This window comes from Algoriphagus yeomjeoni (genome assembly GCF_003259505.1).
Classification (GTDB): domain Bacteria; phylum Bacteroidota; class Bacteroidia; order Cytophagales; family Cyclobacteriaceae; genus Algoriphagus; species Algoriphagus yeomjeoni.
The window spans coordinates 288,358-346,028 of the sequence record NZ_QLLK01000006.1 but is presented as its reverse complement, the minus strand read 5'-3'; the positions used below and the strand labels follow the sequence as shown (position 1 = coordinate 346,028).

The following is a 57,671-nucleotide window of genomic DNA, read 5'->3' as shown; positions in this document are numbered from 1 at the left end:
ATATGAATTCACGCCAGTTTAAAGCATGATCACGTCGACCATAATCTCCATATAGTTCGAAGTTTCCTTTCGGCACCAAAAGTCTAAAAAACAATGACACCTGCTGATCCAGTCCATTGCTATCATAGATTACAGAATTCCCATTTGAAAAAAACTGCTCTTTTTGAAATCCCTCAAAAATCGGGAACCAATCAACAAACCTGTTGCCTTTGTACTTGCTGTATTGCTGAAAAGTTCTGTTTAACCCTACAAATAGGTGTGGGATAAATGAAGGGTTATACGTCAAACTGAAACCATTTAAATAGCGCCAGTCACCATCAAACTTTCTGAAACGAGCGTCATTTTGACTTTGGATTTGACTTGGGGCTAGCCCACTATTTTCAAGTCTTCCCATGATAATTTGCCCCTCGAAGTTCCCCATAAAAGTCTTTAGAGGCCTCCTAGTAGCAAGACTCAAATGTGGAAATCCCTGAGCATTATCACTAAAAACCAAAGAATTAAACTGCCCAGGTCCCCACCAAATATTCTGGGTAGAAACACCTAATGCTATAGGGCCGGCTACAATATTTACACTTGACTGACCCCACCAAAACTTAGAAATAGCAGCTGCCCCAAATCGCTCAGGATTATCACCATTGTTCCAATAGAAAAACCTAGCACTGATCTCTCTGGAAGTAAAATCCTCTCCAAATCCTTGATAGGGCTTGTTCTGAGCAAATAAATATTCAGGCTGGAATTGTACTTCTAGCACGTGAAACCTGGCGTAAAATCCTGTGCTTAAAGTAGTTTGAATCCCCACATTCGGAACCATCAGTTTATTTCCCCAGCCGTATGGTCTTTTCGTATTCACCTCTGTACCAAAAAGTATAGGAAGCATACTGAATTGTACATTCTTCTTTTTTGGGACTTTAGTGCCAGCCAGGAAATGCATCACTTCCCTGGCAGCAGGCGTAGTATCTCTTGGAGAAAAATAATAAGGTCTTAATTGAAAAGAATAGGCAGAATCAAACTGTTCAAGAAGCTGCTTTCTTCTCAAAAACTCTTCTAATACAGGGGTGTCAGCATTAAGAATTTGACTAAAAGCTCCTTGGGAAACCAGGCTTAAAAGAGCAACAAGCAGGTAGCTGTGCCAAAATTTCAATTGCCTATGGTGTGAGTTTGATTTTGTAGCCTGCATCATTTTCTGCCGGGTTTTTTACCCATAAATACACTAAATGACTCCATGGCTTCGACCCATCTTAGGTTTTGTCTTATTCCAAAGAATTTCAATTTTTCAGCTATACTCACATCAGGAAGACTAAAAATCTCGACAATATCTTTCCATTGAATTCTAAACTTGCCAATAAGTTTCGCTGTAATTAGAAGCTTGCTTTGATCTTTTGGCAGACGTCCTCCAAAGCGAATGGCACGAACACGTAGCTCCTTCCAACTCGATCTTGCAGGGTGGCCAATTTTTAATTCGGGACTATATTGAATTTTAAATCCAGCATCAACAGCACGGTTACAAAACTCAGAATCACCTCCAGTAAAAAGGTTGAAATTAAACCCTCCAACACGTGCTACAACTTCCTTCCTGACAAGAAGATTTGCAGTTACCCCAAAATTATATTTGGAGACATACCTAGCGTTTGGAAAAGCAAATGCCTTTTCAAGACGCACATATTTATTATCCAAATGAGAAAAAAGCTCAATTGAGCCTGCAAAAAGATCAGCAACTCCTTCCTCGAGAAGTCTGCTCGCCTGATAAATCCAGTCATGCGCAGGGATGCAATCCGAGTCAGTGAATAGATAAGCATCCCCAGAGGCCTCAGAAAGTCCTTTATTTCTTGCTGAATAGGATCCTGGGATAGTTTGCTTCAAGTATTTAATTGGAAAGGAATACGTTTCTGAGGGAATGTGCTCATCTGAAGGATCGTTATTCACCACCAGTACTTCAAAGGAGCAAGTTGAATTTAATTGTGTATTCAAGGCGTTAAGGCATAGCTTTAAACGGGTCCAGTCCTTGAAAACAGGAATAATTACTGATATTGAATTTGAAGTCAAAACTACTTTTTGGCTTTATGGAAATAGGTCTTCAGTACTCCGAATATTGCATAGTGTGAGAAATAGTAGCAGGCCTGAAAGAGATTAAGATGCTCAAACTCCCGGTACACTCTCCATTGATATTTAGCTGCACGAAATTTATTTCCAGAAATAGAATCGTCACGTAACCTATATCTTGCTAGGGGTTGATTGATCCCGTAGGCATATGGAATCTCCTTAAGGATTTTCAGCCAAAGTGCAAAATCTTGCCTTCTGGAGATCACAGGCATGTAAGCCTTACCCAATTGAGCAGTATCATACATTGCGGTAAGGCAGCCAATGGAGCATGTTTTCAGGAGTTCCTCATGACTAACTTTAGCTGGTACTTTGTGTATACCTACCACATCATTTCCCCTGAATTTATGATACCCTGAAAATGTAAACGCATGGTTATTGTCCAGCATGAATTTCAATTGGACCTCAAGCTTATTTGGCTCCCAGAGATCATCACTATCCAAGAAAGCAATAAATCTTCCCTGAGCCATTTCAATTCCCTTGTTTCGGCTTAGCGCAGCTCCAAGATTATGCGGGTTTTCATACAGATGAATTCTGGGATCACGCTTTTCATATTTATTCAAAATATGAATTCCCTTATCTGAAGAATAGTCATCAATAAGTATCAATTCCCAATCTGTAAAGGTTTGATTCAAGACAGATTGAATCGTCTCCTCTATATGAGAATAGGCATTATGTACAGGTGTAATTATTGAAACGAGCATCAAAGATTTGAGATGGAATTAAAGCCTTTAATACTTTCTTTTACGGAGTGAATCACTGAAATGGATTTATGAGGTTTCAATAGTTGCTTTACCATAAACGCAACTCCTAGCCAAAGTTGTGGAGATTTTCCGTATAATCTACGAATCAAAGCACCTTTACTTCGGAAGTATTTCTCATCTAAAATTTTCCCTGAGCTTTCTAAAGGATGCGAGACAATATATTCAGGAATGAAATAAATATTTAGTCCGTTATTAAGTGCATCATTTAGAAAAATCATTTCCTCGCCACTTGGGTAGCTTGTTCCCAGGCCAAATCTTTCATCAAATTTAAGCCCAGCTTCTTTAAGTTTGGATAGCTTCACTACCATTTCTACCGAAGACACTTTGTAAATACTAGTTCGGTCATGCTTAAAGGCATTAGTAGCATAGTTCTTATACGGCTGACCTGATGGGGTTTGTATTTTAAAAGTAAGAATATCTGCATCTGGAAACTTTGCAAACCCAGCTTTTATCTTGCTTTGCAGGTCCTCAGAAAAAACGACATCATCATCAGCAATTAATGCGATATCAGCAGTAGAATGCTCTATTGCACGATTTCTACTTTTCGAAAGCCCACGCTCATTGAAGGAAATAAACTGAAAATCAGTACTAGACTCCTTATGCCCCGAAGCATTCTGCGAAATAACTAAAGCGGGAATATTCAAATCCCGGAATGAAGTTGGGTCTTCATTCATGGTAGAAATTAATATTTGAAAATCCATCTATATTTTGGTAGATAATGGGCCAAAGAGCTGGCCGCTATACCCAGAAACAGCAAAGTCGCAGGCAACCTGTGCCTCACAGCCCCAAGCAGGTGAAATTCAAAAAAGGATGACATCGCTAGGTAGATGCCAATGTAAAGGAACCAAATACCATAGTTTTTCCAGTACCGCACAAATAATACACTGAGGAAAAGTATAGCCAAAAGATATAGTCCATCGGCAAAATATGCGATTTTAGTCCAAAATGGTATGAAGATAAGGACAGGAAAAGGCGCTAAGAGAAACTGGAAAAACAGGCCTGGAAAACCGAGTATCAGATCAAACCAATTGCTCCAAAACACTTCTGGATAGGTCACACCACTTTCGAAGTATTCCAGACGCTGAAGATTTCTAAACAGCGCAAGACTCTTAGGGGTAATTGCGATATTCAAAATGGCCTTTGAAATCGCATTTAACCCAACAAAAACAACAGGAAATAATACGACGGTGAGTGTAATCAGTGCTTTTCTACTCAATTTCAACTGGCTCAAATAATTCAATCCTATGATAATGAAAAAATAAAGCAGTAACTGAACTCTGAGAATACCGGCAAGAACAATACCTAAGACTAGGAAAATATTCAAAATACTCTTGCGTGAAAGCCCATAGAAGAACAATCCTAAGGCCAACACAAAGTAACTCTCACGCAATGGTGTGAAGGAATATACCACAATGGAAGGAGCTAGAGCAGCAAGCACCAAAAAGAAGCGCTGCACTAGAATATCCTTTAGTTCATAGGTGCGATTAAATGCACCGGCGAGAAAGATCAATCCCAATTGGAAGAAAAAGACATTGAATAAAAAATAGTTGAAAATTGACCTAAGCGAAAGATTATAAATCGGAATTGCCAGAAACTTATAGCCGATTTTCACGCCTATGGATTGATTATCGGGGGTTCTTCCAGTCTCAAGAATAGCCGTAAATAGTTTGGTATCAGGAAAGAAGGGAATGAGTTTGATTTTGAAATCTATTAATCCAATTGCCAAATAGAAAAGTAATAGCCCCAGAAAATATACATTGATAAACTTATTGTCTTTCAATAAAACGTTCTTTGCGAAAACTGTCAATAAAAAATACAGCAGTATGAAATAGAAAGGAAGAGTGATCAGGTCCCAGAATTCAATATTTTGATAATACGCCTTCAACTATTTAGCCTCTTTGATTGGGTGAACCTAAACTTCCGGTATATTATGTAACTCAAATATTTTCTGAATCGATTTGGTACTGAAAGTACTTTATCAAAAATAGTCACCATAACAGCCAAATCTCCTTTCAAATAAGATTTCCCATTTTCTTCTGCATCCGTTTGAAACAATCGCTTCACTTCCTTTACATCTGCCGGGGTAAATACTTCTTCAAATCTGAAAAGTAGGTAAATAAAAAGCCCCTCCGACTTTATAAAATCTTGGGGCTTCAATAATGATTTCAATTTCTTGGCGTAAAGGAATCCTTGATCTAAAATAAATCGCCGCTTTTCCAGACCAATTTTAGTGTGGAATGAGGACTTCCTATAATAGGATGAATATCCATGAGAAAAGTCAATTTTGAACTTTAAAATAGGAGTACTTAATGCTCTAGCATGTAGTTCAACATCTTGGAATCTTTGCTGCGAAATGTCGAAACCTCCAATTTTTTCAAAAAAGCTTCTTTCCCAAAGCCCGCTGCTGATATGCCAAGGAATCCAATACCCCAAAAACATATCTCTATAGTTAATTGGAGACAGATTTAAGTTTAAACCACTGATGAATGGCGTGGCTTCTTTAATAGACTCTGTGAAATGAGCGGTGGAAAAAACTAAAAGATCTTCATCCCGCTTAGCGCTGTTTCTTATTTCAAGACAGTCGGTAGATAAAAGATCATCTGCATCTAAGAAAATTATATGTGTACCGGAGCATTCCTTAACCCCGTAATTTCTACATGAATTGGCGCCTTTGAGGAGATCAGCCGGTCTTTCCAAATAACGAAAACGCCCGTCAGATTGACAAAATGAATTGATTATGGCTTTAGAGTTATCCGTGGACCCGTCGTCTACTATCATGCATTCCCAATCAGGAAAAGTTTGATTTTGAACCGAAGATAGGGTCTCTTCAATATGATCCGCGTTGTTAAAACACGGAATGATGACTGATATTTTCAAATTAGGGATTTTCGCCTTGATGAATTAGAAAATATTCACGCGCAAAAACAGCGAAAATCAGAATAAGACCAAACACAAAACCTAAAGCTATTGCAAATCCTATATTCAGGTAAAGTTTTGGAGAACTTGGGCTGTTAGCTATGTAAGCAGGTTCTATAGAAGAGAAAATTGGCTTTTGACTATTCAATTTGATTTTAGCCAATTCCAGTTCCTGAGCTATGGTTCGAAATAGCTCAAACTTCAGGTTATATTCTGCATTCAAATTTTGCTCTATGGCTTTCATACTTTCCAAATACAAACCTTGGTTTCTCTCTCTGAATGTAGCTAAAGCAGATTGAGCGTCTTTAAAGCCCTTTTCACTTTTCAAGTACTGCGCATTCAAGTATTCTACCTGAGCTTCCTGTTTTTCCAACAAATATTTGGTAGCATATTCGATCAATAAGTTCTCCACCAAATGAGAAAATGCATAGGAAAGCTCTGCCTCTGGCATTTCAGTAGTAATCGTCAAAAGTCTTCCTTCCGAGCTTGCCAGGATACGCTTACCAATTTGGATAAGTGCATACTGCTCAAAAGGATCATATTGGATTCTCTTCTCGCCTATCTCCTCTTTTATCTGAGAGTCATCTACTTTGAGGGGAGCGCTGTAAAGTGTTGATGGCCTTCTCAAAACCTTATAAATACTGTTTTGAGGTCTTGTTTCCACCATATATTTGAAATAGGTGACTGAATCTTCGTATAGTTCCGATTTCAATTTGGAGTACATCAATTCCTCCAAAAAAGGCTTACTGGTCAATATCAATGGGTACAACGATGGATCTAGAGTTGCCAATTGGTTATCATTTCCACCGACAGAAATTCCAGCTGCCTGAGCCAAAGAACCAAGTCCACTAGGGGAGCTTGAGTTCTGCGCCTCCACAAGCAACACAGAAGTAGTGACGTAGGAAGGCGGAGTAGTTAAAAAATAGATAAATCCAATGATCATAAATATGACAATTGTTACGATCAGCAGATATAGCTTCATCCGAATGAGTTTGACCAGATTTACGATGGTAAAATCATGATTTTGAAGGATCTTAGTTGCTTTCTCTTTCATAAGGTAAACCTGCAATGTGCGAGAGTCATTTGATTTTGAAATGAAATGATAATCATACTCTTTCTGCTTTTTTAATCCCTAAATCTAACTTCAACATTTCTTTCATTCCTATACACTCCACATACCAAGTTGCGAAAAACAATTTTATTTTTTCAATCGCACTTAAATCAGAGTAAGTAAAAATAGAAACATGAGGCCTGATAAAATGTAAAGCGAAAAATACTTTTTGTTTAGGGGTGTAGGAATTATAAAACCTGGTGTACATCCCCCCTATTGTCCTTTTCTTTTTACGGATTAATTCAGCTATATTTTTTCTAGAAGGGTGGGAAACCACAACCTGCTCCCCGTAGGCCATTTTAAAACCGGAAGAAGTAGCTCTTTTGGTCCACTCAAAATCACCTCCTGATAGAAGGTTTTCAGAAAATGGTCCGATTCGGGTAAAAACTTCTCTTTTACAAAATAGATTGGCAGTTACACTTTGCCCTTTTTCTTCAACATTTCTTTTTTGATTGAATCCAAACTTCTTTTCATAAATGAAAGCCAAATCTGAGGCGTCTGAAGGCTTGAAAAACTCCATTCTTCCTCCGACCATATCGAATTGAAGTAAAAGATTTACACCGTTTTCTAGCCAATTTGGCGCTGGAGCGCAATCAGAATCAGTGAATGCCAAAAAATCAGAAGTAGTTTCATTGACTCCTTTATTTCTTGCTGCATAAGAACCAGGTTTAGATTCAGTGATCACTCTAGTGTTTGGAGGAAGTTCAAAATCCTGAGGCATTAAATCTGAAGGTTCATTATTGACTATCACAACTTCAAATTGAGTGCTGGAAAGCGTTTGATTCTGTAGATACTTCAAACACTCACTTAAGGTTTCCCAATCCCTGTACGTAGGTATAATGACAGAAATCTTTAAATCCATCTTTTACTAACTAGAAAAATTAGTTTTTAGCTTCATTCGGCTTTAACTCTACAGGGTACCCCAAAGGCAGTGCTCCCATCTGCAATATTCTTTGTGACAACAGAACCTGCACCAATCTTACAATTTGCGCCCACATGAACACCCGGAAGAATCACAGCACCTGCACCGATTTGCGTGAAATCACCTACGCTGGCATTTCCTAAGACCAGCGCACCAGGTCCGATTTCTACGAATTCTCCTAGGCTGACTTCATGGTGGACTTTGGCTCCTACATTAATCAAAGATCCTAAGCCAATTTTCACCTCTGGCCCAATAAATGATTGATTTAAAGCATCATATGAGCCAGATGAAGAAGTACTTATGATAGAATTTTTAGATCTAATTGGGAAGTAGATCCCTCCTATTTCTTCAAGAGACTCCATTATTTTCTTTCTAATTCGAGAATTGCCTATTCCCAAACAAAATCGAAATGACCCAGGAACTTCTCTTTTTAATTCCTCTTCGGTATGAAGAATGCGAATATTTCCCTTAAAAATTAATTTCGATATGTCTTTATCTAAGCAAATGATGTCATGATCTTTTAGCTCTGAGTCAAGAGAATTTAATTCATCAAAAACCTCCAAAGCATGTCCACCGGCCCCAGCAATAACCATTATCATCTTCAGCTATTTGAAAAATTAAAATTCAACATAATTGATCTATTACCCTTTCTAAATCAACGGGCTCTGCAACTTCCTTCTTTCCGATGTGAGCGCGAATAGAAGACAATAAATACTCAGCATTACATTCTATCCCAGCTGTTGCTTTTTGCTCATCTATCAGATGCTGATAAGTGACTTCCCCTATTTCTTCAAGTATTATACTGAATGTACCTAAGTCGGCAGCTTCGGAAATACAGCCTGAAAACTTTGATATATGAAGATCAACTTCTTTCAATAATAGAGGCAAGGGAGTTTCATTTGCTATATCCCACAGACCCTGATCGAAAATTCCCAAAGACTCTAATTTCCCAATCAAGCCCTCCTTAGAAGCTGCCTCAATCCTAGGGTGCAGGCGAATCAGCCATGCAAACTCATCCTTTGTTTGGAGTATAGTATCAATGATATAATCATCAATAATGGGACTCAAAGGCTGAAGTGTAAACAATATGGTGGGCTTGTTACATTTCAACTCATTGCTAGTATTATTCAGAAAATTATGCCAAGGATTTCCACCGATTGTAGTTTGAAAAGTAGAGTAATTAAAATTTTCCTTTAATTGTTCTTCGGACTTATGATCCCACAACCAAAACATAGCAGGAAGAATAGAGTAATCTTCCTTAAATCCAGAATATGCTGAGTGCAACACTCCTTGAGTACCATGTTGTATATCTATACATTCAATCCCTCGATTCCTTGCAGCGATCAATAAACCAAAACATGGGATATTATAATAAGATAAAAGGAAAACCTTTCGAGGTTTAGTTTGATCTAAAACCCAATCAAAACTAGCCTTCCAAATGATAACCTTTTTTAAAGTATCCTTGATTTCTTTGGTTATGGAGAAAGTTGAATTTGAAAGCTTGCTTTCCAAAAAAGATTTAAATCCTTCGAACCCGACCCATTTGGAATAATCTATGTCTTCTATTTTAACTCTACTTTCAAAATAACTGAAAATCAATTGAATATTTACCCCTCTGTTTTTGTATGTATTCCCCTGAATCTCGGGTCCATATTCCAAAGAGAGGAATCTCTTATTTTTTCCAGCTAAACTGTCTCCAATAGGATCAAAAAATTTGTTGAAGGATTCACCGTTGAAATTTTCCCTGAAATTAACACCACTAAAAAACAAGTAATCCGTCGAAGTCAATTTTACTTCTTTCAACCAAGTTTTTGATCTGATGCTTTTAGCTTTTCGAATGAGAGAATTAACCAATTCAGAACGATTGGAATTTTGCTTTTGATATCCTTTATCGCCCCAAAACACCCTTAAAAAAAGGCTGGTTTTAAGTATTGGCCAAACTTTAACTCCGTCAACGATCCAATTCTCAGTCGGATGAGTAGCCTCAAAACTATCGTAAAAACTAATGATTTCCTGTCTCTCTTTAAAATTCACTAAGCAAACCTTTTTTTGAATAAAAACCCTAAAAAGATGGATACAACTAGAACGGATAGAGAAATAACTATTTTCACCTGTATAGAAAAATCAACGATAAAATAAGCTCCTATTGTAAGTGCTATGGTCAAAAACAACCATATAAATGGATGGTAGCTAACTGGATTCACTGCCTTGATCGAAGGAATAAAGAATCCTATATAGCCCATAAATAATAAGGAAATAAAGGTGGTGTAGGCAGCCACCTCGAACCCATAAATTGGGATAAAAATGGAATTAAGAACGACATTAATAATTCCTGCTAAAAAGGTGACTTTCCAAATGATATTAGTTTTTTCTAAAAAGAACAGCTTATTGCAAGAGCCCATATACATAGGTCGGTAATTATATCCCATGATGATGATAATCCCCAAGGAATACATTTGGTCTAACCCAGGACTCTTGAGTAAAAATGAAAAAAGCTCCTTCAGCCAAATACTTACCAAAAAAGTCAGCACAAAAAAGGCGAATTGCATCCCGAAAACTAAATTTCTAGCGACTATATCTTTACCCTCCTTGAATTTTTGAGTCATCATAGGGCCTAGCGCAAATCCAGCAGCGATACCTAATTGCTGAAATATGTTACCAACCGTATAAGCGGCATTGTATTTACCTATATTATTTACTCCTACGCCCAGCACATCCATCACCAATTTGTCTGAAGAATTCAGTAAATAACTTGAGTAATAGTGTGGTACGGTAGGCAGACTGACCTTTAGCGATTGCTTGATGAGTCTCCATTTGAAATTGAAAATTGGCTTTAATCCAAATTTAAAATTAACGGGATAGTAATAAGTGGCATTAGACAGAACAGTAGCGATCAGGCTTGCCCAAAACCAGCCCATATAGCCTAATTTCAAGTACGAAATAAAATAGAGGTTTAGAAAAACAGTTAAAATCCCAAATAATGCCGTCCTCAAGGCTATTTGTAATGGCTTTTGCTTAAGCTGAAAATAGGTCATTCCTATCACTCCAACAGGCCCGAATATGACCAAGGGCGCCACATTCATTAAGGTGATCAACCACCTGTTTTCTTGAGCCTCCTCTGGTACAATCCAATAAATCAAGAAGCCCAAAAGCAAGGCATAAACAAAATTCCACAAGGTTAGAAACCCATAAATTTGCCTCCAGGCCCACTTAAATTGATTTGGTGACTTGTAGAATGTATTTACTAAAATCACTCTAAGCCCCAGAAATGCCAAGACGGCAATACTACTCGTATAGGCAGTAAGTATGCCCGCTACCCCAAAATCAACCTCAGTTAAATCTTTGGTAATAACAGGTAAGATGAAAAGTTGGGCAACTTTAGGGATCTGGGGAGCAAAACCGTAAATAACCGTGTGGCTAAATAACTTTTTGAACATATTAAAAATGTGAGCTACTTAAGAAAACTAGCACTTAATGAAATCTCCCCTCTTTCTTAAGTTTGAAGTAATGTTCTTTGTCCCTTTCCTTAAACACTTTAGCAGGATTCCCACTGGCAATTGCACAGGCAGGAATATCACTAACTACCACAGCTCCTGCTTGAATAATCGCTCCCTCATCAATAGTGACCCTTCCTAAAACAATGACATTGTTTCCTAGCCAGACATTATCTCCTATAGTCACATTCTTAACGATATATGTATTATCATAAGGGATTTTTTCTCCCTCATAATTATGGTATTTAGACAAAATCATACACGATTTCCCAGAGTGGAAATTATCTCCAATCTTCACGATCCCACCCTTAGGGATTTCAATTCCATTAAAATGACAATTGGTTCCTAAGAAAACATTTTCATTAAAAATACATTTAAAATTGACCTTCAAATCGTCACCGTAGCCCCCTAGTACTTTTTTGGCTTGCTGAGTGTGATAATTAATTCTTCTATTTTTTTGATAAACTCTGTAATGGTGGCGTATGAATTTGAAGATATTCATGAATCAATTGTTTTGAGCATCAGGTTTCTGACTCAAGAGTATTTCTGCAAGAGAAAAATCAATCAAATCATCGATATCAATGGAATTTCTTTTATCCATCAGGTATTTGCTCATATTCAGCTTTTGATAGCCTTTTTCTCTAATTCTTGCTGCATTAATCACATAGATAGCACCGTTCAATTCATAGACAATTGGGCATTCTTGTCTTCTTGTAAAAACACCAGTTTTCACTTTGCATAAGACTCCTTTTTTATCTTCTTCAAATAAGACATAGTAGGGATTGGAATCTGTTTCTTTTACCGAAACGATTAACTCTGAATCTTCTTTAATTAAAGTTAGAGCCTCTTGAATATGTGTTCCTGTTCTTAATGGAGAAGTAGGCTGCAGGACTACAACAAAATCATAAGTTACTCCTCTATCCCTATAAAAATTCAATGCATGCATTATGACTTGCTCATTGGTTGCAAAATCAGAGGAAATTTCTGCTGGCCTCAAAAAAGGTATTTCCACACCAAAACTTTTAGCAACTTCTGCAATTTCTTCAGAATCAGTCGAAACGCAGATATCAATGGAATCAGCCACCTCCTTTGCAGCCTTAATGGTATAACCGATAAGTGGTATTCCTGCTATTTCCTTAATATTTTTCTTAGGGATACCTTTTGATCCCCCTCTTGCTGGTATCAAATAAAGAATTTTCATCAATAGCTACTTGAGTACATTAAACTTGGATAGCCTCCTTTTCATCTAAAAATTCAGAAATAGTCCGACAGATATATTCTAATTCTCCTTCCATAAGGTTAACCGATGACGGTAAGCTCACTCCTCTTTTAGAAATAGATTCAGAAACCATCAATTCTTTTGAATCCCCATAAGCTTGATATGGAGGCATTTCATGCAAAGGATAAAATATGGGACGTGTTTCAATGGATTTATTGGTCATGTAATCCATGAATTCAACCCGGTCAAAAGGAGCATTATCACGAATTAAAAAAGTATAGAGCCAATAGGAATTAAAGTTTAACCCTTCGCTCTGGGGTATTTCAAAATATGGACTTTTTGATAATACAGCATTATAAGAATCTGCTGCAACTCTTTTTCGGTCCACAAAAGTCGCTAATCTTTCAAATTGGGCCACTCCAATAGCGGCTTGAAGATTTGTGAGTCGGTAGTTATACCCGACTACATCATGCCAATACCTTCTCTTTTTATTCATCCCATGATCTCGCAGTACGGTGGCCAATTCAAATACGGATTGATCTTTAAAAAGAACCATTCCTCCTTCACCTGTAGTGATTGTTTTGTTCCCAAAAAAACTATAGGTAGCTGCATCTCCAAAACTACCAACAGGTTGCCCCTGGTATTTTGACCCTAATGCTTCTGCACAATCTTCAATAACTTTAAGATTAAATTCATTCGCCAACTCCATCAATTTATTCATATCGCAGGGTTGGCCATATAAATGCACCGGCATGATTGCCTTTGTTCTATTGGTGATAGCTCGGCGAACCAATTCTGGATTCAAATTCCACGAGTTCGGATCAACATCCACCAGTACCGGTGTTGCTCCAGTATAAATAATCGCATTTATGGAAGCTGCAAAAGTTAAATCAGGTACTATTACCTCATCACCATCTCCTATACCGAGAGCCTCCATTGCCAAGTGCAATGCTACGGTTCCATTACTTACTGCTACTGAATGATATCCCCGATGATAATTTGAAAAAATAGATTCAAACTCCCTGACATACTTACCTTGGGAAGAAATCCAATTTGTTTTGATACAATCTGATACGTAGGCTAATTCATTACCTTCTAATTGAGGAGAAGCTATAGGAATCTTTCTTAGCCTATTTCTTGTAGCATAATCCACGATTGCCCCTTCATTATTAAGAAGTGGAACAATTTTGATCTTATCATTTAGGGACTCTAAAATTGCCTGGTTGGAAGCCCCCACTGGTAATGAAATGAAATTTCTATTCATAATGACGGAAATTTCCTCCTCTAAAGAAATATCCTTTAACAAGGATCTCCTTATATCTCCATCCGTAATTATTCCCACTAGTTTGGTCTCGTTGTTCACAATAAACAACACACCAGTCCCCACTTTATCCAATGATTTAAGTGCCGACCTAAGCGAATTATTCTCCGCGATTATTAACTCCTTAATTTCCAAAATTTTGTAATAATGAAATTTGTTCGTTTATCTCCTCCAGTGACTGTTTTTTCACTTCAAGTACATGAACCAGTGAAGTAAAATGACTCATATGTTTCAAGAACCAATAGTTCTTTCCAAGCGGCTGATTGTCGTCTATTTCACCATTGTTATCACTGTGGTGAATAGCTTTAATAGTATGCCTGACCTTTTCTAATTCATCTGAAAGATCCAACTGTAGCGTTTTGCTTGTGACTTTTAAATGGGCCGTATCCAATAGTAGACCAATTCTAGGATGATTAATTTCCTTGAAAAACTCATTTATTCCACCCGAATCGCAACAAAGCAATGGATTCACTCCATTATAATTGAAAGGTGCCAGGACATTGTTTTCTATCAGAAAATCAATCCCTAGGTGATCGGCATATTCCAAAATTTCCAACACAGACTCTCTGAACAACTTTTTGTGTAAAGCTTCATCGAAACCTTGTGAAAATGCAATTTTCCTTCCCAATTCTTCAGGATTTGGGTCAATACAAAAACCTGCGTGAGCTGCAAAAAACGGAGATGCACTGATTTTAGATAGCCGTAAGCCATTTTTACAATGCTCAATTGATTTCTTCCTTATTTGCTCATCCTTACTGCCCAAGTTTAGTACAAAAGGTATATCTGGCGCAGGAAAATAGTTATGTGGCATTTTACTCAACTTTGCATTCAAGTAAATCTCCTCCATATTTTGCATAAAAGGCATACCGGAACTGAATTCCAGATTGATCTGATTTTCTATGCAAATGCGAACTATTTTATCAACTGGCTGTCCTAAAAACGCCAAGGAGCTAACAAAGTAATTTTTATGCATTTCTAATACTTAGATAAGACTTCTCTAAATCCTTCCGCACATCAAAACCCTGGCACATAGTCAAATTTAATGTGGTCAAGTTATATCTATCATGAGTGAGTTGCAGCTTCTTAAAATCAGAATTCTGAGTAAAATCTAATAAATAATTTAGAAAGGTAGAACCAAAACCATCCCTACTCATTTGAACAGTGACTGCGATGCCTGACCATAACGCAGCATGCTGAAGGTCAAAATATTCGTAGGCGATTTCTTTGCCTTCGTTGGATATAACTAAGGTTGTTAATAGATAGTTTTTAATGATACTCTCAGGTTTTGAATAAAAGATTTAAGACGTTTTAAATAAACATGTCCTAACTCCATAAAACTAAATTCCATTACCAGCTTATGCAATCAAAATCCAGTACCTCATCTGCTTTCATTTGCTTGGCTACTGGTTTTCCAATAAGCCTATCAAGCATATTTATTGGAATCCCTTTCAAAGGTCTTTTAAAACCAATCAATTCTGGAGTCAGAACGGTCCCTTCCTCCACATCCTGTAAGACAACAAGCCCCCTTTTCATGCCTTTGCTGTTCTCTATTTCCACCGCAGATGGTTTTTTCACCTTGCTACCTAGTGCAGATTCAATATTCCTGATTCCGTCCACCATCTCTTTAAATTCCATTGGCGTGAGTGAGCAACTATGATCAGGACCTTCCATTGCTTTATCAATTGTAAGGTGTTTTTCTATCACTTTGGCGCCAAGTGCAACTGCAGCATAACAAGCGAAATTATTTGCTACATGGTCTGAATATCCGACTTCGACATCACAGGCTTCTCTCATACCATTCATAGCCAGAATGTTGGCATCCTCAATTCTTGATGGGTAGTTGGTGGTACATTGCAGGACGGTTAGCTTATTATTTCCAACACCTCTGATGGCTTCAACTGCCTCAAAAACATCCCCTATCGTTCCCATGCCAGTAGAAAGATAGATTTGCTTATTTTTACTTGCTACGTACTTCAAGAAAGGAATTTCGGTCAATTGACCAGATGCTATTTTATATGAATTCACTCCTAACTCTTCCAAAAAATCAACATCCTCCTTATTGTATGGAGTTGACATAAAATCAATCGCTAACTTTTTGCAATAATTAACCAAATCCAGGTAACCAGAAAAATCCATTTCAAGCTTCTTCAACATGTCAAACTGGCTTTCTTGTTTGTCAGTAACTTCTAATTGGTATTTTGCTTTTGGAGATGTTTTTGTTACAATTTGCTCTGCTTTGAAGGTCTGAAACTTTACACAATCAGCGCCAGCTTCTTTTGCTTTTTGAATTAATTCCTTAGCAATTTGAATATCACCATTATGATTTACTCCTGCCTCTGCGATTATATATGTCTTTTGCAACATGGTAACTTCAATATTTAATATATAGGCTTAATCAAAAATATACCTCCATGGATCCCATGGAGGTAGAATAACTTTACTTTGAACCGATTCCGAAAGATTCAAAGCCTAAGGTCTTCAGGTATTTCTTATCATAGATATTTCTACCGTCGAAAATCACTTTGTTTTTCAATAGCCTTCCCACTACATCCCAACTTGGAATTCTGAATTCAGACCATTCGGTAACCAATAGAAGTGCATCTGCATCCACCAAAGCTTCATAAGCATCTTTGCAATAAGTCACTTTATCGAAGATGTAATGTTCCCTTGCTTCTTCCATAGCCACTGGGTCGTAGGCTTTCACTGTTGCACCGGCAGCTCTCAACTCATCGATAATTACTCCAGCTGGAGCTTCACGCATATCGTCTGTATTTGGTTTGAAACTCAAACCCCACATAGCGAATGTCATCCCTGAAAGGTCATCCCCAAAGTATTCCTTTACTTTCTTGGAGAGCACATATTTCTGATCGTCATTCACATCTTCCACAGCCTGAAGTACTCTCAGGTCATAGCCATACTGTTTGGCAGTTTTGATGATAGCTTTTACGTCCTTTGGAAAGCAAGATCCACCATATCCTACACCTGGATAGATGAATTTATTGCCGATTCTGGGATCTGAGCCAATACCTTTTCTCACCATGTTTGCATCAGCACCAACTAACTCACATAGGTTGGCGACATCATTCATGAAAGATATTTTGGTAGCAAGCATGGCATTTGCAGCATATTTGGTCATCTCTGCAGATGGTATATCCATGTAGATGATTCGCTCACCACTCAATTGGAATGGCTTATAAAGACGCTTCATGATCTCTTCAGCACGTTCGTCATCTACTCCGATCACGATTCTATCCGGCTTGAGGAAATCTTCTACCGCTGCTCCTTCTTTCAAGAATTCAGGGTTGGATGCTACTGCAAACGGTAAATCAGATCCTCTTTTATCCAAAGCTCCAATTATCGCTGCTCGAACTTTTTCTCCTGTTGTAACTGGTACAGTACTCTTGGTTGCAACAACTATATAATCGGTCATTTTTGTACCGATCTCATCAGCCACAGCCAATACATATTTCAGGTCGGCAGATCCATCCTCACCTGGAGGTGTTCCTACAGCTATAAAAGCTACAGATGCTCCTTGAATGGCTTCTCCCAAATCAGTACTAAACTTAAGTCTTCCACTTTTGAAATTTCTGACAACAACCTCTTCTAAACCTGGCTCATAAATTGGCATTATGCCTTTTTTGAGGTTGTCTATTTTTTTCTGATCAATGTCCACGCAGGTCACTTCTATACCTACATCTGCAAAACATGCTCCTGATACCAAGCCTACATAGCCTGTACCTACAACTGCAATTTTCATGTATTAATGATTTTTATTTTTTAAGGAAGTAAACGATCTATTAGGATACCGAGCGTGGCTAAACTTGAGGCTAGGCCAATCCATCCTGCAGCATTTAATCTCTGTCTCACTGGTTTTCTAGGTACTACAATTTCTGCTCCTGGTTCAATTTTAGGATAGGACTTTATTCCTAGGAAGCTCCGTGTACTTTGTGCGTCACCATTTGCATACACTACATATGTTTTAGCTCTTCTGGAATCTTCCGTAAATCCGCCAGCTTTGGAAATGTATTTTTTGAGACTACTGCCAGACATAAATCTAGTGGTGGTAGGTAGTAGTACCTCTCCTACCATCCTTACAGTTTGAAGCTCTTTTGGTATTTGGATAATATCGCCTTCCAGTAAGATTAAATCTTCCTCTGAACCTGGATGTTGCAAAATGTACTGCAAGTCAATCCCTACAAAATCCTGCTCTTTCATACGCATTGAAATAAGAGTGGAATCTTGTCTTAAGGAATCAAAGGCAGGAGATATAGCGAAGAGTTTACGCCTCTGTTCTTCCTGCTGCAATTTCAATTTCTCTAGTTCGTTTTGGGCTATTTTTGCGTCTATTCTTTCAAAAAGAAGCTCCTCCGCTTCGTTTCCTTCCCTATTTGTCTCAGGGTCTAGATTTGCCCGGATATTCAAAAGGGCTTTTTCTCTTAATTCTTCTTCTGTAGGTCCTTTGTAATAAACAGTTCTTCTGATCAAACTTGCGCCCTTTGGATATGCATATTGATTAATGCCTCCAGCTCTTTTGATCACATCTGAGATTCGCTCATTTGCTCCTGCTATCGCAAATTCACCCGGATACATCACTTCTCCTTGGATAGTTACCAACTGTTCTCTTTCGAATCCGGGGCTTCTTCGAATAAAAACATGATCGAATGGTTGAAGAGGCTGGTTTCTTTCCTCCTCTGTCAATTCCAAATTGGGATCTATAGAAAGTGTTTTTATCTCGGCTATTTTACCTGAATTAGCATCTCTTACTCTTCTGGCTATTTCTATTTGTGAATTGGTCGCAGATTCCAGCATTCCGCCAGATCTTAAAATTAAGTCACCCACAGTCATATCCGATGCAAAAGGATAAGTACCAGGGTAATTAATTTCTCCAGATATTTTCACATAATATTCTTCCTGAATATCATACCTACTAGGCACAAACAAAAGGTCTTCGTTTTTCAAAGGAACATCTGGCGATGCTCCACTCAAAATCCCTTTAAGGTCCAGTGGCTGGGCTGCCAAAGTCAAATCTGCACTCGTTCTGTATAATGTTGCTCTATTAGAAAATGCCTCTGGTTTAAGACCTTGGGCCTTTTCAATTAATCCTTTGACAGTTAGACCACCTTCATCCAATGAATACTCTCCTGGCCGAGTGACTGATCCGGTTACCTGTACTCTATTCGAAAATCTTTCTAATGCCTCTCCGATAAATATTTCATCCCCATCCATTAAGGAAAATGACCCAAATTCACTCGATGGAACATCTACCACCTTTCGCTGATTATTTTCAATTCGTCTGACTGTAACTCTATCACGGTATGCCAAGCTAGTCATTCCGCCAGTGTAGATAAATAAGTCTTCTAGTGATTCACCTGGCTTTACTTCAAATAGCCCTTCTCTTCTTACAGGACCTATTATTTCTACTCTAGTCTCAACTGCAGGAACCAACACCACATCATTATCTTGAAGAGTAATGTTAGATTTTTGATCTCCTTTGGATAAAAATTCATAAATATCTACTGTCGCGACTAATTTACTGTCCCTGTAAACTTGAACTTTTCTAAATGCTCCATTCTCATTTGGACCGCCAGCAGCATAAAGCCCATTAAAGACTGTAGCAAATGAAGGCAGGGTATATGTTCCTGGTTTCGTTAACTCTCCAACCATTGAAACTTTAATTGATCGGATATTCCCCAATCTTACCTGAATAAACGTATTTGGGTTTGAGCCATTTAACCCGGAATATATTCTGCCTAGTGCTGATTTGATCCGAACACTCGCTGCTTCAATACTAGATCCGCCTACTTGCACAGGGCCAATATTTGGAATAAATACCCTGCCTTCTGGAGAAACACTTAAATCAAACGATTGCTGAGAGGCGCCATAAACGTCAATTAACAATTGATCTCCAGGTCCAATCACGTAAGATTGTGGGGTTGCAATATTAAGGCTTGGACTGAAATTAAGGTCTCTATTATGAAAGAGTTTATAGCCGAAAATCTTCTTCTGTTTTAAACTTAAATCATAATAAGGATCCGATCTACGAATAGAATCGAACATATCAGTTTCCTGAAACCCATTTATTGATCTACTATCAGAGGTATTTTGACCTGTACCTGGTGAGCTCACGGTCATTTGCAGTGCGCTGATCCTCTGGCTTAGTTTAGCTGCTTCCGAAGCCGGCATTCCTCTTTCTCTTGCCAAGGCAGTCAACTGATTTGTAGAGAGTCCGCTTGATTCAGCTCTTTTAATCAATTGTTCTATCTGCGCATCTGACAAATTATCCACTTTGAGGTTTTGGATATCAGAAAGGCTCTGACTCTGAGCGGCCAAAGCCACCAATAAAAAAATCACCAGTAAAAGGTAATTTTTAGAATTAATCAACCAAGTATATTTTTTCAATTCAATAGTTTTCGTGTTGGACTCAATTTTCACTTCCTAAGCAACTGCTAATTTCTGATTTTTAATCGATTCTCAAACAATAATACAAAGCTTCGCCCTTTCAGTCACAAATGTGCCTATCCTCAAGTACATATAATAAACCCGAGCTAGCTAAGCTCCTACCTCCTTATCGAACAAAACCAAGCCTGTAGAGACCATCCTATCAGCTAGCAAGGTCAATACCACTTTCCGATCTATCATCTCTTCTATCTTATTTGATAGATTCAATATGTAACTCTCATTCAAATTATCTCCTGTGACCACTACGTCTATTTTTCCTGAGTCGATACCTTTGGAAAGGTCCCCGACAAGAATTACTTGACTCACCTCTCCCATTCGCTCTAGTATTTGCTCGAGCAACTTGTCCAAGCCTAGATATTTCCGTATGATATCTTGTATGTTAGAGAAAAAGGGATGAGTCACATTTGCCTTGTAAGCAATTTTATTTTTATCTGATTCCTTTACTAAAAATCCTGCTTGTGTAAGGTTATTCAATTCTTTGCGGATTGCATTGGTTGACTCACCAAACTCATCAGCCAATCCTCGCAAATGACTTTGTGTTTTGGAGTTAACAAAAAACTTAATAAGTAACCTCAACCTTGTCTTTGAGGTGATTAAGGATTCAAGCATAAAAATTCACTTCAATAGTGAGTAACAAAGGTACTCATTCGATTGAAATGGAAAAACAAAAAGCTGGTTTTTGAAAGAAGGCTAAGAACTTTTAACTAAATTCTTTGTACAGACGCTATGCCCCATAGATATTATCTGGTTTCCTTTTGAAAAGTTTTCGGAATAAACTACCTGTCCATGCACTAAAAGCACCTAGCAAAAACCCTAGCACACCTGTAATTGCCAAAAGTGGCATTTCTGAGCCAAATCCCATAAGTTCACCCATTTTGTCAGGTAGGGAACTCCCCGAAAATGTGCTGATATAGATACTTTGACTTAGCCATGCCAAGCCCATTCCTAATCCTCCTGCGAAAAAAGCTACAGCTCCTTTGTTACCACTTAAGGCAGCAAAAATTGCTATCAAAATCATAACAGACCAGTAAGGCAGAAAGGGATTAAATAGGATGACCAATACAGCCGTGAGAAAGGTGAATAGTAGAAATTTCATATGATTATATTTTGTTTTCTAAGGCCATATGGAATCTCGCTAGATTATAATCATCCCAGTGTGTGACGTTCTTCGTCATGCTCGATTTCATGTGTTTATAATTTGTTTTTTAATTGTCACATGCCAGCCCGGATGACGCCAGTCGGACAGGGAATCTCGCTTGGTTAAAAATCATCCCAGTGAGTGTCGTTTGCGACATGCCTGTCGGTAAGCAGGCTCGATTTCATAGCGCTTATTAGTTTAACCTAGTTTTGAATAATACACCTTCTTCTTGATTCGCTGTTCGTAGATCGAAGTTTAGGTATTCACCATTTGCCCAAATCGGGATGAAATTACTATAGAATTTACTCCCCGGATTTCCCGATTGACCACCTGGATAAATCCCAAATGCTTTGATCTCAGCCCCTAATTCCACTACCATTCTCCAGCTTGCTCCGGATCTTCCGCTTGTGGCATTCAAAATTCCGGCTCCCCCTCCCGTGTAGACATTCTCCACAGAAAATGAATTAAATTGGGGAACAAGATGCTGAATTTTGGTCCGCTTATAGTTAGCCCACGAGAAATCCCCCTCTTCAGCTTCCCATTTTTTCATAGCTTCTAGCAATCCGCTGAAGCCAATCTTAACGTGGGTTGCTACAGTTTCTAGTTCGGAGGTTTTCTTCAGATCAAACACTTCTCCGCTAGGCTCATTTTTCATAAGAAGTACCGTTTGATAGTAATTGGGAAGCACAACAGGTGCTAAATTTTCCGACAATTCCTTCCATATCTGACTGTACGATTCTCTCCACCAGATATAAAATAAGGTTGGTGCTTTTTGGTTTGGATCAGCATAAAAATCCCATTGCTTCAAAATAGAGATGTATTTTTTTGCCTCAGCATCATTTTCAAAATCGCTTCCAATCAACTCCAACATAATCGGTAAGGCTTCGGAAGCGTGCAGGTAATAATCGTCAAACTGTAGCCCTTGCATATCCTCCACTGTAATATTGCTCATCTCGGATAGTTTATTATTGAGTCTGCGATTTCGATAAAACTCGTAGCTATTGTCAAAAACATAGTACGGATATGTAGAATCCGCAGGGTGCTGGTTGGCTGAACTAACGAATCCGCGTTCAGGATTTAACGTACTTGCATTGTGCTCATTTGGAATATATCCCTGCCATTCCATTCTAGGGTCAGCCCCATCCATAAAGAATTTTCCTTGCCCTTTCCATTTCAATGGGAATTTACCCTGAATTCTCATGGCTATATCACCACTTTTGGAAGCAAAGACAAAGTTCTGAGCAGGAGCGGTGTAATTATCCAAAGCTGCATTATAGTCCTCGTGGTTCTTACCAGTATTCAACTTTAAGAACGTCTTTTGCTCATTTGATCCTTCATGCACATTCCATTTTAAGGCAAAATTTACATCTTGACGGTTTGCATTGAAAGTTTTGTCGTAGACCACAGGTCCATAATGGGTGTATACCACTGTATCCATAAAAGCAAGCTCACCTTTTACTTTAATTTCCTCAATTCTAAAAGTTGTCTGCTCCCACTTTTCGCCGTAGCGGTAGGCTTTTCTAGAATTATCCTGAAAAGTAATTTTATACCAATCACGTGTATCTCGAGTGGCATTGGTAACGCCCCAAGCTATATTTTCATTAAACCCTGAAATCACACCTAAGGCACCCGGAAGAGTGGCTCCTTTGACTGAGTGATTTGGTGTGGTGAGTTGCATGGAGTACCAAAGTGAGGGCAGGTTCAAGCTCAGGTGCGGATCATTGGCCAAAATTGGATTCCCGTTTTTCGTTTTCGATCCGGATACAGCCCAGTTATTGGAGCCTGTCCCATCGGCTGGTTGAGGTAGGGGATCTATGACTAGCTGATCATCAGGGTAATTAATACTATCTGGTCGAGTGACTTCAAGAGGATTGAAATCCCACTTATGTCCTGCTTCAATGATGGGTTCTACTCCAATTGGATATTCTGGATATAATTTATCCAACATCACCTCACCTAGAATTTTTCTCAAATTCGAATACTCCAGATCCCGATCACCAACCAACATATCGGTCATGTATTTCAGTAAAAGAATGGACTTAAATGCCGACCAGGGTTCTGGTCTGTAGTTTAAGATTTTATATTCTATCGGTAATTGTGCATCCTCAAGCTGATCGATATACTGATTTACTCCGTCAGCATAAGCTTCTAACAAGGCATAAGTCTCAGGGTCGGTTTCTTGTGCGAATTTTATTCCTTTTTCCGCTCCATACGCCAAGCCTTTTCGTCTAGTCATTCTATCAAGATCCAAAGCTAATGGGCCTACTATTATTTCGGAGATTCTGCCGGCAGCAGCCATGGTCTGGAATTCCATTTGCCAAAGTCTGTGCTTGGCAGTAATGTAACCTTGAGCTCTATACAGGTCAGCTTCATTATTAGCAAAAATGTGTGGAATCAGATTCTCATCGTAAACCACTTGCACCTCACTGCTTAGATTATCGAGTCGCAGTTCATCTTGGGCCAATTCATCTTCAGAAATTGAATTTTGCCAGAACCCATGATTTGGATCAAGCAAAGGAGCTAAAGGAGGAATCGCTCCAAATGGTGTGGAAACAGCTACTCCAAGTGCGATTGTCAATGCTAAAACCACAAAAAAACCTATGTACTTCATCTAATGATATCTATGTGAGGTGACGAATTTACCCTAAACCTAATATTAAAACACATATCCATTTACCCTTTTGATATTTACCTAACAAAAAAGCCCTCAATTCAATATTGAGGGCTTTTCTATGGATTGAAATTCCTTAATTAATTGTAATTGGCAGCTTAAGTTTTTCCCAGCGAATAACAATTCCTGGGTTTTCGATTTCCATGGAAAGTGACTCTTCGTTTGAGTCTTCCCAAACAGGATTAACATCAACTCTGAGCACGTCATTCTTTTCATCATATTGAAAATGTCCATGTTCTAGATCCCAATCCGAATTAAAAATAACTGTCCAAGGTCCAGTTTCTTTTGGAATAGTGAATAATGAATATTTACCTGCGGCTAGCTTTTTGCCCTCTACAGTCATGTCTTCAGCTAAGTCAACATAGGACGCTTCATTTGCTCCTGTTCTCCAAACTACATTATACGGCACCAAATCACCCCACAATTCCCTGCCTTTCACAGCTGGAGAACCATACTGTACTTTGAATGCCTTTCCGGAAATTTGACCTTCTTTCACCATCAAGGGACTAGGTCTGGCGTCTTCTGCTGTAGCAGCTTCCATGGCCTCTTCAGCTACTTCTGACTCTGAAGATTCAGTTGTCTTTGGTTCACTACACGAAGCAAAAACTATCGCTATAAATGCAGCCGCTAAGATAGGTTGGTACGTTTTCATCTGTTTATTTTTTGTTTTTGAATATCGGGAGAAATCTCGTTTGGAAAATCACCATTTATGGGCGTAGCGACCTTCATCATGCTCGATTTCATTGTGGGTAATTTTCTATCGAAATAACTAATATTTGGCAAAGCAGCAAAATTCAAGCCTCTCTTTCATCAATTGCGTAACATTCATTTGCGGGAGAATCAAATACTCTACCTTTACAAATTAGTTAGATAATTTCTGAGAATCAATTTTCATTTGGATCGAAGATTGTGAATAAGGTTAAAACACAAATCGCTTTAGTAGGATCATGATTTATTGCTTACTTTATTGCCAGTTTAATTTCAATTCATGAAAGTCATTACCTGGCTAATTTTTGCCGTTACTTTAGTATTATTTGCCAGCGTATTTATCTCTCCGGAGTATTTCAAATACGTCGGTCTTTTGCCGTTCTTCATTCCTGTTTTTTTACTTCTGAATCTATTTCTGGTAGTAATACTCATTTTGTCATGGAGAAAACTAGCTTTTTTGCCTCTACTTGCGCTAATTCTTGGTTATAAATTTTTCCTAGCCACTTTCCAGATTCACCCAAAAAACGAGCGTGTTGATGGACTAAAAGTACTCACTTACAATGCCCACATGTTTTACTATAAATCCAAAAGTGAAGGGACTGCAGATGCAAATGTTTTCACCTGGCTACAGGATCAAGAGGCTGATGTAAAGGTATTTCAGGAGTTTTATCAGGATAATACCACTCCTTCCCGAGATGCGGTAAAAATTCTTGGCAAGAACTCTAATTATAAAGTTTCCTATCATATCACTGACGGAAACCCAACTAAGAGGTCTAACGGATTGGCTATTTTCTCAAAATACCCAATCATCAATGATGGAAAAGTCTTTGATGCTCAAGGTACAAACGGGGCTATTTTCGCAGATATTATGGTCAATAGTGACACAATTCGTATTTACAATGCACATCTGGAATCTATGCGTATCGACTCGGATGGCTTGGAAAATATAGAAGGAGTCAAGGAAAACTACAGACAAACCTTAGGAAAGCTTCAACGCGGCAGTTTGGCTCGAAGCAAGCAGCTTAAAGTACTATTGGAGCATATGGATAATAGTCCACATCCATTGATCTTGATGGGTGATTTAAATGAAATACCTTATTCCTATACCTATTTTAAGTTGAGCGAAAATTACGAGAATGCCTTCGAAAAGGCAGGGACAGGATTTGGCTTCACTTATAACCGTATACTTTTCTTTCTACGAATTGATCATATTTTTTCAAGCCCCTCGCTTCAAGCTGTTCAATTCAAAACTCACCGAGAGGTAGATTATTCCGATCATTACCCTGTCACAGCCACATTCTCATGGGACAGCTTTGAGTGATCATGTAACTCTTAGGTTTCATTGAATTTTTTCTCCCACATTTTCTTCAAGGGTAAAAGCAAAAGTGGTAGAAGTAACAAATCGGCCAAAAGTGCAAAAATCATCGAAGCAGAAATCAACAAACCTGTAAAGTGTGTTACGCCAAACTGGCTGAAAATCAACAAACCAAATCCTGCTGTCAAAACTAAAGTAGTCAAAACCAATGCCTTTCCAGCTTCCAAATAGGTGCGCTTCAACGCATAAATCAGGTTTTTCCCCAAGTTAAGCTCATGCTTTAGCCTGCTCATAAAATGGATGCTGTCATCCACAGCTATCCCAAAAGCGACCGTAAAAAGTATGGCTGTTGTCAATTTAAATTCAATACCCAACAAATACATTAACCCAAGCATACAGATAAGCGGAATTAAATTTGGAATCAATAGCAGGAATGATATTCGCCAGGATCGAAACAAAAAACCGACAATTACCCCTACCAAGAGGAAAGCAACACCAAGGCCTTTGCCCATTTGCGTAGTCACTGACTTATGCCCTTTATCAATCAAATAAGCTGTGCCCGTCCATCGAACTTTTAGTAACTCCGGATCAATTTCTTTTTCTACAAATTCAATTAACTCAGCTCGAAGTTCAGTCATTTTTAGCGACCCAAGATCTGGAGCCCGGGAACTGATTCGCCCAGATTTTCTATCCTCGCTAATTACTTCACTCCCGTTTGACTCCAAAGCTTTGTCAAGCCATCGATTCATTCGCTGACGTTGTCCGACAGATGGCAGTACAAATGCTTTTGGATCTCCTTGATTCTGCGCCTGATTGATAGATTTGATCAGTGTTAAGGGCGAAATGGTCTTACCTTCTCCAAATAGCTCATGAATTTTAGAGTCAACTTTTTCTATTTCTTTTAAAACCTTCAAGTCCAGCAAAGAATTTGCATTTCCACCAGTTGTAATAAAAATCTCTAAAGGATTCGAACCTCCATATTGCTCATCGAAGTATTCAAAATCCTTTTGAATAGGGTGATCCACAGGTAAGTTGTCAAGTAGGTATCCGTTTATCTCCAGTTTTGAACCAAGAAAAATGGATAGGAATGTGATTGCTAAAAATGATAAACAGATCCATTTTCGCTGCTTCAGTTGCCAAGAGAATAAGCTGTGCAAAACCCTGGGTTTTTCTACCTTCGGAACTGAATAAGTATTGGAAATAGGGATCAGAAAAAGCAGCCCAGGCGAAATGAGTATTACTGAGAAAAATATGACTAGAACTCCCAGCCCAGTAGTCCAGCCAAAATCCTGAAGTGCTGGAATTGAGGTAAAATAAAGAGAAATAAACCCTAAAGAGGTGGTTAATACTGTCAACCAAACAGGGATCAATAGTTCCTTATAAACTTCAGTAATAGCTAGTTGCTTATTTGCTCCAGTCTTAAGTTTTTTAGTTAAATGAGTAAAAAAATGAATCAACGCACTTAATCCAACGATCATAAAAATAGTTGGCTGCATCACAGACATGACATCTAATGTTTTTCCTAAATAAAGCAGCAAACCAAAAGCCCAAGCAACTCCAATAATCAGTACCAAAAGAGGTATAACTACGCCCCACCAAGAACGAAAAATAATAATTAGTAAGAATAACATCAGTAAAATCGAGCAACCAAAAAATAGTCCGAACTCGTTTTGCATTAGCTTGATAAAGTCACCTTGCATCTGGATTTTACCGGCTATGGCGTACGGCTCAGTGTTAAACTGAATAAACAGGTCTTTGATTGAAGCATATAGCTCATCTCCATCAACCTTGGATATATTTTGTTCATTCTTAATCAATAAGAGAAGTGAATTTCCATCCTTAGAGATCAATTGAGAACGATATTGCTCCAAATTCGATGAAGTTGTCTCCAATGGTTTTTCATCAGACCAATCCAGAACTTTTCTATAGGTCAATCCAAAAACACCGATTACTGGTTGCTTCAAATTAAGAATAGAAATGACCGTATCCACTTTCTCCAATTTTTGAATTTCGGATTGAATGGTATTGGCCTTTTCCAGAAAGTCCGGCTTAAATAGCTCACCATCGGAATTACTTAAGGCAATCAGCAGGTAATCATTATCATTTTCAAATTGACTTTTAAAGTTTTCATAGAAATCTAAATCTTCGTCATTCTGAGGAAAGAATGTCTCAAAATCATAATTGAATTGAGGCGTAGGCCGAAAAACTAGGAGTAATACGCTGAGTATAACAGCTAGAGCGAGAAAAGAATAAGCGGTAGATTTTTGGAACATTTACAAATGAAACAGGCTTTGAAAGCAATTTGCCATATCAAGTATAACAAGTTTGACGGTGCTTTGTGTTAATTCAATTCCATTTATTATCTGAACTGATTAACTTGCCGAAACTTGAAAATCCAAATTAGAAGATGAAGCAATACCACGATTTGATGCGAAAAATCCTTGATGAAGGAGCTGTAAAAGGTGATAGAACCGGAACTGGAACTAGAAGTATTTTTGGCCATCAGATGCGTTTTGATTTATCTAAGGGTTTCCCTGTTGTCACTACCAAAAAGCTTCACCTACGATCGATCATTATTGAGTTGCTTTGGTTTCTCAAAGGTGATTCTAATATCAAATACCTCAACGATAACAAAGTATCCATTTGGAACGAATGGGCTGATGAAAATGGTGATTTAGGACCAGTTTATGGCTATCAGTGGAGACATTGGCCGGATGGAAAAGGTGGTGAAATCGATCAAATCAAAAATTTAATCCATCAAATCAAAACCAAGCCGGACAGTCGACGACACATCGTCAGTGCATGGAATGTGGCAGATGTAGATAATATGGCCTTGCCACCCTGTCACACAATATTTCAGTTCTATGTAGCGGATGGTAAATTGAGTTGTCAGCTATACCAGCGAAGTGCAGACGTTTTCCTAGGAGTACCTTTTAATATTGCTTCCTATGCCTTGTTCACCATGATGGTGGCCCAGGTTTGCGGACTGCAAGCAGGTGATTTCATTCACACTTTTGGAGATGCGCATTTGTATTCCAATCATTTGGAGCAGGCAGAATTACAGCTGAGCCGAGAAATCAGAGAGCTTCCTACAATGAAAATAAACCCAGAGATCAAGGATATTTTTGAATTCAAATACGAAGATTTTGAATTGGTAAACTATGATCCGCACCCACACATAAAGGCTGCAGTAGCGGTTTAATCACGGCGAAATTAGTTTAATGAAATAGTTGGACTGATGGTTAGAATTGCCGAAAATAGTTAGATTTAGGTCAACTATTTTCTCCAAATACACTTACATCGAATGAAACTAAACCACTTAAGTGTTTTGCTAATTCTATTAGCATGTTGTGGATGTTCTTCAGAAGAAGAGTTCCCAGTAATTGAAGCAAATTTTGAAGTAAAATCCGACAAAACTTTAGCCTTTGTCCCAATACAATTTGAAGCTATACCAGATAGTGCCTATGCTTATTTCTGGGATTTTGGCAATGGAAAGACTTCAAATGAGAAAACTCCATTTCCTATTTACGAGGAGCCAGGCACTTATACAGTAAGCTTAACTACTACCTCGCTCAACAAAGTAAAAAACACCGTTAGCAAAGAGGTGAAAATCGGTGCCTATTTCATCACTAAAATAACCGCAATCCCGAGAGATGGGTATTCCAATGGGGATTTATATTTTGGAATACAACAAGAAAAACCATCAGGCTGGATTAGTGTAGACCAGGACAAAATAGCTTCTGAGCTGAGTACATCAGGAGAGCCATTTGAGATCTCCACTCCAAAAATTGCATTTGGCGGAAATAGCTTTGATTTTGGACTTCCCGTTATTATACTAGTTGACAACACTAATAACACAGAACCTGCAAATTCATATTTACAAAGTGGTTCACAAAAGATGGAATTAAATGAAGAACAGACTGCAGGTAAGGTATTTCTTAATTTAAGATCAGTAGCAAAATATGATTTTGAACTAGAGTTTAGCTATGAATTTGTAGATTAAGTATCTCCAATTTCTTTTAAAAAAGCCCTGAATCGTTATGATTCAGGGCTTTTTTACTTAATCCTCTAACTCATATTTAAGCGTCTTCCCTTTCTGAACAGCAGGCAGACCCTCTGACATCCAAAGTGGTGCAGGAGCTCCCTTTAGGTAGTGGTCAAAGAACTGACTGAGTCTTACCGAAAGGTCTTTTCTATTTTTGCGTTGAACAAGGTTATGATCTTCTCCATTGTACTGAAGAAGCCAAGCTGGTTGATGCAATCTTTTCAACGCCATAAACATTTCGATTCCCTGATACCAAGGCACTGATCCATCTTCGTCATTGTGCATTATTAATACGGGAGTTTTCACACGATCCATAAAGAACAAGGGAGAATTCTCCAAATAGTAAACTGGCTTTTCCCACAGAGTACCTCCTATTCTGGATTGAGTTTGCTCGTACTGGAACATGCGACTCATGCCTGTTCCCCATCGAATCCCTCCATAGGCCGAAGTCATATTCACCACTGGCGCACCAGCACCTGCAGCTTTAAACATGTCGGTTTGAGTGATCAGGTAAGCCACTTGATATCCACCCCAGCTCTGCCCCTGAATCGCCATATTTTTAGCATCTACAAAGCCTTTTGCAACAATGGATTGAACACCTGGAATAATACAGCTATAGGCACTTGGCCCTGGCAGTCCCAACTCATATTTGATATCTGGTACAAATACCAAGTAGTCGTTACTTACAAAATATGGGATATTAATCGTGGATGCACTTGGTGCGGGAGCTCTGTAATTGTGCAATCCATCACTATTTCGCTCGTAGAAATAGACCATCATTGGGTATTTCTTTGAAGCATCAAAATTCTCTGGCTTGAACAGTAAGCCTTGTAATGGATCACCTTCACTGCTCAAATAATCCACTAATTCCACAGAACCCCAATTCACATTGGCTTGCTGAGGATTGAGGTTGGATACCTTTTTAAGATTCTTGAAACTTAGATCGGTTAGGTAAAGATCAGGATTCTCTTGGTAGGTGGATTTGTTTAAAATAAGCTCTGAACTCTCCTTTGCTTTGCTCAACCCTGAATAACGATTTGCAGTCATAATCAACTTTTTTGGAGCTGATTTTCCATCAAAAGTACCAGTGAAATAACCTGCATCCTTTGTTACTTCATTGAATGCTGTAAGCAGCAATTGTCCTTTAGGATCAATACTTCGCTCTTCCCGGTCCAAATCCTGTCTTCTAAAAACAATTGAAGCCTTTCTTCCTTCTCCTTGAGTCAGGTTGACAGCAGCAGATGGGTTTTTAGGATCAATTTTCCAAATATCGAATCTATCATAGACCAGAAACGCCTCATCACCAGCTAACCAACCTGCATTTCCATAGCTTCCAGGAAGTGATGGAGAGTCATGCAATTCTTCATAAAACACCTCAGAAAGTTCTTTGGTGAGGTTTATTTTAGCTTTCTGTGCAACATCATAAGCTACCCAGCTACTATCACGTCCATCATACCAGTAGACATACTTGCCCTCTGGAGAAATGGATGGAAACCCTGAAGCATCTTTTTCGATCAAGGTCCTTGAACCATCGGTAAAATCTATCAAGTACAAATCTCTACCAATCTGAATATCCCAACTGTAATTGATTCGATATGGATCATCCGAATAAGCTAAGCCAAAATCACGTTCCACTTTTGATTCCAAGCTCACATTTTTCACATCCAAATCTGCTAGCTGCGTAATTTTATCTGTGTTCAGATCTATCGCTGCTAGATAGGAAAATCGCTCTTCTCTCCCTTTATTTTTGAGTTGCATGGGTTGAATCTCCGAATCTTGCCATGCCCAAATATCCAGACTTACTCTATCTTCATCTAAAATTGTGGTATCACTTTCGTAGCTGTAATCCACATAATCCGGAGCTACACCAAAAAACAGTCGTTCTTCATTCTCAGAAAATTTAAGATTGCCATTTTCGCTGATTCTCCCATTACTTAAAATGCCCTCAGAATCTTTGGTTGCGATTTCCTTTGGCTCACCCTTGTTAGTCTCAACTAGAAAAACAGAATGATACGGTTTCTTGGCCTTGGCAGAATCGTCAGTAGCTAGATACGCGAGGTATTTCGCTTCAGGGGAAAATGTAACCTCAGAATACGAAGTCATGCCTTCAGAAATCAGTTTGCTTTCTCCACTGGTAAGGTTAAGCAGGTATATAGCCGCGTTGTCTAAGGTATCTTCCTCAGCCAAGACATATTGAAGGAAATCACCATTCTTGGAGAAGCTGTAGGACTTTACCCGTTCAAAATCATAGCTCAACGTTCCGTCCAATTTTCTCACTTTAAGTAAGGTTCCGTCAGTTTTTTTAGGTTTTTCAGCTTTGGCAGTAGAATCAGCTTCAACATCCTTATCCTCTTTTGCTTTCTCTTTTTTCTCCTTTTCAAAATGAATAGCAATCCAGGTTCCTGCTTCCTCAGGGAGAGCAAATGATTTTACACGTGGAAGCTTTTCCATTTTATCTTCAGCCATATTGTAAATGAAGAGGCTATCAGAAGGCATATCTTCCTTCTTAGTCTTTTTCAATTTCAATACATAAACCGAATCTGTCTCAGGAACTATTCGTCCTACAGCATACAAATCATCTGCAGAAAAGTCAAAAGAAGAAGCTCTAGGGATAACCTGACGCTGATTTGGGTCTTTAAAGGATAAAATCTCCAATCTTCCATCTCCGTCCTGAGGGGAAATTTGATAGCCTACCCATTTCCCGTTTTTAGTGATTTTTTCAGAAGCCATTCTTTCCCAACCATCATAATCTGCATGGGTCAGTGGTCTTTTCTGTTGGGCAAAAAGAATTTGCGATCCTAGGAGCAGTACAACAAGCACAGCTCCTATTTTGTGAAATTTCATAGTAAAGTAGATTAGCAGTTAGAATAGTAACAAGAACCTAAAAAAAGCATTTTCAAATAAACTCTTTGAAAAATCAGTTAACAGGTACCCTTCAAAAATAAATTGCACATATTCTATTCACTAACCGCTTAAAAAAAAAGCTGGAAAAACCAGCTCACTACTTTTGGATAATTAACTCAAATGTTTCTAATCCATAGGTCTCAAAACCGGGGACTGGCTTACAATCAGGCAATTTTCTAAGCACATAGTCAATACGTTCTTTTAAACCCTTGTCAACATCACCTTGTACTTCAAAGCCAATTAATTTTCCTATAGAATTTACTTGAAGCAAAATTTTCACCTCTTCAACAGCCGCAGATTTTTTTGTTCGAAATAAAAAAGGAGAAAAACTATCTATGATATTAAGTGTACTTTCAGACCAAACCCAGTGTGAGTTGAGGTTATTGGCTAAGTTATTTTCGACGGCAGTAAGTTGAGAAAAAATTAAATCTGATGGGTACGAAGTTTCTTCAGAGCTGGAAACTGTCTCTACACTTCTTAATTTCAGCTTATTATACTCTACAAAACCATGCTCCGTGAAAGCGTATTCATTGGATACCTGCGCAACCAATGCATTACCGGCTAGCGGCGTGCACAAAAAAAGGATAATGAATAAATTACTTAATACTCGTAAAGAGCCCATATTGATGTGATAGAAGTATGAAAGCAAAAATACAGTATTTAAATTTTCAAATACAATTTTATGCATTATAAATTTTCAAAAGAAAACAAAAAAGTCTTGCCAAAAGCAAGACCCTTTTCAGAATATAAACCCAAATATAACTTTAGAGATTAAAAGTTTCAGAAGAAAATTAACTAAAATTTGGAAATGCAAATGATCTCAAATTTTAATTCGACTTTTTACTCTATGAACAAAATATTCAATTGAACATTTATATCGAGTCCAAAGTAAGTAGATTTTACTTTTAATTACAAATTGAAAAAAAAATTTTGCTATATTTTGAACAATCTCTAATTTACAGGCAGATTTATTAACAATCATCCAAAATCACTCGGTAAAAATGGACAAAATTTTAGATATCGATAACATAGACTTGAAGATCATTTCTCTTCTGAATGAAGATGCGAAAACTCCATATACGGAAATCGCAAAAAAAGTCTTTGTATCCTCAGGAACAGTTCATGTTCGAATGAAGAAACTTGAAGATATGGGTATCGTGAAAAGTGCGACTTTAAATATTGATTTCTCTAAACTGGGATATGACATTTCCGCATTTTTAGGAATCTATCTTGAAAAAAGCTCCTTATATGATACAGTAATCGAAAAACTCAAAACAATTTCCGAAGTAGTAAGTGCTTATTACACGACAGGAAATTATTCGATTTTCGCAAAGATCATATGCAGAGACACCAATCACCTCAGATATGTACTTGACAATATCCAAAAGGTGGAAGGAATCGACAGAACAGAGACTTTAATTGTTTTGGAAGAATCCATAAACAGACCTATACAGTTTTTTGACAAAGAAAAATAAGCCAATTAAGATTAAATCTAAATAAAAGATTTAGGCAAATGCATATAAAACGAAAAGTATTGAACCTTCAATACTTTTTTTTTGTAAAGACGGTATAGAAAGGACATTGAGGGCATTTTCTATCGAACGTATGTATACTTGATAGAATTATCCAATGAGTAAAAACATATTATTTTCATTATATGTTGTACCTTCGCCGTTAAAATGTAATTAGTCTAAATAACTCAGCAACAATGAGCAAAGACAATCAAATTTTAGAAGAACTAACATCAAAAGAATACGAACACGGATGGTCAGTAAACTATGAAGCCGATGAGGCTCCTGTGGGTTTAACTGAAGAAACTATTCGATGGATATCTGCCAAGAAAGAAGAGCCACAATGGCTTCTTGATTGGAGATTGAAAGCGTTCAAAACATGGGAGGCCATGTCAGAGCCTAAGTGGGCAAATGTTCACTACCCAAAAATAGACTTACAGGCACTTAAATACTACTCTGCACCAAAACAGACTAATAAGCCAAAGAGTTTGGACGAAGTAGATCCTGAATTGTTAGATATCTATAAGAGATTAGGAATCAATTTAAACGAACAAAAGAAACTTCAGGGAATTGCAGTAGATGCAGTTCTGGACTCAGTTTCTGTTGCTACTACATTCAAAGGGACTTTATCCAAGTTGGGAATTGTTTTCTGTTCTTTCAGCGAAGCAGTAAAAGAGCACCCAGAATTGGTAAAGAAATATTTGGGGTCGGTTGTACCTATGACCGACAACTATTATGCAGCGCTTAACTCAGCTGTTTTCTCAGATGGATCCTTCTGCTTTATTCCAAAAGGTGTTCGTTGCCCAATGGAGCTTTCCACTTATTTCAGAATCAACGCGGCAAACACAGGTCAGTTCGAGAGAACACTGATCGTAGCTGAAGACGAATCATACGTTTCCTACCTAGAAGGATGTACTGCTCCCCAAAGGGATGAGAATCAATTGCACGCAGCAGTGGTAGAAATCTACGCTGGAGCTCATGCAGAAGTCAAATATTCAACTGTTCAGAACTGGTTTCCAGGTGATAAAGAAGGAAAAGGCGGGATTTACAATTTCGTAACCAAGCGAGGAATCTGCGCTGGTGACTTCTCCAAAATCTCTTGGACACAGGTAGAAACAGGGTCAGCTGTGACTTGGAAATACCCTTCTTGTATCCTTAAAGGGGATAATTCAATTGGTGAGTTCTATTCTGTGGCGGTTACTAATAATTACCAACAAGCAGATACGGGAACAAAAATGATTCACATTGGTAAAAACACCAAATCAAGAATCGTTTCCAAAGGTATTTCCGCAGGAAAATCCCAAAACTCATACAGAGGTCAAGTGCAGGTGATGAAGCGTGCTTCTAATGCGCGTAACTTCTCTCAGTGTGATTCCCTATTGATGGGTGATCGCTGTGGGGCACATACTTTCCCCTACATCGATATAAACAACCCTACAGCGAAAGTAGAGCATGAGGCGACTACTTCAAAGATCGGTGAAGATCAGTTGTTCTATTGTAACCAAAGAGGTATTGCGACAGAAGACGCTGTTGCTTTGATCGTTAATGGTTACGCAAAAGAGGTGTTGAACCAGTTGCCGATGGAGTTTGCTGTGGAAGCGCAGAAGTTGTTGGCACTTACGTTAGAAGGATCGGTTGGTTAATGGAATTTGAGATTAGAAATTTCTGATTTGAAATTATGGCAACCATCACTCGTTTTGAAGATTTAGACATCTGGAACAAGGCGAGAGAATATTGCAAGGATATCTTTGACCTAACCCAACTGGAAGGTTTTAAGAATGATTTCAGTCTGAAAAATCAAATCAATTCATCTTCAGGTTCTATCATGGATAATATAGCTGAAGGCTTTGAGCGAGAAGGAAATAGGGAATTTATTCAATTCTTAAGCATTGCTAAAGCTTTATCAGGAGAGTCAAGATCTCAACTTTACAGAGCTTTTGACAGATCATATATCACAGAAGAAACACTTAATGTAACTAGTGAAAAAAGTCTCGAAATCAGCAAGTCTTTTTCTGGCTTTATAAAATATTTAAAGGACAGTGAGATAAGGGGAAACAAGTTTAAAATCTAAAAATAAGGTTGCCCCAATTTCAAATATCAAATGTCAAATTTAAAATTATGTTAACTATAAAGAATTTGCACGCCTCTATCGAAGGGACTCCAATCCTAAGAGGTATCAACTTAGAAGTGAAAGCAGGAGAAGTTCATGCGATCATGGGACCAAACGGTTCGGGTAAATCTACTCTTGCCTCAGTTTTGGCAGGTAGAGAAGAATATGAAGTGACTGCAGGAGAAGTTTCTTTCAAAGGAAAAGATTTGCTTGACCTTTCTCCAGAAGATAGAGCAAGAGAAGGTGTTTTTCTTGCATTCCAATACCCTGTGGAAATACCAGGCGTTAGCTCGACTAACTTCCTGAGAACTGCAGTAAATCAAGTGAGAGAATACCGTGGAGAAGAAGCCCTTGACGCGGTGAAGTTCTTGACTTTGATGAAAGAAAAAATGAAACTGGTAGAAATGGATCAGAAGCTTTTAAGCAGAGCTTTGAACGAAGGTTTCTCTGGTGGAGAAAAGAAAAGAAACGAGATCTTCCAAATGGCGATGCTCGCTCCTACCCTTTCTATTTTGGATGAAACAGATTCTGGACTAGATATCGATGCGCTTCGTATCGTTTCAAACGGAGTGAATCAGTTGAAATCAAAAGACAACGCAACGATCGTGGTTACTCACTACCAAAGACTATTGGATTACATAGTTCCTGATTTTGTACATGTTCTATACAATGGACAAATTGTAAAATCAGGCACCAAAGAGCTTGCACTAGAGCTAGAAGAAAAAGGATACGACTGGATCAAAGAAGAAGTTGACTCCAAGGCGACCGTTTGATTTTCATCCTAAAACATCACTCATGAGTACGCTTATTAAGCAAGATATACTTGTGGAATTATTGGCAAATGCAGGAACTGGATTTGAGCAAGTTCGTGCTACTGGAAAGGAAGCTTTCCAAGCCCAAGGATTCCCTACCAATAAATCAGAAGAGTATAAATTCACGGCGATCACCAAAAAGATCGAGCAAAGTATTCAAAACTTTGCGGCAGCAGGAGCTTTTGAAGTAACTGCAGCGCAGGTGAAAGAGCATGTATTTGAAGGATACGCAGGTGATGTGTTGGTATTTGCCAACGGACATTTCCAGCCTGAACTTTCATCTACTGTTGATGGAGTGGAGATTTCACCACTTTCTGACAAAGCAAACACAGCTCTTGGAAGTATTGCCAAGCCAGAGAAAGATCCATTTTGTGCTTTGAATCAAAGTTCTTTCGACGGAGGAATTTTTATCTCCGTGCCCAAGAAAGCTCAGATTCAGAAGCCTATTTTATTCTTGAATTTCTTCCAAGCAAATGCTGGTCAAGTTATTCAACCAAGAGTTTGGATCGAAGCAGGTGATTTCGCAGAAGTAACTTTCATCAATCACAGTGTGAACTTTAGTGACGCATCCTACTTTGTAAACAAAGTCGTAGAGGTCAAAGGAGGCGTTAACACTCAGATCCGATATTACAAGTTGCAAAATGAAGGCAAAAACGCGATAGAGGTCAGCAATATCGAAACTGATATTCAGAAAGACGGAAGATTCACCTCAGTGAATGTTTCTCTATCCGGGGAAATGGTGAGAAACAACCTGAGCCTGAATATCCTTGGAAGTAATTCTGAAGGAAATATGTACGGGCTGTATTTGCTGAATGGCAAAACTCACGTGGATAATCACACCAATGTAGACCATACTGTTGCGCATGCCGAATCAAATGAGCTTTATAAAGGAATTTTAGCCGATAGCTCAAGAGGAGTTTTCAACGGAAAAATCTTCGTAAGACAAGACGCGCAGAAAACCAACGCCTTCCAGCAAAACAACAACATTCTTCTTTCGGAAGATGCTGTGGTCAATACCAAACCGCAACTTGAAATCTGGGCAGATGATGTGAAATGTTCTCACGGTTGTACTACTGGTCAGCTGGACGAAGAAGCATTATTCTATTTGCAAGCAAGAGGAATCGCCAAAGATCAAGCGAAAGGCTTATTGCTATATGCTTTTGCAGGAGAAGTGTTAGAACATATTACGGATGAAAGCTTCCGTGAATATTGCATCGCAAAAGTTCAGGAACGCTTAGGAAGTAACTTCTAAGAAATGGGATTAGACATAGAAAAAATCAGAGGTTTGTTCCCTGTACTTCATCAAGAAGTGCATGGCAAACCTTTGGTCTATTTTGACAATGCCGCTACGACCCAAAAGCCTCAAGCTGTACTTGATGCGCTGACTAATTACTACGAGAAAGACAATTCCAATATTCATCGCGGCGCTCATGCGCTAGCTGATCGAGCAACTCGGTATTTCGAAGAAACCCGAGAAGCTATTCAGCAATTCATAAATGCACGTGAAGCTGCAGAGGTGATTTTCACCAAAGGGACTACAGAAGGCATCAACTTGGTGGCTTCAACATATGGGAGAAAATTCGTGGAAAAAGGTGACGAAATCATCATTTCTACACTGGAGCATCACTCCAACATTGTGCCTTGGCAAATGCTCTGCGAGGAGAAAGGCGCTATTCTAAAGATAATTCCGATCAACGAGGCTGGAGAGATTCTTTTCGAAGAATTCGAAAAGTTACTTTCTCCTAAAACCAAATTGGTCAGCATAGTTCACGCATCTAATGCACTTGGAACCATCAATCCAGTCAAACAAGTAATTGATGCAGCACATGCAGTGGGCGCAAAGATTCTTTTGGATGGAGCGCAAAGTTCCAGTCATTTGCAAATCGATGTGCAGGCGTTGGATTGTGATTTCTTTGCTTTCTCAGCCCACAAACTATATGGCCCTACAGGACTGGGTTGTTTGTATGGGAAAAGAGAAGTATTTGAAACCATGCCTCCTTATCAAGGTGGTGGAGAAATGATCAAAGAGGTGACCTTTGAAAAGACTACCTATAATGAAATTCCTTTCAAATTTGAAGCAGGCACACCCAATATTGGAGATGTGATCGCTTTCAAAGCAGCGATTGACTTCATCAATGAAATAGGGAAAAATGCAATCAAAGCCCATGAGGATGAGTTGCTTACCTACGCTAACGAACAACTAACCCAAATCAAGGGTTTTATACCCGTAGGAACAGCAAAAGATAAAGTCAGTGTACTTTCATTCAACATTAATGCGATGCATCCTTACGACGTGGGGATGATGCTAGATGCCAATGGTATTGCCGTCAGAACGGGTCACCATTGTACTCAACCATTAATGAAAAGATTTGGTTTGGAAGGAACTGTGAGAGCCTCCTTTGCTGTTTACAACTCGAAATCAGAAATAGATAAATTGGCAGAAAGCGTAAGCCGAATCGCCAGAATAAAAAATAAATGAGCAGTATTCAGGAAATTCAAGATGAGATAGTTTCGGAATTTGAAATCCTAGGAGATGACAAAGAATCCACCATTTATTACATCATGGAATTAGGCGGAAGCTTGGAAGATTTCCCTGAAAGTGAAAGAATAGAAGAGAATACAATCAAAGGTTGTCAATCGAAAGTTTGGTTGATCGCTGATAAAGAAGATTCTAAAGTTCATTTCCAAGCAGATTCCAACACAGATATTACAAAGGGATTAATCTCGCTTTTATTAAGAGTCTTAAATAATAGAAGGCCAGAGGAAATTATTAATGCAAAACTTGATTTCGTAGAGAGAATCGGAATGGGCTCAATCATCGGAAGTCAGAGGTCAAATGGCTTTGCTTCTATGATCAAGCAAATTAAATTATATGCCTTGGCTTTTCAAACCAAGCAAAATGCCTGATAATATGTCGACAGAAAGCAAAACAGAAACATCAGTAGGACAAGTTGAAAATCTAAAGGAAAAGGTCATCCAAGCCATTAAACTGGTCTATGATCCAGAAATTCCTGTGGACGTATATGACTTAGGCTTAATCTATGAAATCACTGTTTATCCTGTAAACAACGTGTATGTTTTGATGACACTGACATCACCTAATTGTCCTTCAGCGGAATTTATTCCTTCAGAGATCAAGGATAAAATCCAGCAGATTCAGGGAATCAATAATGTGGAAATTGAATTGACATTTGATCCACCTTATTCACAGGATATGATGTCTGAAGCAGCCAAACTTGAATTGGGTTTTCTCTAAATAAGAACTTTAAAACGGTAAAAATATGTATCCAGAAGAATTGATCGCTCCAATGAGAGCGGAACTTTCCAACGTAGGATTTGAAGAGTTCAGAACAGCTGAGCAAGTTGCAACGCATCTTGGTCCAGACCATAAAGGCACTACCCTAGTTGTAGTGAATTCAGTTTGCGGTTGCGCGGCAGGAGCTGCTAGACCAGGCGTTACTTACGCAGTAGAAAATGCATCAGTAAAACCTACTACACTTGCCACAGTATTTGCAGGCAATGATAGAGATGCTGTTGAGAAATTAAGAGAGCTATGTCTTCCTTATCCTCCATCTTCTCCAGCTATGGCGCTGTTTAAAGATGGAGAACTGGTACATTTCATCGAGCGTCACCACATTGAAGGTAGAAATGCAAAAATGATCGGCGACCACCTAGTGGAAGTATTTGAGCATTTTTGTGCATAAAATTAGCCCTGAGGGGCTTTTTTTATTCCAAAAAACAAATAGTCAGGGGTTTATCTAGTGATTTACTTTGGTTTTTGTGTAAAAACTTCAGTATTTAAAATAATATATTTTGAAAAAAAACACTTTTCGCAAGATTATTATCCCATTGAACACATTCAAAAGCCAAAAAACAACCTGAGTTTATTATCTTAAGGCCCTAAAACGAGGTTTTTTAACATACGCAATCCAAATAATAATTATATGTCTGAATCAGCTAAGCTTTCTTTCAAAGGACAAGAATATGAGTTTCCGGTAATTACTGGAACTGAAAATGAATCTGCGATAGATATCGCAAAACTTAGAGCTTCCTCAGGTCTTATCACCCTTGACCCAGGATACAAAAACACAGGAGCAACCACAAGTGCAATTACTTTTTTGGATGGTGAAGAAGGGATTCTTCGCTATAGAGGTTACAGAATTGAAGACTTGGCTGAAAAGTCAACTTTCCTTGAAGTTTCCTATTTATTGATATACGGAGAACTACCTACTCAAGCACAGTACGAGGATTTCTCTAAAGAAATTACTCATCATACGCTTGTACACGAAGACATTAAGAAGATTCTGGAGGGCTTTCCTTCCAATGCTCACCCGATGGGAGTACTTTCTTCCATGATTTGTGCATTAACTGCATTCTACCCAGATTCATTGAATCCTAATAGAACCGAAGAGGAAGTGAACCTAAGCATTATTCGTTTGATAGCTAAGATGCCAACTTTCGCAGCTTGGGCTTACAAGAACGAAATGGGTCATCCAGTAAACTACCCAGACAATTCTCTGGACTATTGCTCAAACTTCCTTAAAATGATGTTTGCACTTCCTGCGGAAAAGTATGACGTAGACCCAGTAGTTGCTTCAGCATTGGACAAGCTTTTAATTCTTCACGCAGATCACGAGCAAAACTGTTCTACTTCAACTGTAAGAATTGTAGGTTCTTCCCAAGCAAGCATCTATGCTTCTATCTCAGCTGGTATCAATGCACTTTGGGGACCACTTCATGGCGGAGCTAACCAATCGGTGATTGAAATGCTTGAAGCGATCAAAGCTGATGGCGGAGATGCTAAAAAGTACTTGGACAAAGCTAAAGACAAAAACGATCCGTTCAGATTGATGGGCTTTGGACACAGAGTTTACAAGAACTTTGATCCAAGAGCAAAAATCATCAAAAAAGCTGCTGACGACGTGCTGGAGAAATTAGGCGTGAATGATCCAGTATTGGATATCGCAAAAGAACTCGAGCAAGCTGCATTAAACGATCAATACTTCATCGATCGTCAACTCTATCCAAACGTAGATTTCTACTCAGGTATCATTTATAGAGCTCTTGGAATTCCTACCGATATGTTCACCGTAATGTTTGCCTTAGGAAGACTTCCAGGTTGGATCGCACAGTGGAAAGAAATGCGTGAAAATGGTGAGCCAATTGGCCGTCCAAGACAAGTCTACACTGGCGAAAATGAGCGTGATTACGTATCCATGAATAAACGCTAAGCGTAGATGCATATCCCCTTAAATAGAAATGACCAGCTAGAATCAGCTGGTCATTTTTTTGTTTTATATCAAAAACATTGTATTACCTCAGGTGTTAAATTTGGACTTTCACCTTTAATCAAACAAAAAAATAATGTCAATTAATACTTTTGAAGATGCAGTAGCATTAACAAAGAAATTCACAACCAAACCAAGTAACGAAGAATTATTAAAGCTGTACGGCTTGTACAAACAAGCCACTGATGGTGACAATGAAACAGAACGTCCTGGAGGATTTGACTTCAAAGCTGCCGCCAAGTATAATTCATGGCTAAACTTTAAAGGCTTATCCAAAGAGGAAGCTGAACGGAAATACCGTGAATTAGTAGATGAACTTGCTAAAAAATACAGGTAAGAAATAAAGGCTTGGAAAATTTCCAAGCCTTTTCATTTTTCAGCTTTACTCTGCTTTTTTTGCCATTCTAGAGGCAATTATACTTCCTGCTATTAATTGCTGTATGTGGTAAAGCATTACGGGTAGCAACACGATTCCAAATAATGCCGGATCTGGGAAAATCACTTTACCAATAACTACTCCCTGAACCAAGGATTTTTTTGACCCACAAAAAAGCGCTGTAACCTTATCCTGCCAGCTAAATCCCAAAATCCTACACAAAAGGTAGATTAAGAACCAAACCAGAAAAAACAACGCCAGCATCGTCGCTCCCACCTCAAGTAATAAGGATATTTTATACGGAGAAAATACTTGCTGAGAAAAAGACTGCGAAAAAGTCGTAAACACGATAATCATGATCACGGTCTGATCTACGTATTTTAAATGTCGGATGTGTTTCGAGATTTTCGGATACAACCAACTATGAGAAACTACGCCCAAAACAACCGGAAGCAACACCTTAACGGATAGCTCTAGAAGTGTCGGTAGGTATTCCATCTGGATATCCGCCGAGCCTGCCAACACTCCCATCCATGCTGGGGTGATGATTATTCCCAGCAAACTCGAAATACTGGCATTGAATATGGCCCCTGGAATATTCCCTCCAGCTATGGAGACCATCACTACTGAAGCACTAACAGTAGAAGGCAACACGGATAAATAGGTAATTCCAATTTTGAAATCCTTATCAATCCAAGTCATGGAGGAAGACAAGAGAAGAACTAGCAAAGGGAAAAGCAAAAAAGTAGCCGCTTGGATAAGGACATGCAGTTTCCAATTGGACAAGCCAGATTTCAGCTCAGAAGGGTTGAGTTTGACTCCGTAGAAAAAGAACACTAACCCAATTCCAACATTAATTATCGGTTTCCATGGCACAGGAGACTGGTTTGACCCAGCAAAGGGAAACAACCAAGCAAAGAAAATAGCAGCAAGTAAACCAAATAAAAACCCATTGATGCCAACCTTGCTAAGTATGTTGGCTAATTTTCCAATCATACGCTGGTTAGTCTTTTGAAGTTATCGCAAATAATGGCAGTAGCTATAGCCACATTCAAGGATTCAGCTTGGCCAAAACCTGGGATTGTCACCTTGTTTGTTACCATATTCTCAAGTTCTCTAGATATGCCATTGGATTCATTGCCCATCAAAATTACTCCATGTTTGATCTTTGTCATTTGATGCACATTTTCACCATCTAAAAATGCACCATACACGGGAACATTCCATTTGCTGAAAACATCCTTTAAATCTGCATAGAAAAAGCTGACACGGGTAAAGGACCCCATACTCGATTGAATTACTTTGGGGTTGTAGAAATCAGCCGTTTGCTCTGAAAAAACCAAATTTTTGATCCCATACCAATCAGCAATTCTAATTATGGTTCCGAGGTTTCCTGGATCACGCACATCATCTAGGCCGACTACAAAATGACCTTGAGGAAAATCATAAGGGCTATTTGATTTCATCTGCACCACTGCTAAGGCACTATCATTGCTTTGATATTGACCTAGGGTTTCCAATTGATTTTGGGTAACCAAAATCACCTGAGCAGCTGATTGAGAAATGATGCTATTATGCTTTTCGAAAAAAGAATCTGTAGCAACAAGTAACTCCAGCTTAAAATCTGAGTTTAAGACTTCTAAAACACTCTTTTCACCTTCCACAAAGAACTTTTGCTCCTGATTTCGGAATTTCTTTTGATGTAAGGATTTAATAAACTTAACTGTATTTTTGCTAAGCATTCGGATCGACTCTGCCATTTTGAAATTCACCAAATATATACTTTTTATCTGTGTCCTTTGGGGCATGTATGCTTGCTCATTGAGTAAAAACCTGACTGATGGTGAGTATTTCCTTGATAGTAATGAACTTAAAGGAGTAAAAAAGGCAGACCCTTTGGAGGTCGAAAATTTATTTTTCCAGGAGCCTAACACAAAAATCCCACTCACCAATTCATCTCTCGGTGTTAGTATTTACAGATTTGGCCGGCTTTTTTATGACTCTGCCAGAGTGAGTGAAAAATTAGAGACAAAACAATCTGAACTACAAGAAATCAAAGCGACTCTTGATGAGGAACAGGGTAATCGAAAACTCATTAAAAGAAGAGATAAAGTCCAGACAAAAATTCAGGATCTGGAAAAGATGGAAGAGTATGGAAATTTCCTGATGAGAACAGGAAATCCGGTGACAATTCTAGACAGTGCAGAAACCAAAAAAACTGTCACAGAAATAGATAATTACCTTTATAATAAAGGCTTTTTGGATGCTGAAGTCTCCTTTGAAGTAGAGACAAAAAAGAAAAAGGCGATAGTGACCTATATCTTGGATGAAAAAGAACCCTACGTTCTAGATTCTATTTATATCAATTCTGAGAATGAAGGATTACTAGCCTTGATCAAGGAGACAAAAGAGGAGTCTTTTATAGTAAAAGGAGATAGCTACGATCAAAGCAATTTTACCAAGGAAAGAACTAGACTGGAAGAGCTTTTCAAGAACAATGGGTATTACATGTTCACCAAAAGTTTTATCGATTACAATCTTTACTACGACACCACTTCTAAGAAAATCAATGTTGAACAGCGAATTCTAAAGCCTTCTTTTGCTGAAAAACATGAGGTCTATAGTGTTGATTCGATCACGTTCAAAATAAGTCCCCCAAGTGATGAGTTTGTTGATGAGAAAGTTCAACAAAACTATCGGAATATTGACTTTACATTCTACAGGGATAGATTCTCGCCCAAACTGCTCAGCTCAAGAATATTGTTTGACGAAGGGCAAAATTACAAGCGTATAGACATCGTAGAAACTCAAAAGCAACTTAGTAACCTAGACCTCTTCAGGTATATAAATATTTCATTTGATACTGTAGGAACTCATCTTACGGCAAAGATCCTAACTCAGCCGAATCAAAAATATCAGCTGACCAATCAGCTTGGTTTGAGCATAACGGAGCAATTGCCTGGACCATTCTTTAGTACAGTTTTGAGAAACCGAAACTTCTTCAGAGCTGGAGAAATCCTGGAGTTCAACGCGCGAATTGGGTATGAAGGAGTAGCATCAGCAACTGACCAAGGCGTCTATCAAAGTAGAGAATTTGGGGTGTCTGCCTCTGTTATTTTCCCTAGATTTCTTATCCCGTTTTATGGGAAAAGCTTACAGAAGTTTGGTCAGTATAATCCCAACACCAGAACCCAGCTTGGCTATAATTACACTAATCGTCCAGAATACACCCGGTCAGGCTTAAATGCACTTCTTGCGTATACTTGGGTTACCCGTGGCAATAGACAGCAGTTTACAATCAATGCGGCGGATATAAATTACATACGAACACCTAATATTTCTGAGGAATTCGGCCAAGTTTTGCTGGATCTTGAAGACCAAGGAAACAACCTAATTTGGTCCTTTCTTCCCTCTTTAATCAGTAGCGTATCTGCTCAGGCCATCATCAACTTCAATGATTACGGAAATTATACCTCAACAAATAAAGCGTCGCTACTTAAACTATTTGTAGAGAGTGGCGGAACTACTCTGAATTTTGTAAACGCTTCTAGCAACAATGAAACTACTGATTTTGCCAGATTCCAATGGCTAAAACTTCAAGCTGATTTCAGAAGATATTATCCTTTAAACCAAAAGTCTACTCTAGCCTACCGAGCTAATTTTGGAATAGCAAACCCCTATGGAGTCAGTAGCGGCATTCTTCCCTACGAAAAATATTTCTTCGCAGGTGGAGGGACAAGTATTCGTGCATGGCAGGCTAGGCGATTAGGACCAGGAAGCTACACCCCTCCTATTGGTGAAGAAGGGCGGTATGATTATGCCTTCGAGCAACCGGCAGAGATGATCTTTGAAACCATGCTGGAATATAGGAGAAACTTAGCCGGTTATTTCGATATGGCAGTTTTTGTCGATGCAGGAAATGCATGGATGATTGGCACGGACAATTCACGGCCAGGATCTGATTTTAGATTTAATAGGTTTTATAAAGAAATAGCAGTTGGAACAGGAGTAGGTTTGCGAATGGATTTTAATTTCTTGGTGATTAGACTTGATTTGGCAACAAAAGCAGTAGATCCATCTATGCCTGAAGGTGAACGCTGGGTGTTGGATAATTTATCATTCAACAGACTCTTCGGCCTAAAAGGCCAAACAGTGCTTAACTTTGGCATAGGTTATCCTTTCTAAAAATAGAATTACAATAAAAATGTCACGTAAGAGTAAAGAAGAAATAGCTGAAATCTACCGCCAGATCCAAGATTATATCTGTACACAACTAGAAATAGCTGATGGAACTGGGCAGTTTATGGAAGACAAGTGGGAAAGATCTGCTGGCGGTGGAGGCAGAACCCGTATTTTTAAAAATGGGGAAATTATAGAAAAAGGTGGAGTTGCTTTCTCTGCTGTTCATGGGGCAACGCCTGATAAAATTCTAAAAAAGCTAAACCTGGACAAGACCGACTTTTTTGCGACTGGTGTTTCTATAGTCCTACATCCAAAAAGCCCAATGGTCCCAATTATCCATATGAACATCCGTTATTTTGAAATGGAAAATGGAGAATATTGGTTTGGAGGAGGAATAGATTTAACTCCTCACTATGTAGATAAAGCTGACGCAAAATACTTCCACCAAGAAATAAAAAAGGTCTGCGATCAATTTAATGCAGACTATTATCCAAAATTCAAGAATTGGGCGGATGATTATTTTTACATCAAGCACAGAGACGAAACGCGTGGAATTGGAGGTATTTTCTACGATAGGCTAAAGGCCAAAGATGATCAAGAATTTGAGAACATTTTGCAATTCAGCTTATCGTTAGGACGTTTATTTCCAGATATTTACGGGTATTTTATGAAGAAAAACTCTCAAATTCAATTTGGTAAAAATGAAAAGGCATGGCAAAGTCTGAGAAGAGGACGCTATGTGGAATTTAATTTAGTTTGGGATGCTGGAACTAAATTCGGATTGGACACGAATGGACGGACTGAGAGTATATTGATGAGCATGCCTCCCATGGCTGCGTGGGAATATATGCATGAACCTGAAATCGGTTCAAAGGAAGAGTTTACCCAAAAACATCTTAAAAAAGGCATTGACTGGTTACATTTTTCACAATGATCGAACAAATCAAGAATTGGGATGAGCAGCTTTTCTTAAAGCTAAATTCCTTTCATGTCTACTGGCTGGACGAAATTGCATTTCAACTATCCCAAACATTAGTTTGGGTGCCATTCTATGCAATTCTGGTTTACTTTATCTATAAGGTAGAACCCAAAAATAGTTGGTGGGTATATGGGGGTCTGGCACTAAGCATTCTCATAGCAGATCAGTTCACTTCCGGTTTCATGAAGCCCTTTTTCGAAAGACTCAGACCTTGCCATGATGAGCGATGGAGTGACATGATCTATAATTATGGCCGATGTGGTGGTTTATATGGATTTGCATCGTCTCATGCGGCCAATACATTTGGTTTAGCAGTTTTTCTAAATTTAAAAATGAAAGGGAAATTACGTTTTCTCCCTTGGTTGTTTTTATGGGCGGCTGTGATATCCTACACCAGAATTTATCTGGGCGTGCATTATCCTTTGGATGTCATTGTAGGAGCACTAGTCGGGCTTCTTGCTGGACTCCTTAGTTGGTTTATAGTGGTATTTGTAAGGCGGGAAATTCTGAAACTAATTCTGAAAGGCTAACTCATTGGAACTTCATTCGAGAGCGCTAGATACTACTTTTATCTAAGTATACCTGACTATTTAGTATTTCATTCCATAGCCATTCTAACAGCATAAATCAAACGAGGACATAAAACCTAAAAAGGTAATAAAGGAACCTATTTGCCCAAATAGGAGTTTTATGGACGATTGTATTTATCTGAAAAAGAAAACTACCCAAAGTAATCGCATGTAAACCGAAACCGGTTAATGCATGATTTTCAATTCTTTAGAGTAAAAAGGGTATATAAATCCATTTGTAATCTAACACTTGAGCTGATTTACAGTTTTAGATATACTACAGCATATTTACAATATTGAAGTTTTAGCAACGTAGCAGCAGATCACCCTCTTGACGGAGCACTCACTACCAAAGCAGCTTATTCTGACTTTGGATTTTAGGTAGGCTATCCCTGCAACTTCAAAAAATTCACTTATCAATAGATTATGAAGAAAATGATACTTAGTGTATTGGTCATTGTGTTTGTTGCACTTGAGCTTCATGCACAGGTCACTACGATTAACTTAGACCTTGTCACCGGAAAAATCAATGGCGGAATGCCACTTCCAGCTGAAAAGGAGTTTTACATACAGGGTGCAATTCCTGAAGAAATAGAAATGGTGAAACTCCTAATCTATCCATCGAACAAAACAGAAAAGTCAGGCTACACGTATTTCTGGAAAACTCCATTCGGATACAAGGATCTCTCTTATCAAGTATTAATGGCAGATCCTTTGCGCTCAAATACTAACTACCATTTAGAATTCGGCTACTATCAGAAAGCTGGTGCAGATCAGATAATTGAAGTTCGTGAGCTGATTCATCAAAATATCAAAACCTACCTAAGTACAGTCACTACGATCAAAAGAAGACGTATTAAATTTTCTGAATCCGATGAGGTGCTAATCAACAATCTTTCTAAGATAGTCAATCAAGGAGCCTACTATTTTGAGCTACCAAACGGAGACAAATTTCCTGGATTCAGTGATATAACCAGAGCAAAATTAGCCCAACGGGGTAACTTAAAATTGGGCAAGGCAAAGCTCAATGTGACCGGATTGGACGAGACTGACAATGCCAGAGCTGTATATGCTGAGCAGTACATATCAGAGTTGGAAAAAATCTTATTCTCGGAGGTAGAGCAGTTCTTAAGTCCTAACATGCTAGTAAGAGTAGACGAAACTATTTTTGAAAAATACAGTACTGAAAAAACGTCAAATTCTTTACCTATCAATATAGGATATGGAGCGATATCTCTAAGTAAACGATTACCAGATCAAGAGTTTGTAACAAGTCCTTATGCTGGCCTCTCATTCCCACTCGGGAACCGAACATTCGCCAGATTAATGAATAATATGTCAGTATCCACAGGTTTCTTTTTATCCAATAAAATTGAAAATCAACTCAATGAGAAAATATCAGGCCCAGTATTAGACAGGCCTATTTATGTAGGTCTGGGATATAATTTCTTCAGAGTCATCAGGCTAAATGCTGGAGGTACCTTTATCACCACAGAGCAAGCGGGTGGTTCTAATGTGAATAGTTTCCAACCTTTCGTGGGAATAAGCGCAGAATTCAATCTTTGGTTGGGTATAGGAAGCAAAAAAAGATAAGGATATGAAAAAGCTAATTTTATTAATTCTCGCTTTTGCCTTTGCTTTTTCTGCTCAGGCCCAATTACATGGCTACAAGTGGAGATTTGGAGCGAGTGCGGGTACTACTAATTACCTGGGAGATATAAGACCTTTTAAACTGGATAACTTCCAAAGTTTCACCAAATACTATAAGCGTTACCAAACCTACTCAGATCAATTGTCTTATCAGGTTTCTATAGAATATGCGCTGGGAAATTCGGTGGGATTAATGCTTACAGGAGGTAGCTACCAGTTTGGTTCTAGCGATAGGTTCATCCAAAATGATGGAACGCTATTTACAGAAAGTCCTTCTTTCGACAGAGCACTTAATTTTCAAACTGATGTATATGATGCTGGTTTGTCCTTTGTGATCAAGCCTGACAACAACTGGCTTTTGTCAGGAAAATCATTCTTTGCTCCCTACATCACACTAGGAGCCGGTGTCCAAAGCTTTAATGTACACGGAGATCTCCTGGATGCTAATGGCAATCGATATGACTACAGCAATCCAAAAGTACTTCCAGACGGAAGTTTCGAAACTAATCTAACCAACTTAGGAACTGAAAGATCGGATAACTATAAAACCACCTCATTCTATGCAAACTTGGGGTTAGGAGTCAGATTCCGAATCACCAAAACCTTAGAAATCTTTGCTCAATCTGATTTTAAGAGAACGAATACCGATTATCTTGACGATGTCTCAGGAGTTTATAGGGCTTCTTATGCTAATGATTTTCAAGAATATGCCGCAAAACCAGGAACGAATGTAGTTACGGCAGAAAACCCATATCGTGGAATGGAGAATGGCCGACCTGATTGGTACATCTATCACGGTATAGGAATAAAATTCAGTTTGGGCGCTAATAAAACAGCATTTAATCCACCGGTTATTACACAGCGCTACAGCTACATCCCTACTGAGGTTTCCAATGTTCAACAAGCAAAGGGAGATTCGGTTTCGGTAGAAACTATTTCTTCGAGTAATGTCCCTGTGACAAATAATTATTTTACGGTGGTTCAGCTTCCCTCAAATGAGCAATCAAGTATCAAAAGCAACACATCAGAACTTGATTCAGCTACCTTAGACCAAATTAATGCGGCATTAGACTCTATCAAAACAAACCAAGCAGAGCTTTATGATGAAATAGAAGCCACCAAGCTTCAAATAGAAGAAATTGATCGTGATCTAACGCTTGCACTCAGCCAACAGGATTCAAGTATATCTGCTGAGGAGACTTTGGTTCGTCTGAGAAGTCTAGAAAGTGAAAAAGTCATCGCGCAGGAAAAAATTAAAAGCTTGAAGAGCGTCGCATTAGAAAATAAGTTCAAGATGAATTTAGTGGATGCTTTAAAAATAAGAACTACTCAATCTTCGACTCTAGAATATGAATCCATGTCGAAAGAACTACTCATATATCCGGGTCAGGTGAGCAGAATAAGCTATTCCAGCAGTCCGCAAATTCTTAGATTGGATTCAGCTAGTCAAACATCTACCACTACTGAAACTGCGGCCATGGCAGCAGCCCCAGAAAAATATCCAGAGACAAGAACAAGAAATGATATTGATGAAGAAATGGCAAAATTCCGTAAGGAGATGCTTTCTGCACAGGCTACCAGGGATTCAGCTATGATAATGGCCATAGCCAATATGAACCGTCCTGTCATAGAAGCTCCTAAAAGGCAAGAAAATGTGCCTCAGGAATTTACTATTAATACTCAGGCAGTGGAGGATGATGCCTCTGAAAAAGAACTTGAGAAAAACCAGAAACAGCTGGAACAGTTACAAAAAAAAAATAATGAATTGCTTAAAGATGCACTGCTAGTCGGTGCAACAGCCGCATCTACCGCAGCAATTTCATCACAGAGAACCAATAGATCCGATGATACTACGTCTTCAAATGACTCTACCCTTAGGGCTAGGATTGCCATGGACTCTCTGATTATCGATAGCTTGTCTACTATACCACGAGAAGTAGATACTGTGACAGTTGTTGATACTGTGAAAGTGACAGAAACAGAAGTAGTTGAAAAAAACATAGAGACTTTGCTCAATGAAAGTAAAGTTGAAGTGTACTTCCCGATCAATGCCTATACCCTATCAGATCGAGAGCAGAGTAAATTAGCTCCTGTTTCTGAATATTTGAAGAAAAATCCCGAAGCTATTGTCGAATTGGTTGGGTTTGCAGACAATACTGGCTCAGTTTCTTACAACCTTACGCTGACTGAAAAACGAGTTGAAGCCGTTACCAAAACGCTTACGGATTTTTATGAAATAGACTCAGATCGAATAACAGTAAGTAATGGAGGCCTGATAGTTAGAGGTAGATCAAAAGGATCTGTGGAAACAGATAGAAAGGTGGAAATACGTGTACTTAAAAAATAGGTATAATTAAATGCACCCTTCTATTTTTTGATAACAACGGCATAGCTACGCATATGATGCTTATAAATCTAGTGTCGGAGGCCATATAAGATAGTTTGCTGAATAGCTGGTTATAGAAAGCCAACTCACTGTGTAGATCAGTTTTAGACCAAAAGCATCGGAATATTCAGAATATTCTCGGTGCTTTTTGCGTTATTTGCCCTTCATTATTTCAGTCTTTCCCTCAAAACTTATTTCAGGTGCACTGCAAAATTGCCTTAAAAACAGTATTACTAGGTTTTATCTTAGTATTTAGTTTCAACTCAACTTTCGGTCAAGAATCAGACACTACTAAAAGTATCTCCGAAAAAAAGGAATCATTCCTCAATCATACCTCAAAAGGATTTATCCTAAAAAGTGAAGACGGTAAGTATGAAATGCAAATCGCAGCGAGATTGCAGCTTAGGTTTGCGCTACCAGATGACCAAGACCCAATAACTTTCGCTGATTTTAGAAATCAGGATCAACGCGTTTTCAAGATAAATAGAGCCAGATTAAAAGTTGGTGGCCATGCTTATCAGCCTTGGATAAAATACTACTTTGAGTATGAGCTATCCCAAAGTCTCTTGCTTGACTATAGAGTGATGATCGAAAAATGGCCTTGGCTTAATTTTAAAGCTGGCCAATGGAAGGTAGAATTCACACGAGAAAGATTCATTAGTAGTGGTGATCAGCAATTAGTAGATAGATCACTTTTGAATAGAAAATTTACCGTAGATAGACAACAGGGCGTAGAAGTCTATGGAAACCTTAACGGAGGTGGAATTGCCAATTTCAACTATTGGGCAGCTATTTTAACCGGAATGGGAAGAGGCGCACGTCAAAATGACGATTCGAAGATGATGTATTTCGGAAGGTTTCAATGGAATTTTCTCGGCAGAGAAGTCCCTTTCTCAGGAAGTGATTTGAAGATATCACAAAAACCAGCAGCCATAATCGCAATCGCGGCAGTGAGCAATACGAGTCCTTACACTAGGTTTTCAACTTCTGGAGGTGGAAATCTTTCCGGGTATGAAGGCACCAACGACGGTCAATATACTGTAAAACAGTATCAGATTGAATCAGCATTTAACTATAGAGGTTTCTCCTGGTCAAGTGAATTTCATCGTAAAAGTATCTACGATAACTTTGATGAAATAGAGACGAACCTTGGTGGATATTATCTAACAGCAGGTTATCTTGCTCATCAAGCACTGGATTTTTGGCCAGAACCTTTGGAAATAGCGTTTAGGTATGCAGTAGTTAACCCAGATCTGGATATTTCAAGCAATAAACAACGAGAAGCGGCAGTGGCATTCAACTGGTTTTTTGCAGGGCATAAAAACAAGTTAACCACAGAGCTTACTCGATTTACATTTGAAGACAAAGAATTACCTCAGGATAATGAATTACGATTTAGGCTACAACTAGACATCTCTTTCTAATGACTCGAATCTCCATTTTTCTTCTGCTTTTCTGGATCAACTTATCTGTTTTAGCACAAGAATCGGTAGTCTATAAACCCAATCAGATTCGAAACTTCAAACTAGTGCCCTTACCTGCAATTGCCTCAAACCCAGCAAATGGCTGGCTATTTGGCATCGCACCTTCAGCGACATGGAGGATGGGAGATCCAGAAAATACGCATCTATCAAATTTGGTCGGAAACCTACTCTACACCACCAAAAAACAATGGTTGATTAGTTCAAGAAGTAATATTTTCCTCGCAGATGACAGTTGGATTTTAGTTGGAGATTGGCGCTACTTCATTACCTCTCAGCCTACGTTTGGATTAGGAAGTAAAAGTCCGAATGAGCCTATAGAAAACCCAAATCAGCCTGGAGTGTGGTGGGGAGAGCAACAAATGGACTACAATTGGGTACGTTTTTATGAGACAGTTCTCAAGAGAATCTCAGACTCAAAATTTTATTTAGGTGTTGGTTATCACCTTGATATCTATTCCAAAATTGAAAATTTTATTGATCAAGAGGTAAACCAAGATCTTACTTTTTCGAATGATTATTACAATCAGACAAAGGGGTTTGATTTAGATAAAAATACACTCTCAGGCTTTACTGTCAATGCTGTCATGGAAAACCGGGATTTGGCAGTATCTCCCTATGAAACCAACTTTGCATTAGTTTCCTATAAAATCAACCCCGAATTTCTAGGGTCTAACCAATCTTCATCCACTCTCCTACTTGATTACCGACATTATTTCCCCCTTAGTGAGAAAAGGAAAAGGCACTTAGTTGCTTTATGGGGCTATGGCAACTTCCTGGTTTCTGGAGAATTACCGTACATGGCTTTACCTTCTATCGGGTATGACATGTTTGGCCGATCAGGCAGAGGTTATTCTCAAGGCCGTTTTCGTGGAGAAAGCATGGTATACACAGAAGCTGAATATAGGTTCCCTCTTCAAAAAAATAAAGAGACTTTTGGAGGAACTGTATTTGTAAATGCGGCTAGTTTTGGGAGCAAACTCACTCAGGAAAAGCTATTCTCCCAAATAAATCCTGGATATGGACTTGGATTTCGGGTGATGATAAATAAAGAAAACCGAACTACAATCTCCGCCGATTATGGATTTGGACAAAAAGGAAACTCTGGATTTTATTTGAATATTAATGAGTCTTTTTAATTCAAAAGACTAGTAAACGTCATAAAAAAGCCCCGAGAGTAAATACTCCCGGGGCTTTTATCTTGAGACACTAAAATGATTATTTAGCGGAATTTTTCATTGCTGTCACTTCAGCTCTGATTTCTTGCGCAAGATTTTTAAGTGCCTGCATGCCAGTTCTTACTCTAGTACCTGCAGCCTTGTTGCCATTTTCGTAGAATTTTGCAAAGTCTGCTTCTAAAGAATCGACCAAATCTTTAACTTCTTGGTGTTTGCTCATAATCGTTTTATTGGTTGGTTATAAAATGTAATTAGACACAATAAACATCATTTATAGTGCCATTAGAAGTGTTTGAGTGTTTATTTTTAATTTTTAGTGCAGAAAAATGGCCTTTGCATTAAAACCTTCATTTTATTCAATTTTCGGCAACATTATATGCAATAAATTAAGTAAAATATCTTAGATGGAAATTGACAAATCACCTCTATTTGAACTAGAGATTCCCCAAAGTGTATTTCTAGACACTTAAATCATCACTTTTTTGCCTTTTTCGGCAGACTCAAGGATGGCTTGAACGATACGAATATCTCTCAGTCCTTCTTCGCCAGGGACAGCTTGAGGTTTGCCATCCATAATAGTTTGGGCATCATTGTCCATCTGCCATACTTGCTCCATAGGTTGCTGAAACGGGAAATTTATTTCTCCTAAAGGACTTTTCCCTTTATTACCCGCATAAGCAGAAAAAGGCTCCATTTCTATCATCCCCTTTTCGCATTTGATATTCAGGAAATTCATATTGCCTCCGAAAGAAGTTTTGATCGTACCAATAACCCCACCTGGAAATTCTAATTCTGCTTCAACAATTTCACCCAAACCATCTTTATAAATTTCCGGTCTCTCAGTCCAGACCTTAGCCGAGTTCACTGCTATAGGCTCCATTCCTGTTCCAAGTCTTGCACCCTGAATAGAATATACACCCATATCATAAATCACTCCTCCACCCATTTCACGCTTTTGCTTCCAGTGATCTGTGCGGTTTTCGCGATATCCAGCAGCACAATCCAGGCCTAGGACATTACCCAAACTTTTTTCTTGCACTATTTTTTGAAATGCCTGCGTGTTCGGCTCATGCTGACAGCGATAACCAATGGATAAGGAGACGTTGGCTTTCTTGCAAGCATCTATCATAGCTTGACACTCCTCCACCGTCATGGCCATTGGTTTTTCACACCAAACATGTTTGCCTGCTTTTGCCGCTCTTATGACATACTCCATGTGCATGGATGGAGGCAAAACAATGTAAATGACATCAATATCCGGGTTGTCTGCAATCGTATCGAATGTCTCATAATTGTAGATATTCTTATCCGGGATTTTATGCTTCTCTTTCCAAATTGCGGCTTTGGATGGAGTTCCTGTCACGATACCAGCCAAGTGGCATTTTTGGGTTTTTTGCAATGCTGGAGCTAGCAAATCCGTACTATAATAGCCAAGTCCAACCAAGGCTACGCCGAGATTGTCTTTGGCTGGCCTAGTAGATGAAAATACATTGAAAGGTGATATCAAGCTTACTCCTGCTCCTAGAGCAAGAGACTTTAAGGTGTTTCTCCTAGAGATAGGGTTCATAGGTTTTTGGGATTTAGGTTTTTAACGTAATATGCTTATCAAGATACTGTTTTCATATTTACCTCCAAAAAAATCTTAAATTCAGACATAGTTTTAATTCCACCATAACCCAACCCACCTATGAAAAAGCTAATTATTCTAATTCTATTATTTTTCCCATTGTTTATCCATGCTCAGACAAACTTGCAACCTTACTTAACGCTTGAGGATGCAACAAGAATTTCAAATGCAGCGGAAGCTAAATCGAAAGCTGAAGGTTGGAATATGGTGATCGTGATCCTAGATGCTGGAGGCCATATGATTTCTCTTCGCAAAATGGATGGGGTTCAAATAGGTAGCATTGATGTAGCCCTTGGTAAGGCTAAAACTGCTGTTTATTTCAAACGTCCTACAAAAGTATTTGAAGATATGATGAAAACAGAAGGAGGTGGTAGAATAGCGACTCTCCCAAATGCCGTCGCTATCGAAGGCGGTCTTCCAATTGTTAAAGACGGTGTC

51 protein-coding genes (2 of these 51 only partly in view) are annotated in these 57,671 nt (G+C 38.6%); 22 read left to right on the top strand and 29 right to left on the bottom strand.

Translation table 11 applies throughout. The features are described 5' to 3' along the window. The 22 genes from LV83_RS12590 to LV83_RS12485 form a co-directional block, all read right to left on the bottom strand. Window positions 1-1,180, bottom strand: partial view of a capsule assembly Wzi family protein gene (locus tag LV83_RS12590; RefSeq protein WP_245947048.1) — the 5' portion only. 560 nt of this gene lie to the left of the window's left edge; 1,180 of the gene's 1,740 nt are visible here — the first part of the coding sequence; it begins with the start codon at window positions 1,178-1,180; its stop codon lies off the left edge, out of view. Further along, a complete protein-coding gene (locus tag LV83_RS12585) occupies window positions 1,177-2,043 on the bottom strand; it encodes a glycosyltransferase family 2 protein (protein WP_111611878.1) in 867 nt (288 codons plus the stop codon). The genes LV83_RS12590 and LV83_RS12585 overlap by 4 nt, the downstream gene beginning before the upstream one ends. Before the next feature lie 2 nt (window positions 2,044-2,045). Continuing rightward, complete coding sequence (locus LV83_RS12580) at window positions 2,046-2,801, bottom strand: glycosyltransferase family 2 protein (protein ID WP_111611877.1); 756 nt, start codon at window positions 2,799-2,801, stop codon at window positions 2,046-2,048. Then, window positions 2,801-3,562, bottom strand: coding sequence for a glycosyltransferase family 2 protein (locus LV83_RS12575; RefSeq protein WP_111611876.1), 762 nt, complete (start codon window positions 3,560-3,562; stop codon window positions 2,801-2,803). The genes LV83_RS12580 and LV83_RS12575 overlap by 1 nt, the downstream gene beginning before the upstream one ends. Next, window positions 3,544-4,641 carry a hypothetical protein gene (locus LV83_RS12570; protein WP_146613714.1) on the bottom strand — a complete coding sequence of 366 codons (1,098 nt, stop codon included), beginning with the start codon at window positions 4,639-4,641 and terminating at the stop codon, window positions 3,544-3,546. Before LV83_RS12570 ends, LV83_RS12575 begins: the two co-directional genes overlap by 19 nt. 101 nt (window positions 4,642-4,742) lie before the next feature. Then, complete coding sequence (locus LV83_RS12565; RefSeq protein ID WP_158530568.1) at window positions 4,743-5,738, bottom strand: glycosyltransferase family 2 protein; 996 nt, start codon at window positions 5,736-5,738, stop codon at window positions 4,743-4,745. 1 nt (window position 5,739) lies between these two features. Continuing rightward, entirely contained in the window at window positions 5,740-6,831 is a 1,092-nt protein-coding gene (locus LV83_RS12560) for a Wzz/FepE/Etk N-terminal domain-containing protein (RefSeq protein ID WP_111611873.1), read from the bottom strand. 52 nt (window positions 6,832-6,883) lie between these two features. Then, window positions 6,884-7,750: a glycosyltransferase gene (locus tag LV83_RS12555; protein ID WP_111611872.1), complete on the bottom strand. Its 867-nt coding sequence runs from the start codon at window positions 7,748-7,750 to the stop codon at window positions 6,884-6,886. A gap of 32 nt (window positions 7,751-7,782) precedes the next feature. Further along, window positions 7,783-8,409, bottom strand: a complete 627-nt coding sequence (locus LV83_RS12550; RefSeq protein ID WP_111611871.1) for an acetyltransferase — start codon at window positions 8,407-8,409, stop codon at window positions 7,783-7,785. Window positions 8,410-8,434: 25 nt separating this feature from the next. Continuing rightward, the gene (locus tag LV83_RS12545) at window positions 8,435-9,844 is read right to left on the bottom strand and encodes a hypothetical protein (RefSeq protein ID WP_111611870.1); all 1,410 of its coding nucleotides are present in this window, start codon (window positions 9,842-9,844) and stop codon (window positions 8,435-8,437) included. Next, complete coding sequence (locus LV83_RS12540) at window positions 9,844-11,247, bottom strand: MATE family efflux transporter (protein WP_111611869.1); 1,404 nt, start codon at window positions 11,245-11,247, stop codon at window positions 9,844-9,846. The genes LV83_RS12545 and LV83_RS12540 overlap by 1 nt, the downstream gene beginning before the upstream one ends. A gap of 34 nt (window positions 11,248-11,281) precedes the next feature. Continuing rightward, a complete protein-coding gene (locus LV83_RS12535) occupies window positions 11,282-11,806 on the bottom strand; it encodes an acyltransferase (protein ID WP_111611868.1) in 525 nt (174 codons plus the stop codon). A gap of 3 nt (window positions 11,807-11,809) precedes the next feature. Continuing rightward, a complete protein-coding gene (locus LV83_RS12530) occupies window positions 11,810-12,505 on the bottom strand; it encodes an acylneuraminate cytidylyltransferase family protein (RefSeq protein WP_111611867.1) in 696 nt (231 codons plus the stop codon). Between the two features lie 19 nt (window positions 12,506-12,524). Beyond that, window positions 12,525-13,979 carry an aminotransferase class I/II-fold pyridoxal phosphate-dependent enzyme gene (locus LV83_RS12525; RefSeq protein WP_111611866.1) on the bottom strand — a complete coding sequence of 485 codons (1,455 nt, stop codon included), beginning with the start codon at window positions 13,977-13,979 and terminating at the stop codon, window positions 12,525-12,527. Then, window positions 13,969-14,817 carry a sugar phosphate isomerase/epimerase family protein gene (locus LV83_RS12520; RefSeq protein WP_111611865.1) on the bottom strand — a complete coding sequence of 283 codons (849 nt, stop codon included), beginning with the start codon at window positions 14,815-14,817 and terminating at the stop codon, window positions 13,969-13,971. The genes LV83_RS12525 and LV83_RS12520 overlap by 11 nt, the downstream gene beginning before the upstream one ends. Window positions 14,818-15,191: 374 nt before the next feature. After that, window positions 15,192-16,208, bottom strand: coding sequence for an N-acetylneuraminate synthase (gene neuB / locus LV83_RS12515; protein ID WP_111611864.1), 1,017 nt, complete (start codon window positions 16,206-16,208; stop codon window positions 15,192-15,194). Window positions 16,209-16,281: 73 nt separating this feature from the next. Continuing rightward, a complete protein-coding gene (locus tag LV83_RS12510) occupies window positions 16,282-17,601 on the bottom strand; it encodes a UDP-glucose dehydrogenase family protein (protein WP_111611863.1) in 1,320 nt (439 codons plus the stop codon). 20 nt (window positions 17,602-17,621) lie between these two features. Next, window positions 17,622-20,243 (bottom strand): SLBB domain-containing protein, encoded by a 2,622-nt coding sequence (locus LV83_RS12505; protein WP_245947046.1) that lies wholly within the window; start codon window positions 20,241-20,243, stop codon window positions 17,622-17,624. A 150-nt stretch (window positions 20,244-20,393) separates the two neighbouring features. After that, window positions 20,394-20,912 (bottom strand): helix-turn-helix domain-containing protein, encoded by a 519-nt coding sequence (locus LV83_RS12500; protein ID WP_111611862.1) that lies wholly within the window; start codon window positions 20,910-20,912, stop codon window positions 20,394-20,396. Between the two features lie 115 nt (window positions 20,913-21,027). After that, complete coding sequence (locus LV83_RS12495; RefSeq protein WP_111611861.1) at window positions 21,028-21,399, bottom strand: hypothetical protein; 372 nt, start codon at window positions 21,397-21,399, stop codon at window positions 21,028-21,030. 235 nt (window positions 21,400-21,634) lie between these two features. Further along, the gene (locus LV83_RS12490; protein WP_111611860.1) at window positions 21,635-24,052 is read right to left on the bottom strand and encodes a penicillin acylase family protein; all 2,418 of its coding nucleotides are present in this window, start codon (window positions 24,050-24,052) and stop codon (window positions 21,635-21,637) included. Between the two features lie 136 nt (window positions 24,053-24,188). Further along, window positions 24,189-24,764: a DUF2911 domain-containing protein gene (locus LV83_RS12485; RefSeq protein ID WP_111611859.1), complete on the bottom strand. Its 576-nt coding sequence runs from the start codon at window positions 24,762-24,764 to the stop codon at window positions 24,189-24,191. 336 nt (window positions 24,765-25,100) lie between these two features. Between LV83_RS12485 and LV83_RS12480 the strand changes: the two genes are divergently transcribed. Beyond that, on the top strand, window positions 25,101-26,141 hold the full coding sequence (locus LV83_RS12480) for an endonuclease/exonuclease/phosphatase family protein (RefSeq protein WP_111611858.1): 1,041 nt from the start codon (window positions 25,101-25,103) through the stop codon (window positions 26,139-26,141). 11 nt (window positions 26,142-26,152) lie between these two features. Here the strand turns inward: LV83_RS12480 and LV83_RS12475 are convergent, their stop codons facing one another. Further along, window positions 26,153-28,408 (bottom strand): efflux RND transporter permease subunit, encoded by a 2,256-nt coding sequence (locus LV83_RS12475; RefSeq protein ID WP_111611857.1) that lies wholly within the window; start codon window positions 28,406-28,408, stop codon window positions 26,153-26,155. 134 nt (window positions 28,409-28,542) lie between these two features. On the opposite strand from LV83_RS12475, the gene LV83_RS12470 reads away from it, so the two are divergent. Continuing rightward, window positions 28,543-29,337: a thymidylate synthase gene (locus LV83_RS12470; RefSeq protein WP_111611856.1), complete on the top strand. Its 795-nt coding sequence runs from the start codon at window positions 28,543-28,545 to the stop codon at window positions 29,335-29,337. Window positions 29,338-29,439: 102 nt separating this feature from the next. Continuing rightward, window positions 29,440-30,138, top strand: coding sequence for a PKD domain-containing protein (locus LV83_RS12465; RefSeq protein ID WP_111611855.1), 699 nt, complete (start codon window positions 29,440-29,442; stop codon window positions 30,136-30,138). A gap of 57 nt (window positions 30,139-30,195) precedes the next feature. On the opposite strand, the gene LV83_RS12460 is transcribed toward LV83_RS12465, so the two are convergent. Both LV83_RS12460 and LV83_RS12455 read right to left on the bottom strand, forming a co-directional pair. Then, on the bottom strand, window positions 30,196-33,024 hold the full coding sequence (locus LV83_RS12460; RefSeq protein WP_111611854.1) for a S9 family peptidase: 2,829 nt from the start codon (window positions 33,022-33,024) through the stop codon (window positions 30,196-30,198). A gap of 157 nt (window positions 33,025-33,181) precedes the next feature. Then, window positions 33,182-33,772, bottom strand: a complete 591-nt coding sequence (locus tag LV83_RS12455; protein ID WP_111611853.1) for a hypothetical protein — start codon at window positions 33,770-33,772, stop codon at window positions 33,182-33,184. Between the two features lie 313 nt (window positions 33,773-34,085). Between LV83_RS12455 and LV83_RS12450 the strand changes: the two genes are divergently transcribed. The 11 genes from LV83_RS12450 (at window position 34,086) to LV83_RS12400 (ending at window position 43,142) form a co-directional block, all read left to right on the top strand. Further along, complete coding sequence (locus LV83_RS12450; RefSeq protein WP_111611852.1) at window positions 34,086-34,559, top strand: Lrp/AsnC ligand binding domain-containing protein; 474 nt, start codon at window positions 34,086-34,088, stop codon at window positions 34,557-34,559. A gap of 233 nt (window positions 34,560-34,792) precedes the next feature. After that, window positions 34,793-36,238 (top strand): Fe-S cluster assembly protein SufB, encoded by a 1,446-nt coding sequence (gene sufB, locus LV83_RS12445; RefSeq protein ID WP_111611851.1) that lies wholly within the window; start codon window positions 34,793-34,795, stop codon window positions 36,236-36,238. A gap of 35 nt (window positions 36,239-36,273) precedes the next feature. Beyond that, on the top strand, window positions 36,274-36,666 hold the full coding sequence (locus LV83_RS12440; RefSeq protein ID WP_111611850.1) for a four helix bundle protein: 393 nt from the start codon (window positions 36,274-36,276) through the stop codon (window positions 36,664-36,666). A gap of 47 nt (window positions 36,667-36,713) precedes the next feature. Next, the gene (sufC, locus tag LV83_RS12435) at window positions 36,714-37,478 is read left to right on the top strand and encodes a Fe-S cluster assembly ATPase SufC (protein ID WP_111611849.1); all 765 of its coding nucleotides are present in this window, start codon (window positions 36,714-36,716) and stop codon (window positions 37,476-37,478) included. Window positions 37,479-37,500: 22 nt separating this feature from the next. Next, on the top strand, window positions 37,501-38,769 hold the full coding sequence (sufD, locus tag LV83_RS12430; protein ID WP_111611848.1) for a Fe-S cluster assembly protein SufD: 1,269 nt from the start codon (window positions 37,501-37,503) through the stop codon (window positions 38,767-38,769). A gap of 3 nt (window positions 38,770-38,772) precedes the next feature. Then, on the top strand, window positions 38,773-39,996 hold the full coding sequence (locus LV83_RS12425; protein ID WP_111611847.1) for a cysteine desulfurase: 1,224 nt from the start codon (window positions 38,773-38,775) through the stop codon (window positions 39,994-39,996). Further along, complete coding sequence (locus tag LV83_RS12420) at window positions 39,993-40,424, top strand: SufE family protein (protein ID WP_111611846.1); 432 nt, start codon at window positions 39,993-39,995, stop codon at window positions 40,422-40,424. Before LV83_RS12425 ends, LV83_RS12420 begins: the two co-directional genes overlap by 4 nt. Beyond that, complete coding sequence (locus LV83_RS12415) at window positions 40,417-40,773, top strand: iron-sulfur cluster assembly protein (protein ID WP_245947045.1); 357 nt, start codon at window positions 40,417-40,419, stop codon at window positions 40,771-40,773. The genes LV83_RS12420 and LV83_RS12415 overlap by 8 nt, the downstream gene beginning before the upstream one ends. A 25-nt stretch (window positions 40,774-40,798) precedes the next feature. Continuing rightward, entirely contained in the window at window positions 40,799-41,221 is a 423-nt protein-coding gene (locus LV83_RS12410) for a BrxA/BrxB family bacilliredoxin (protein WP_111611845.1), read from the top strand. 240 nt (window positions 41,222-41,461) lie between these two features. Continuing rightward, entirely contained in the window at window positions 41,462-42,748 is a 1,287-nt protein-coding gene (locus LV83_RS12405; protein ID WP_111611844.1) for a citrate synthase, read from the top strand. Window positions 42,749-42,881: 133 nt separating this feature from the next. Continuing rightward, on the top strand, window positions 42,882-43,142 hold the full coding sequence (locus tag LV83_RS12400) for an acyl-CoA-binding protein (RefSeq protein WP_111611843.1): 261 nt from the start codon (window positions 42,882-42,884) through the stop codon (window positions 43,140-43,142). A 45-nt stretch (window positions 43,143-43,187) separates the two neighbouring features. Here the strand turns inward: LV83_RS12400 and LV83_RS12395 are convergent, their stop codons facing one another. Further along, entirely contained in the window at window positions 43,188-44,177 is a 990-nt protein-coding gene (locus LV83_RS12395) for a bile acid:sodium symporter family protein (protein WP_111611842.1), read from the bottom strand. Beyond that, the gene (locus LV83_RS12390; RefSeq protein ID WP_111611841.1) at window positions 44,174-44,923 is read right to left on the bottom strand and encodes a TrmH family RNA methyltransferase; all 750 of its coding nucleotides are present in this window, start codon (window positions 44,921-44,923) and stop codon (window positions 44,174-44,176) included. Before LV83_RS12390 ends, LV83_RS12395 begins: the two co-directional genes overlap by 4 nt. Before the next feature lie 19 nt (window positions 44,924-44,942). Here LV83_RS12390 and tamL point away from each other — a divergent pair, with 19 nt between their 5' ends. The 7 genes from tamL (at window position 44,943) to LV83_RS12355 (ending at window position 55,567) form a co-directional block, all read left to right on the top strand. Beyond that, entirely contained in the window at window positions 44,943-47,366 is a 2,424-nt protein-coding gene (tamL, locus tag LV83_RS12385; protein WP_111611917.1) for a translocation and assembly module lipoprotein TamL, read from the top strand. A 19-nt stretch (window positions 47,367-47,385) separates the two neighbouring features. Further along, on the top strand, window positions 47,386-48,297 hold the full coding sequence (gene hemF, locus LV83_RS12380; protein WP_111611840.1) for an oxygen-dependent coproporphyrinogen oxidase: 912 nt from the start codon (window positions 47,386-47,388) through the stop codon (window positions 48,295-48,297). Continuing rightward, complete coding sequence (locus LV83_RS12375; RefSeq protein ID WP_111611839.1) at window positions 48,294-48,872, top strand: phosphatase PAP2 family protein; 579 nt, start codon at window positions 48,294-48,296, stop codon at window positions 48,870-48,872. Before hemF ends, LV83_RS12375 begins: the two co-directional genes overlap by 4 nt. A 465-nt stretch (window positions 48,873-49,337) precedes the next feature. Continuing rightward, complete coding sequence (locus tag LV83_RS12370) at window positions 49,338-50,504, top strand: hypothetical protein (protein WP_111611838.1); 1,167 nt, start codon at window positions 49,338-49,340, stop codon at window positions 50,502-50,504. A gap of 4 nt (window positions 50,505-50,508) precedes the next feature. Next, window positions 50,509-52,908, top strand: a complete 2,400-nt coding sequence (locus tag LV83_RS12365) for an OmpA family protein (RefSeq protein ID WP_111611837.1) — start codon at window positions 50,509-50,511, stop codon at window positions 52,906-52,908. Window positions 52,909-53,147: 239 nt separating this feature from the next. Further along, the gene (locus tag LV83_RS12360; RefSeq protein WP_170124569.1) at window positions 53,148-54,371 is read left to right on the top strand and encodes a porin; all 1,224 of its coding nucleotides are present in this window, start codon (window positions 53,148-53,150) and stop codon (window positions 54,369-54,371) included. Continuing rightward, window positions 54,371-55,567 carry a BamA/TamA family outer membrane protein gene (locus tag LV83_RS12355; protein WP_111611835.1) on the top strand — a complete coding sequence of 399 codons (1,197 nt, stop codon included), beginning with the start codon at window positions 54,371-54,373 and terminating at the stop codon, window positions 55,565-55,567. The genes LV83_RS12360 and LV83_RS12355 overlap by 1 nt, the downstream gene beginning before the upstream one ends. Window positions 55,568-55,646: 79 nt before the next feature. Here the strand turns inward: LV83_RS12355 and LV83_RS12350 are convergent, their stop codons facing one another. Continuing rightward, entirely contained in the window at window positions 55,647-55,826 is a 180-nt protein-coding gene (locus tag LV83_RS12350) for a histone H1 (RefSeq protein ID WP_111611834.1), read from the bottom strand. A 246-nt stretch (window positions 55,827-56,072) separates the two neighbouring features. After that, window positions 56,073-57,173, bottom strand: coding sequence for a Gfo/Idh/MocA family protein (locus LV83_RS12345; protein WP_111611833.1), 1,101 nt, complete (start codon window positions 57,171-57,173; stop codon window positions 56,073-56,075). 120 nt (window positions 57,174-57,293) lie between these two features. Between LV83_RS12345 and LV83_RS12340 the strand changes: the two genes are divergently transcribed. Then, window positions 57,294-57,671, top strand: partial view of a GlcG/HbpS family heme-binding protein gene (locus tag LV83_RS12340; RefSeq protein WP_111611832.1) — the 5' portion only. The gene runs 81 nt beyond the window's last position; only the first 378 of its 459 coding nucleotides appear in the window; it begins with the start codon at window positions 57,294-57,296; the stop codon falls past the right edge of the window.

Coding starts and splice junctions, on each gene's coding strand:
- LV83_RS12580 (WP_111611877.1), bottom strand. CDS start 2,801: ATGCTCGTTTCAATAATTACACCTGTACATAATGCCTATTCTCATATA.
- LV83_RS12575 (WP_111611876.1), bottom strand. CDS start 3,562: ATGGATTTTCAAATATTAATTTCTACCATGAATGAAGACCCAACTTCA.
- LV83_RS12560 (WP_111611873.1), bottom strand. CDS start 6,831: ATGAAAGAGAAAGCAACTAAGATCCTTCAAAATCATGATTTTACCATC.
- LV83_RS12555 (WP_111611872.1), bottom strand. CDS start 7,750: ATGGATTTAAAGATTTCTGTCATTATACCTACGTACAGGGATTGGGAA.
- LV83_RS12550 (WP_111611871.1), bottom strand. CDS start 8,409: ATGATAATGGTTATTGCTGGGGCCGGTGGACATGCTTTGGAGGTTTTT.
- LV83_RS12540 (WP_111611869.1), bottom strand. CDS start 11,247: ATGTTCAAAAAGTTATTTAGCCACACGGTTATTTACGGTTTTGCTCCC.
- LV83_RS12535 (WP_111611868.1), bottom strand. CDS start 11,806: ATGAATATCTTCAAATTCATACGCCACCATTACAGAGTTTATCAAAAA.
- LV83_RS12530 (WP_111611867.1), bottom strand. CDS start 12,505: ATGAAAATTCTTTATTTGATACCAGCAAGAGGGGGATCAAAAGGTATC.
- LV83_RS12520 (WP_111611865.1), bottom strand. CDS start 14,817: ATGCATAAAAATTACTTTGTTAGCTCCTTGGCGTTTTTAGGACAGCCA.
- neuB (WP_111611864.1), bottom strand. CDS start 16,208: ATGTTGCAAAAGACATATATAATCGCAGAGGCAGGAGTAAATCATAAT.
- LV83_RS12510 (WP_111611863.1), bottom strand. CDS start 17,601: ATGAAAATTGCAGTTGTAGGTACAGGCTATGTAGGCTTGGTATCAGGA.
- LV83_RS12500 (WP_111611862.1), bottom strand. CDS start 20,912: ATGCTTGAATCCTTAATCACCTCAAAGACAAGGTTGAGGTTACTTATT.
- LV83_RS12495 (WP_111611861.1), bottom strand. CDS start 21,399: ATGAAATTTCTACTATTCACCTTTCTCACGGCTGTATTGGTCATCCTA.
- LV83_RS12490 (WP_111611860.1), bottom strand. CDS start 24,052: ATGAAGTACATAGGTTTTTTTGTGGTTTTAGCATTGACAATCGCACTT.
- LV83_RS12485 (WP_111611859.1), bottom strand. CDS start 24,764: ATGAAAACGTACCAACCTATCTTAGCGGCTGCATTTATAGCGATAGTT.
- LV83_RS12480 (WP_111611858.1), top strand. CDS start 25,101: ATGAAAGTCATTACCTGGCTAATTTTTGCCGTTACTTTAGTATTATTT.
- LV83_RS12475 (WP_111611857.1), bottom strand. CDS start 28,408: ATGTTCCAAAAATCTACCGCTTATTCTTTTCTCGCTCTAGCTGTTATA.
- LV83_RS12470 (WP_111611856.1), top strand. CDS start 28,543: ATGAAGCAATACCACGATTTGATGCGAAAAATCCTTGATGAAGGAGCT.
- LV83_RS12465 (WP_111611855.1), top strand. CDS start 29,440: ATGAAACTAAACCACTTAAGTGTTTTGCTAATTCTATTAGCATGTTGT.
- LV83_RS12460 (WP_111611854.1), bottom strand. CDS start 33,024: ATGAAATTTCACAAAATAGGAGCTGTGCTTGTTGTACTGCTCCTAGGA.
- LV83_RS12455 (WP_111611853.1), bottom strand. CDS start 33,772: ATGCATAAAATTGTATTTGAAAATTTAAATACTGTATTTTTGCTTTCA.
- LV83_RS12450 (WP_111611852.1), top strand. CDS start 34,086: ATGGACAAAATTTTAGATATCGATAACATAGACTTGAAGATCATTTCT.
- sufB (WP_111611851.1), top strand. CDS start 34,793: ATGAGCAAAGACAATCAAATTTTAGAAGAACTAACATCAAAAGAATAC.
- LV83_RS12440 (WP_111611850.1), top strand. CDS start 36,274: ATGGCAACCATCACTCGTTTTGAAGATTTAGACATCTGGAACAAGGCG.
- sufC (WP_111611849.1), top strand. CDS start 36,714: ATGTTAACTATAAAGAATTTGCACGCCTCTATCGAAGGGACTCCAATC.
- sufD (WP_111611848.1), top strand. CDS start 37,501: ATGAGTACGCTTATTAAGCAAGATATACTTGTGGAATTATTGGCAAAT.
- LV83_RS12425 (WP_111611847.1), top strand. CDS start 38,773: ATGGGATTAGACATAGAAAAAATCAGAGGTTTGTTCCCTGTACTTCAT.
- LV83_RS12420 (WP_111611846.1), top strand. CDS start 39,993: ATGAGCAGTATTCAGGAAATTCAAGATGAGATAGTTTCGGAATTTGAA.
- LV83_RS12415 (WP_245947045.1), top strand. CDS start 40,417: ATGCCTGATAATATGTCGACAGAAAGCAAAACAGAAACATCAGTAGGA.
- LV83_RS12410 (WP_111611845.1), top strand. CDS start 40,799: ATGTATCCAGAAGAATTGATCGCTCCAATGAGAGCGGAACTTTCCAAC.
- LV83_RS12405 (WP_111611844.1), top strand. CDS start 41,462: ATGTCTGAATCAGCTAAGCTTTCTTTCAAAGGACAAGAATATGAGTTT.
- LV83_RS12400 (WP_111611843.1), top strand. CDS start 42,882: ATGTCAATTAATACTTTTGAAGATGCAGTAGCATTAACAAAGAAATTC.
- LV83_RS12395 (WP_111611842.1), bottom strand. CDS start 44,177: ATGATTGGAAAATTAGCCAACATACTTAGCAAGGTTGGCATCAATGGG.
- LV83_RS12390 (WP_111611841.1), bottom strand. CDS start 44,923: ATGCTTAGCAAAAATACAGTTAAGTTTATTAAATCCTTACATCAAAAG.
- hemF (WP_111611840.1), top strand. CDS start 47,386: ATGTCACGTAAGAGTAAAGAAGAAATAGCTGAAATCTACCGCCAGATC.
- LV83_RS12375 (WP_111611839.1), top strand. CDS start 48,294: ATGATCGAACAAATCAAGAATTGGGATGAGCAGCTTTTCTTAAAGCTA.
- LV83_RS12370 (WP_111611838.1), top strand. CDS start 49,338: ATGAAGAAAATGATACTTAGTGTATTGGTCATTGTGTTTGTTGCACTT.
- LV83_RS12365 (WP_111611837.1), top strand. CDS start 50,509: ATGAAAAAGCTAATTTTATTAATTCTCGCTTTTGCCTTTGCTTTTTCT.
- LV83_RS12355 (WP_111611835.1), top strand. CDS start 54,371: ATGACTCGAATCTCCATTTTTCTTCTGCTTTTCTGGATCAACTTATCT.
- LV83_RS12350 (WP_111611834.1), bottom strand. CDS start 55,826: ATGAGCAAACACCAAGAAGTTAAAGATTTGGTCGATTCTTTAGAAGCA.
- LV83_RS12345 (WP_111611833.1), bottom strand. CDS start 57,173: ATGAACCCTATCTCTAGGAGAAACACCTTAAAGTCTCTTGCTCTAGGA.